The following is a 55,606-nucleotide window of genomic DNA, read 5'->3' on the forward strand; positions in this document are numbered from 1 at the left end:
CGCCCTGAAGCAGCGGCTGCCCGCGGTGCGGGTGCTCGTCGTGACGACGTTCGGCCGGCCGGGTTACCTCCGGCGCGGCCTCCAGGCGGGCGCCGACGGCTTCGTCGTCAAGGACACACCGGCGCGCGAGCTCGCCGACGCGGTCCGGCGGGTCCACCAGGGCCTGCGCGTCGTGGACCCGGCGCTCGCGGCGGACAGCCTCATCGCCGGGGAGTCCCCGCTGACCGAGCGCGAGGCGGAGGTGCTGCGCGCGAGCCTCGACGGCGGCACCGTCGCCGACGTCGCGCGAGCGCTGTTCCTGTCCGAGGGCACCGTGCGCAACCACCTGTCCTCGGTGATCGGGAAGACCGGCGCGCGGATCCGTGCGGAGGCCGCGCGGATCGCGGTGGACAACGGCTGGCTCTGACGCTCGACCCAGCACACCGGGCCGGTAGGCGACGTGATGCCTGGTCGATCGTCCGGGTGGATCGGGCGGATGGCGCGGGCTGCGACAATAGGCCGGTCATGACCGAAGTACTCCCCGCCCCCACCCCCGTGCTGCCGCCCCTGCGCATCGGGCGCCACACCATCGACTCACCCGTGGTCCTCGCCCCGATGGCAGGCATCACCAACCGCGCGTTCCGCCGGTTGTGCCGCCAGTACGGCGACCGCGGCCTGGCCGCCGGAGGCGCGTCCGGCGCGACCTCCCTGTACGTCAGCGAGATGATCACCTCGCGGGCGCTGGTCGAGCGCACGCCGATCTCGATGCAGCTGATCGAGCACGACCCGGACGAGAGCCCGCGGTCGATCCAGCTGTACGGCGTGGACCCCGCGACGGTGGGCAAGGCCGTACGCATGCTGGTCACCGAGGACCGCGCCGACCACATCGACCTGAACTTCGGCTGCCCCGTCCCGAAGGTCACCCGCAAGGGCGGGGGAGCGGCCCTGCCGTGGAAGACCGAGCTGTTCCGCGGCATCGTGTCGGCGGCCGTCCGTGAGGCGACCCCGTACGACGTGCCGGTCACCGTCAAGATGCGCAAGGGCATCGACCCCGATCACCTCACCTTCCTGGAGGCCGGCCGGATCGCCGAGGGGGAGGGCGCGGCGGCCGTCGCGCTGCACGGGCGTACGGCCGCGCAGGCGTACTCCGGTCACGCCGACTGGAGCGCGATCGCCCAGCTGAAGCAGACGGTGACCAGCATCCCCGTGCTCGGCAACGGTGACATCTGGTCGGCCGAGGACGCCCTGGCGATGGTGCGCGAGACCGGCTGCGACGGCGTCGTCGTCGGACGCGGCTGCCTGGGCCGGCCGTGGCTGTTCACCGACCTCGCGGCGGCGTTCGCCGGCTCGGACGAGCGGGTCCTGCCGAGCCTGGGCGAGGTGTGCGAGACCCTGCGTCGGCACACGGTCTACCTCGCCGAGTTCCACCAGTCGGAGCAGAAGGCCTGCCGGGACATCCGCAAGCACATCGCCTGGTACCTCAAGGGCTTCCCCGCCGGCTCGCAGGTCCGCTCGTCGCTGGCGACGGTCGAGTCACTGGCGTCCCTGGACGACCTCATCGCGAGCCTCGACCTGAGCCAGCCCTGGCCGGGCGACGCCGCCGAGGGCCAGCGCGGTCGGGCGGGGTCGGAGCGGCACGTGGTCCTGCCGGACGGCTGGCTGGACTCCCAGCGGCTCGACGGTGCGGCCGCCGAGGCGGTCGCGCAGGCCGAGCTGTCCGTCTCCGGCGGCTGACGCCTCAGCGCGGGGAGCCGCAGCCCTCAGGCTCCGGGAGCCGGCTCCGGCGTCCCCGCGGCGACCGCGCGGTCGGGGTCGGTGATCCAGTGCGACCAGGAACCCACGTACACCGCGCTGCGGGTGCCGAGCCCGGAGGCGTCCAGCGCCAGCGCCGTGTGCATGGCCTGGACCCCGGACCCGCAGTAGACGCCGACCTCGCAGTGAGGCGTGACACCGCGTGAGGTGAAGCGCATCGCCAGGTCGTCCGCGGGCAGGAACCGGCCGTCCTCCTGCAGGTTGGCCAGGGCGGGTGCACTGACCGCACCCGGGATGTGGCCGGCGACCGGGTCGATCGTCTCGTTCTCACCGCGGAAGCGGTCGGCCGGCCGGGCGTCCAGCAGCACGGCGCGGTCGGCGTACTCGGCCGCGCCGTCGGCGTCCAGCACGTCCCGGCCCGGCGGGGTGGCGACGAAGTTGCCCGGACGCGGTCGCACCGCCTCGTCGCTCACCGGCAGCCCGAGGGCACTCCAGCGCCCGAAGCCGCCGTCGAGCACCTGGACCCGCTCGTGCGCGCAGTACTCCAGCAGCCACCAGCACCGGCTGGCGGCCAGGGAGCTCGAGCGGTCGTAGACCACGACGGGGCTCTCGTTGTCGACCCCCGCGGCGCGCATGGCCGCCTGGAACACCGCGATGTCCGGCATCGGGTGCCGGCCGCCGTCGCCCGGCTGCGCGGACAGGGCCTCCTCGAAGTCCACCCACGCGGCGCCCGGCAGGTGGGCCGCGTCGTACAGCGGCCGCTGGGATGGTGCGCCGAGCTGCCAGCTGACATCGAGCACGACCAGCGGCTCGCCGTCGTCCATCCGGGTCGCCAGCTGCTCGGCCGACACGAGCGGGCTGCAGGGTCGCGTCATGCGTCGATCGTAGGCGCGGGGCAGCCGCAGCGGGAGGGCCGAGCAGCGGGCCGCCACCTGCCCGTTTCCGGCCGGTTGTGCCAGGCTGCAGACATGTGCCGGAACATTCGTCCGCTGAACAACTTCGCTCCCCCTGCGACCGACGACGAGGTGCACGACGCCGCGCTGCAGTACGTCCGCAAGATCAGCGGCGCCACCAAGCCCTCGCAGGCCAATCAGGAGGCGTTCGACCGGGCCGTCGCGGCGGTCACCGCGGCGACGCGCGAGCTGGTCGACTCCCTGGTCAGCGCGGCGCCGCCGAAGGACCGTGAGGTCGAGGCGGCCAAGCGGCGCGCGCGCTCCGCCGAGCGCTACCAGAACGCCGGCTGACGTGCCCGACGAGGACATCCGCATCAGCCCGCTCGGCGACGCGGAGCGGCGGACTCTGCACGAGTGGCTCAACGACGCGCGGTCGTGGGACATCGACCCCGACGACCTCGGCTCCATCGACCGCGCGTACGACGGGTACGTCGCGCGGGTGCTCGCGACCGACCCGGACGACCGCGAGGACCCGACGGCGGTGTGCACGATGATCGGTCTGGCGATGGGGGAGCACATCGTGCGCAACAGCGTCCTGGAGTGGCGCGTGGTGACCGACGCCGAGGGCACCGACCTGGCCTTGGCGACGCCCTCCGAGGACGCAGTGCTCTACCCGGCGGACCCGGTGATCGAGGCGTGGGCCGACCAGCGGACCAGCTGGATCTCGGCCTGGGCGAGCGACCTGATCCGCGGGGTGAGGGAGGCGCACGGATGACGGCCACGCTGCTCCCGAGTGAGCGGCTGACCAGTGGGCAACGGGTGCGTTCCGCGCTGAACTGGGCGAACGGGTCCACGCTCTTCGGCCTCGCGGTGGCCGCCCTCGGGCACAGCCGGGTCCGGCAGGGGCCGCGCGGTCTGTGGCTGGCCGACCGGTACGCGTACGGCTTCCCGATCGCCGGCGCCTTCACCGTCGGCAACGTGCTCATCACGCGCCACGACTGGACCGTCCGGGTCGAGCAGTACCCCGACCTCCTCGCGCACGAGGAACGCCACTCCTGGCAGTACGTCTGGTGCGGCGGCCTGCCGTTCATCCCGCTCTATCTCGCGGCGATGGGATGGTCGGCGCTGCGGACCGGGGACCGCGCGGCGCGCAACCTCTTCGAGCGGCACGCCGGCCTGGCGTCCGGTGGGTACGTCGACGCTCCGGTCCGCACGTGGTCGGCGTCCGTCCGTGCGTTGCGTCCGAGCGTTCGATGACCGATCCGTACGACAGCCGCTCGCGCGAGCGGTGGGTCGGGGAGGACCCGGCGACCAAACGAGCCGACCGGGACGACTTCGCTCGGGACCGGGCCCGGCTGCTGCACTCGGCCGCGCTGCGCCGGCTGTCCCAGAAGACGCAGATGCACCAGCCGACCGGCGACGACTTCGTCCGCAACCGGCTCACCCACTCCCTGGAGGTCGCCCAGATCGGGCGGGAGTTCGGGGCGGCGCTCGGGTGCAGTGCCGACGTCGTCGACACCGCCTGCCTCGCGCACGACCTCGGTCACCCGCCGTTCGGGCACAACGGCGAGACCGCGCTGAACGAGCTGGCGGCGGGCATCGGCGGGTTCGAGGGGAACGCCCAGACCCTTCGGCTGCTCACCCGGCTGGAGGCCAAGCGCGCCCACCCGGACGGCCGGTCCGCCGGCCTGAACCTCACCCGGGCCAGCCTGGACGCGTCGATCAAGTACCCGTGGCGGCGGGGCGAGTCCCCCTGGCCCACAGTGAAGTTCGGCGTGTACGACGACGACGCTCCCGTGTTCGAGTGGGTCCGGGAGGGCGTGCCCGCCGACGCCCCGACGCGGCTCTGCGTCGAGGCGCAGGTGATGGACTGGTCGGACGACGTCGCGTACTCCGTGCACGACGTCGAGGACGCGGTCGCGGCCGGACTGGTCGACCTGCGTGCGCTGCGGTCCCGCGAGGTCACCGAGGAGGTCGCCTCCGTCACCCAGCGCCTGTACGCCCCCGACCTCGACGTCGCGATGCTCGCCGACGCCCTCACCCGCGTCCTGACGGCCGGCGGGATGCCGGCCGACCACGACGGCACCCGGACAAGCCTGGCCGCGCTGAAGGACACCACCAGCCGGCTGATCGGGCACTTCGTCCACACGGTCGAGACCGCGACCCGGGACCGGCACGGTGACGGCCCGCTGACCCGGCACGGGGCGGAGGTCGTGGTGCCCGACGAGGTCCGCGGCGAGTGCGCGGTGCTGAAGGGAGTCGCGGCCCGCTTCGTGCTGATGACCGAGGACCGGCAGCAGCTGCACGCCGAGCAGCGCGAGATGGTCGGGTCGTTGTTCCGCGCCTACGGCGACCGTCCCGAGCGGCTCGACCCCTTGTACGCGGCCGACTTCGCCGCCGCCGAGGGCGACGCGGCGCGCCTGCGGGTGATCACCGACCAGATCGCCTCGCTGACCGACGGACGGGCGATCACGTTGGCGCGCACCTGGTCCTAGGCTCGAGCGCGTGGACGTCACCCGGTTGCAACGACCCGTGATCGCAGCCCCCATGGCGGGCGGGCCGTCGACGCCGGAGCTGGTGGCCGCGGTGAACGCCGCGGGCGGTATGGGCCAGCTGGCGGCGGGCTACGTGACCGTCGAGGCCGTCCGGCAGCAGATCGAGCGGACGAGATCGCTCACCGACCGGCCGATCGGCGTCAACGTCTTCGTGCCGGCGCACCCCGACCCGCGGATCGACCGCGCTGCCGTGGAGGCCTACCGCCGGCGACTGACCCCGATCGCCCTGCGGCTGGGCGCCGACGTGCCGGAGCCGCGCTGGGACGACACCGACGGGTTCGAGGCCAAGATCGCGCTGCTGGAGGAGGCCGCCGTCGACACGGTGAGCTTCACCTTCGGCTGCCCGGGCGCGCAGGTCGTGCGTCGGCTGCGGGCGGTGGGCAGCCAGGTGGTGGTCACGGTGACCGACGCCGACGAGGCGCTCGCCGCCGTCCGGGAGGGCGCCGACGCCTTGTGCATCCAGGGCGCCCAGGCGGGTGGCCATCGCAGCACCCACCGGGTCGACGCCATCCCGAACGACCTGTCCCATCTCGACCTGCTGCGCGAGGTCCGCAGCGTCACCTCGGTCCCGCTCGTCGCCGCGGGCGGGATCGCGGACGCCCAGGACGTCCGGCGTGCGCTCGGGCTGGGCGCGGCGGCGGTCCAGGTCGGCACGGCGTTGCTGCTGACGCCGGAGGCCGGGACGAGCGCCACTCATCGCGCCGGTCTGACCGAGCCGTCGCTGAGCCGGTCGGTCGTGACGCGGGCCTTCTCGGGGCGGCCCGGGCGCGGGGTGCGCAACGCGTTCGTGGACGAGCTCGACGCGTACGCGCCCTCGGTGTTCCCGGTCGTGGACCAGCTCACCAAGCCGATGCGGGCGGCCGCGGCCGCCGTCGAGGACTTCCATCTCGTCAACCTGTGGGCGGGGACCAGGTGGCGGCAGGCGACAGCGGCCCCCGCGGCGGAGGTCCTCGAACGGCTGACGCCCTGACCGTGTCCGGGTACGGCGCTACTGTCGCGGGATGACGAGCCCGCGCGGGTCGCTCGACACCCGCTTCTCCGACCCGGTGGCGCACGCACTCGGCTGGCCCGAGGTCGTGTCGCTGCTCACCTCGGCCGAGCTGTACTGGCTCACCACCGTGCGCTCGGACGGGAGGCCGCACACCTGTCCGCTGGTCGGTGTCTGGGCGCAGGGCGCCTTCTCGTTCTGCACGGGTACGGGCGAGCAGAAGCACGCGAACCTGGAGCACCGCGCCGATGTCTCGGTGACCACGGGCGCCAACACCTGGACGGAGGGCACCGACGTCGTCGTCGAGGGCCGAGCCGAGCGCGTGAGAGGTCGCGAGCGGCTCGCCCTGCTGGCCGCGGCCTGGCGGGACAAGTACGGCGACCAATGGGCCTGGCAGGCCGACGACGAGGGATTCCACGACGATGGCGAGCAGCCGGGCAGCCGCCCATGGGTGTACGTCGTCCCCCCGGCGAAGGTCATCGCCTTCGGCAAGAGGCCGCACAGCCAGACGACGTTCCGGTTCTGAGCATCCGCGCCGGCGGTCGTCCACAGCCGGCCGGAGGCCCTCGGCGCGCACGACCTAGACTCGGGCGACACCGAAGGGAGAGCCGTGGCCGGTCGCATCAAGCCCGACGACATCGCGCTGGTCAAGGAGCGTGCCTCCCTCGAGGACGTCGTCCGCGAGCACGTCACGCTGCGCGCGGCGGGTCCGGGGTCGCTCAAGGGGCTGTGCCCGTTCCACGACGAGAAGACGCCGTCGTTCAACATCAGGCCGGCCGTCGGGGCGTACCACTGCTTCGGCTGCGGCGAGAGCGGCGACCTCATCGAGTTCGTGATGAAGGTCGAGCACCTCTCCTTCGGTGAGGCCGTCGAGCGGCTCGCGGCCAAGGCCGGTGTCGAGCTGCACTACGAGGACGGCCCACGCCCGAAGGAGGAGTCGATCGGGCGGCGCTCGCGCCTGGTCGAGGCTCACCGGGTGGCCGCGGAGTTCTTCGCCACCGCCCTGGTCGACTCCGGTGAGGCCGCCGTCGCTCGCCGCTTCCTGCACGACCGCGGCTTCGACCGTGCGGCGGCCGAGACGTTCGGGGTGGGCTACGCACCCAAGGGGTTCGACCATCTGGCGAATCACCTTCGTGGCAAAGGGTTCTCGGCCGACGAGATTGTCCTCGGCGGTCTGGCCGGACGCGGCCAACGCGGGCTGCTCGACCGTTTCCGCGGCCGGCTCGTCTGGCCGATCCGCGACATCACCGGCGACACCATCGGCTTCGGCGCGCGCCGGCTGTACGACGACGACCGCATCGAGGCGAAGTACCTCAACACCTCCGAGACGCCGATCTACAAGAAGACCCACGTGCTGTACGGCCTCGACCTGGCCAAGCGGTCCATCGCCAAGGAGCGTCGGGCCGTCGTCGTCGAGGGCTACACCGACGTGATGGCCTGTCACCTCGCCGGGGTGGAGCAGGCAGTCGCGACCTGTGGCACCGCGTTCGGCGTCGACCACATCAAGACGCTGCGGCGCATCCTGCGCGACGAGGCGGACCAGGACTCCGCGCGCGTGGTGTTCACCTTCGACGGCGACGCCGCCGGTCAGGCCGCCGCGATGAAGGCGTTCAAGGAGGATCAGCGCTGGGCCTCGCAGTCGTTCGTCGCGGTCGCCCCGGGTGGTCAGGACCCGTGCGACCTGCGCAAGTCCTCCGGGGACGCTGCGGTGCAGCACCTGGTCGACGACGCGGTGCCGATGTTCGAGTTCGCGGTCCGGACGACGATCGCGCGGTTCGACCTCGACCACGCCGAGTCCCGGGTGCGCGCGATGCGCGCGGTGGCGCCGATCATCGCCGAGATCCGGGACAAGGCGCTGCGCCCGATGTACACCCGGGACGTCGCCGGCTGGCTGGGCGTCGACGTCGAGCAGCTCTCGACCGAGGTCGCCCGGGCGGCCCGCGCGCCGCGTACCGAGCCCACCGCTTCGCGCCGTCCCGCGACGGACGGCGAGGCCGTCGACGCGGGCCCGATCCAGCCGATCCTGGAACGGCCTGACCTGCGCGATCCCGTCGTCGCGCTGGAGCGCCAGCTGCTGCAGGCGATCCTGCAGTTCCCGTCCGCGTTCACCGCCGACCAGCTGGCCGCGCTGTCCCCGCAGGGGTTCTCCGCGCCCGCGCACGGCGCGGTCTACGACGGGATCGCCCAGGCCGCGCCCCCGGGGGACCGCACCACTGCGGGCTGGGCCCAGGCCGTCACCGAGGCCGCGGCGTCCGTCGTGACGCCGCTGGTGCGCGAGCTCGCCGTCGCCCCGCTGCCGACCCGCCTCGACCCCAGCACCGGCCGACCTGACGGCCGCTACCTGGCGTCGTTGGTCGTCCGGGTCGAGGAGGTCGGGCTGAACCGGCAGATCTCGGACGCGATGAGCATGCTGCGCCGCCTCGACGGCAACGAGCCCGAGCGGGCGCGCCAGGTGTCGCACACCCTGAACGAGATGCAGGTCCGGCTGGCCCGCCTCCGGGCGAGCATGACCTGACCCGCGGGTACCGTTGCCGCATGCCGGCTGATCGTCCGACCCCGTCCCGCCCGACCTCACGGAGTGGCCGGTGAGGCTTCCCCAGCTCCGACGCTCGAACGCTCTGCCCGAGGACGTGCGCGAGGCGCTCGAGCTCGATCGTGGCGAGCGGGTCGTCGCCTCCGCCACGGACGACAACACCGACGCGACGGTCGTCGCCACCACGACGCACCTGGTCGTCGTCGGGCCCGCCGGGCAGGTGACGACCCGGCGCCCGTGGCACCTGGTGGACGCCGGACAGTGGAACGCCGACACCTGGACGCTCTCGGTGACCTGGGTGGACAAGGCACGTCCGGGTCAGTGGACCTTCCGCGACCAGGACACCCGGCTCCTGCAGGCCTTCCGTGAGCGCGTCGAGGCGACCGTCGTCGTCACCGAGCCGCTCGGACTGACCGGCGCGGGTCGTGCCGGCCGCGTCGTCCTGCGCAAGGACCTGAGCACCCAGCAGCTGCTCGTCCAGCCCGTTCTCGGGCGCGGTACGCGCGCCGACGACCCCGTCGTACGGGCGGCCGTGGAGCGCGCGACGGCGCGGCTGGAGGAGCAGGTCGGCCTCTGATCCGGGCCGTCGCCGGGGGCTTCCGACTCGGTTTCATGGGTGGCCCCACCCTTTGCTATTGTTGCCGTCGCGCCTCAGCGAGACGCACCTTCCCCTGTAGCTCAACTGGCAGAGCATTCGGCTGTTAACCGGAGGGTTGTTGGTTCGAGTCCAACCGGGGGAGCCAGAGAAGAAGCCCCCTGACCAGGCAGACTGCCTGGTCAGGGGGCTTCTTTCATGGTGTCGACGGATTCGCACCAGAACCGCTCAGCTGGAGGATGTCCAGCACCGCGTCGGCCTGGTACAGATGGGCCCGTTTCAGCTTGCCGCCGGAGGGTGTGAGCACCCCCGCCTCGACGAGCGCGTTCACGCAGGTGTGGGCCGCCATCTTGGTCACACCCAGCTCGCGCTGCAGGTACGAGGTGGTGACGACCGGCTGCTGGATCAGGATGTCGACCGCTCGGTGAACCGAGGAGTCTGCGCGAAAGCGGGACACCGCCCCGGTCCAGTCGTCCCACACCCGGTCGACCCGTTCCGCGACGTCGTGCGTGATGGCGACCGAGACGTTCACGAAGTCGAGCATCGTCTCGGTGTAGCGCGAGACCGCAGCGCGGCGGTCCTCGATGCGGTCACCGTCGTGCCGGTACGTCGTGAGCGCATCGACGTAGGCGGACGTGTCCTTCGCGAGCGCCAGCGACAACGGGAGGACCCCGCCGGTGACGACGCCTGCTCGGTGCAGGACGCCGTGGAACAGCGCTCGCCCGACGCGGCCGTTCCCGTCGGTGTAGGGATGGATGGTCTCGAACTGAGCGTGCGCCAGCACCGCTGTCAGCAGGGGGTTGTCGCCCCCGCGATTCACATATGCCAAGAAGTCGTCCATGCAGCTCGGCACGGTCTGGAACGGTGGCGGGACGTACTGCGCGCTGAGTGCCGAGCGGCCGCCGATGAACACCTGTTCGTGGCGGTAGCCGCCGGCGGAGAGGCTCGGCAGCAGAGTGGCGTGGATCTGGTGGATGTCCTCGTGCTGCCAGATGCCGTCCAACCTAGCGATGGCAGCGCTCATCGCATCGATGTTGCGAGCGACGCTGCGCCCCTGCGGGGTCGCTCTGTCGTGATCCAGGCGGGCCAGCATGATGTTGCGCGGCGTCTCACGCTCACCCTCCACCCAGGACGAAGCGATGCTCTCCGAGCGGATCAGGGCGGCATACAGCAGCGGCAGCGGTCGCGCCCGGAGACGCTCACCCAGCACGGCCACTGCGCTCGAGGAGTCGTAGGCGTACTCGAGTGCGTCGGTGCTCAGCAGCTGCAGGCCGGAGACCAGCGGGTCAGGGTGGTAGCGCAGGTAGCTTCCACCGCGGCGCTCCCGGCTGCTCACGCCCGTGAAGTCCGGGTCGATCCTGACGCGTTCCCAGTGAGCCATCGATGAAGCTCTTCTCGTCAGAATAAAGGCTAATGATCTAGCCTATACCCAGCACGGCGGCGAGGAGCTTCATCTCTCGGTCAGGCCGCCTGAGTGTTCTTCGACAGGTCCGGTCCGGTCGCACTGCCACCGAGGCCACCGCCGGCCATCGCATCCGGCCCCGCGACCGTACGGCCGCGTCGGGCCAGCCGCCGCTCGATCCAGACGGCCAGCTTGGTCAGCGCGTAGTTGATGACGATGTAGATCACCGCGATGACGAGGATGACCGGGACCAGGTTGCTGTAGTTGCTGGAGGCGTTGTTGCCGGCGTACAGCAGCTCGTTGAAGAGCACGTTGTAGCCGAGCGCGGTGTCCTTCAGCACGACCACCAGCTGGCTCACCAGGCTCGGCAGCATCGCGGTGATCGCCTGCGGCAGCAGGATCGTCCGCAGCGCCTGGCTCTCGCTCAGGCCGACGGACAGACCCGCCTCGCGCTGCCCGCTGGGCAGCTGGTCGACGCCGGACCGGATGACCTCGCAGATCACGGAGGCGTTGTAGAGCGTCAGGCCGGTCACGACGGCCGCGAGCGGTCGCTGGGCGTCCGGGAAGACGTTGTACTGCACGTACATGCCGAACGAGAAGATCATCATCAGCAGCACCGGGACGGCGCGGAAGAACTCCACGATGACGCTCGCGACCCAGCGCAGCGGTCGGACGCTCGACATCCGGGCCAGCGCGAGCAGGCCGCCGAGGACGCCCGCGAACACGATGCTGATCGCCGCCGCCTTCAGGGTGCCCTGCAGGCCAGGGAGCAGGTAGGAGTTCCAGATCTCGCTCTGGGTGAAGGGCTTCCACTTGGCCGAGGCGAACTGGCCCTGCTGCTGGAACTTCCAGCCGATGAGGGCGACGATCGCGGCGATCAGCAGCAGCCCGAGACCACCGAGCAGCCGGTGGCGGACCTTCGCCTTCGGACCGGGTGCGTCGAACAGGACGCCCGCACTCATCGCTTCACCGCCAGCTTCTTGGAGAGTCGGCCGGTCAGCAGGCCGATCGGGATGGTCAGCACGACGAAGAAGACGGCCGAGAGGATGAACACGTTGGTCAGCTGGTCGGCGGCGTCCTCGTTCACCTTGCTCATCAGGTAGGCGGTCTCGGCGACACCGATGGTGACGACGACCGTGGTGTTCTTCGCGAGCGCGATCAGGGTGTTGCCGAGCGGCGTGATCGCGCCCCGGAAGGCCTGGGGAAGGATGATCTCGCGCAGGCTCTGGCCGAAGGTGAGCCCGATGGAGCGGGCCGCCTCGGCCTGGCCCAGGGGGATGGTGTTCACACCCGAGCGCAGCGCCTCGCAGACGAAGGCGGCGTGGTAGACCGACAGGCCGATGACCGCGAAGCGGAATGCGTTGACCGACAGCTGCGCGGACAGCTCGATCCCGAGGGTCTGCCACAGGCCGATCAGGGAGAAGAACACGATCAGCGTCAGCGGGGTGTTGCGGAAGACGTTGACGTACGACGTCCCGAGGAAGCGCAGGACCGGCACGGGGGAGAGGCGCATGATCGCGACGACCGTGCCGATCACCAGCGAGAACACCGCGGCGAGCACCGTGAGCTTGATCGTCATCCAGAACGCGCCCCAGACGTCGAACTGGTCGAACAGGGTGGACATGGGCCTCCTCGGGAGGTCAGGTGACGAGCGGGACCCGGGCCGACGTGCGGTGTCGGCCCGGGTCGACGCTCCGTCAGGAGCAGGCGGCCGGCTGCGGCGGGTTCTTGCTGGAGTCGATCTTGTACTCGCTGCCGAGGTTGGTCTCGACGGCCTTCTTCCAGGTGCCGTCCTGAACCATCTTCTTGAGCGCGTCGTTGATCTTCTTGCAGGTGGCGGTGTCGCCCTTCTTGATGCCGATGCCGTAGATCTCATCGCCACCGACACCGGGCACGACCTGCAGCTTGCCCTTGTACGCGGCCTGGTTGGCGTACCCCGACAGGATCGTGTCGTCGGTGGTCATGGCGTCGATACGGCCGGAGGCGAGCACCTCGGCGCACTTGGAGTAGGTGTCGAACTCCTGGAGGTTGACCCCGGGCACCTTCGCCTTGAGCTTGGTCGCCGACGTCGAGCCGGACACCGAGCACAGCTTCTTGCCCTGCAGTCCCTGCAGGTCGGTGATGCCGCTGTCCTTCTTGACCAGCAGCGCCTGCTGCGCGATGAAGTACGGCCCCGCGAAGGAGACCTCCTTCTTGCGCTCGTCGGTGATCGAGTACGACGCGACGACCATCTTGACCTGGCCGGACTTGATCAGCTGCTCGCGCTGCTTGGACGGAGCGGCCTTCCAGGTGATGTCGCCCTCCTTGTAGCCGAGCTCCTTGGCGACGTACTTGGCGACATCGACGTCCAGGCCGGAGTACTTCTCGCCCTGCTTCAGGCCGATACCGGGCTGGTCGAACTTGATGCCGATGGTGACCTTGCCACCACCACCGGAACCGCCACCGCTGTCGTCCCCGCACGCGGCCAGCGTGAGCGCGGCGGCCGCGACGACGGCCACAGCACTCATTCGGCGAATCTGCATGACATTCCTCCTGATCGGTCCTACTAGTGAGTGAGGATCTTGCCGAGGAAGTCCTTGGCGCGATCGGTCTGAGGGTTGGTGAAGAAGTCCTTGGGCGTGCCCTGCTCGAGGACGGCGCCGTCGGACATGAACACGACACGGTCGGCCGCTCGGTTGGCGAAGCCCATCTCGTGGGTGACGACGACCATCGTCATGCCCTCCTTGGCCAGGGAGGTCATGACGTCGAGGACCTCGGTGATCATCTCCGGGTCCAGCGCCGAGGTCGGCTCGTCGAACAGCATCACCTTGGGGTCCATCGCCAGCGACCGGGCGATGGCGACGCGCTGCTGCTGCCCGCCGGAGAGCTGGGCGGGGTACTTGGACGCCTGGTGGTCGACACCGACCCGGGCCAGCAGCTCCATGGCGCGCTTCTCGGCGGCCTCCTTGGACTGCTTGCGGACCTTGATCGGCCCGAGCGTGACGTTCTGCAGGATCGTCTTGTGGGCGAACAGGTTGAAGGACTGGAAGACCATGCCGACGTCGGCGCGCAGCCGGGCGAGGTCGGCGCCCTCCTCGGGCAGCGGCTTGCCGTCGATCTCGATCGAGCCGGACTCGAACGTCTCCAGCCGGTTGATCGTGCGGCACAGCGTCGACTTGCCGGAGCCCGACGGGCCGATGACGATCACGACCTCGCCGCGGTGGACGGTCAGGTCGATGTCCTTCAGCACGTGCAGGTCACCGAAGTGCTTGTTGACGCCCTTCATGACGACGAGGGGCTCGCCGGGCGCTGCCTGCGCCGGGACGCTCGCCGCTTCCGGGACTCCCGCAGTGTCCTCGGGGACCGGGGCTCCCGGAGTGTCCTGCGGGGTCGCACCAGATGGGTCGCTCATGCGCAGACCCTATAGTCCGGGCGTCGCCGCGCGCCCGTCGAATCGCGTGCTGTGACCGGACTGAAGCCTGCTATCGCGCGCGGGAAGGGCTCCTGGGCGGCACGCCGCCGGTTCCTACGGGTAGCCTCGCCCGGTGCGTCCTCGGGCGCTCCCGGGGCGGTAGCTCAGCCGGTCAGAGCAGCGGACTCATAATCCGTCGGTCGTGGGTTCAAGCCCCACCCGCCCTACGTGTTGCACGGTCCGGTCGCCGGAACCGGCTGCAGCCGTCCTGCCGGTGACGGGGGGCTACTGAGCGATCAGGCGTTCGGCGCCGCCCAGCGGCACTCGCCGCCGACGTAGGTCGCGAGCACCTGCGTCTCACGCAGCTCGACGGGCGTGACGGCGTACGGATCGCGGTCGATGCAGATCAGGTCCGCCAGCTGCCCGGGGGAGAGGCGGCCCTTGCGCCCCTCCTGACCGGCGGCGTACGCCGCCCCGGTCGTGAACCCCGCGACGGCCTGGCCGAGCGACACCCGCTGCTCGGGCTGCCAGCCGCCGGCCGGGGTGGCGTCCGGGCGTTGCCGGGTGATGGCGGCGTACAGGCCGTGGAACGGGTTCGGCTCCTCCACGGGTGCGTCCGAGCCGAACGCGACGGAGGCGCCCGCTCGCAGCAGCTGCGACCACGCGTACGACACGATGTCGTGGCCGGCCAGCAGCTCGTCGGCGAGCGCGATGTCGCTGGTGCAGTGGGTGGGCTGCAGCGAGGCGACGACGCCCAGGCGGGCCATCCGGTCGACGTCCGCGGGCCGCAGGTGCTGGGCGTGCTCGACCCGCAGCCGCAGGGGCAGACCGTTCGGCATGCGCGGGAGGTCGCCGTCGGCGAGCACCTTCTCGTAGGTGTCCAGGACCGTCCGTGCCGCGGCGTCGCCGATGGCGTGCGTCGCGACGGCGATGCCGTTCGCGGTCGCCAGCCGCACCGTCGCGTCCAGCGCCTCCGGACCCATCACCGGCATGCCGCGGTTGGACGGGTCGTCGGCGTACGGCACCGTGAGGTACGCCGTCCGGGAGCCGAGCGCGCCGTCGCTGAAGAGCTTGACCGGACCCGTGCCGAACCAGTCGTCGCCGTCGCCCGTGCGTCGGCCCTCGGCGACCGCCCCCTCCAGCGCGTCGACCGGGATGGCCTTGTGCACGCGCAGCCGGAGCCGGCCCCTCTCGCGCAGCCGCAGGTACGCCGCCCGGCAGTCCTCGCCGTCGATGTCGTGCACGCTGGTCAGGCCCACCGACAGCAGAGCGTCCTGAGCGGCGTCCAGCACGTCGTCGAGCGTCGTCGACGTCGGGTCGGCCATGATCGCCCGCAGCGGCATCGCGGCCTGCTCGCGCAGGATGCCCGTGGGTACGCCGTCGGCGTCCCGCACGACCTGGCCTCCGACCGGGTCGGCGGAGTCGCGGGTGATCCCGGCGGCCTCGAGCGCCGCCGTGCTGGCCCACGTCGTGTGCCCGTCGATGCTGGGCAGCGCGACCTTGCGCCCCGGCGCCACGCGGTCCAGGTCGTGCCGGTCCGGCTGGCGTCGAGTGGCCCACTTGTTGCTGTCCCAGCGGCCGCCGAACACCCAGGAGTCCTGCGGCAGGTCGGCGACGTGGACGGCGAGGGTGTCGAGCGCCTCCTCCAGCGACCGTGCGCCGCGCAGGTCGACCGAGACGAGGTCGCGCGCGAGGTTGGCGGTGTGGATGTGCGCGTCGTACAGGCCCGGCATCACCGTGGTCCCCGGAAGGTCCACGACCCGACCGGCCTCGGCCCCCAGCGCTTCGGCGTCGCCGACGGCGAGGATCGACTCACCCTCGAGCAGCAGCCCGGTGACGACCGGGCTGTCCGAGTCGCCGGTCAGGATGTGCGGATGGCGCAGGAGTACTCGCGACACGTCGTCCCTTCCTCGCGGTGGCCCGGTCACGGTACCCGCTGACGAGTGCCGAGCGGGCCCGTGCCGACCTCCCGTCGGCGGGTGGCAGCACGGCGGGCTCGGTCACGGCCGAGAGGCGATATCGTCAGCGCGCACAAGGCGATCCGCGGAGGCGGGTCGTGCCGGGGAGGACGGGCGTGGCAGCGCAGCAGGGAGACGTACTCGGGGGGCGATACACCCTTCGGACCCGTATCGCGGGCGGCGGCATGGGCGAAGTGTGGACGGCGACGGACGCCATCCTGTCGCGCACGGTGGCCGTCAAGGTCGTACGACCGGGGCTGGGGGACGACCCGGCCTTCGCCGCTCGTTTCCGGACCGAGGCCCGCATCGCCGCCGGGCTGACCCACAGTCACATCGCCCAGGTGTACGACTTCGGCGAGGGCGCCGGGACCGCGTACCTGGTGATGGAGTACGTCGCCGGCCGGTCCTTCGCCGACCTCATCGACCGCCCGTCGCCCCTCGCGCCCGGCGAGGCCGTCCGGCTGCTCGGCCAGGCGGCCGAGGCGCTGGCGGCGGCGCACGAGTCCGGGGTCATCCACCGTGACGTCAAGCCGGCCAACATCCTGATCACCCAGCACGGCGCGGTGAAGCTGACCGACTTCGGCATCGCCCGCGCGCTCGGGGAGGCGAAGGTCACCCGGACCGGCGAGGTCATGGGGACCGCCCAGTACCTCGCCCCGGAGGCCGCGCTCGGGCGGCCGGTCACCGCGCAGACCGACGTGTACGCGCTCGCCGTCGTCGCGTACGAGATGCTCGCCGGCCGCCGGCCCTTCGACGCCGACTCCGCCGTCAGCCTCGCGATGAAGCACGTGAACGAGCCGCCGCCACCCCTGCCACCGACGATCCCCTGGGGGTTGCGCGAGGCGGTCATGCGCGGTCTGGCGAAGAACCCCGAGCACCGCCCGCGCGGAGCGGCGGAGCTCGCCCGACAGATGCGTGAGGGGCTCTCGACGAGCGGCCCGCAGCCGCACCCGGCGTCCTGGCCGGCGGCTCCGAGCGCTGTCGGCGGGACCTCGTGGCAGGCGGGGCGGAGTGCTGCTTGGACCACGTCGCCGGCGCCGGCCACCTGGAGCGCACGGCCGGACGGCCGACCGGGGTCCTGGCCTTCCGGTCCGCAGCCACGGCGGGCCGGCGCCGGCTCGACCGTCCGCGGCATCGGGTGGGGCTGGGTCGTCGCCGGGCTGCTGGCCTGCCTGGGGCTCCTGCTGCCGTACGCGAAGCACCCCCGGACCGGTGAGTCGTGGAACGCCTTCGCCCTCGGCGACGCCGAGCGCACCTACGCGACCGCGGCGGACAGCACGGGCGACGGGCTGGGCGGGGTCATCCTCGTCGTCGCCCTGTTCGTCGTGGCGCTGGGCGTGCCCTACGCGTTCGGTCGCCCGCACGTCTCGATGCCGATCATCGCCGGCGTCCTGTGCCTGCTCGCCGGGCTGCTGTGGATCGCGGCGCTCGGCGTCGTCACCGGCACCGACGGCGACCACAGCGAGCTGAGACTCGGTCCAGGGTTCGCGGTCACCGGCATCGCGGGGACCGTCCTGCTCGGGTTCGTCATCGCCGGCATGGTGCGCCGGCGCTGATCTCTTCGATCCCCGCGTGGGGGATGGTGCTCGAGGGATCGGTGAGGCAAGATGTGACGCGGTAGTCGCATGTGACAGCACAGGTCCGCGCCGCGAGGTCGTTGGGGAAGACGTCCCTCGCAGCCGAAGGAGGACCGGATGTCTGTCGCGATGCCGCGTGCCGTCACGCGAGGCGTGGTGTTCGTTCACTCCACGTCCACTGCGTTGTGCCCTCACATCAGCTGGGCGCTGGAGTCCCTGCTCGAGGTGCCCGTCCGTATCGAGTGGACCAAGCAGCCGATCGCGCCCGGCATGGTGCGCGGTGAGCTGTCGTGGGCCGGCGAGCCGGGCACCGGAGCGCGGATCGCGAGCGCGATGCGCGGGTGGGAGCACCTGCGCTACGAGGTGACCGAGGAGCCGAGCTCGGGCTGCGACGGCTCGCGCTGGTCCCACACCCCCGACCTGGGCATCCACCACACCTGGACCTCGGCGAGTGGCGACGCGATCGTCAACGAGGATCGGCTGCGCTCAGCGCTCGCCGTCGCCCAGGGCGACCCCGAGCTGTTCCGGGCCGAGGTGGCCGAGCTGCTCGGCACCGCGTGGGACCAGGAGCTGGAGCCCTTCCGAGTGGCCGGTGAGGGAGCGACGGTCCGCTGGCTGCACCGGGTGTCCTGACCGACGTCAGGCCACCGGCACGACCTGAGGAACGAGGAACGACCGCGACGTGCTGTCGCGGTCGTTCCTCGTTGTCCGGCGTCGGACGCAGCGCGCCTCAGAGCGGGATGTTCCCGTGGTCGCCGCGGCGCTGCGGCGCGTCGGCGATCGCCTGCGCGAGCGCGGTACGGGTCGAGTCCGGCTCGACGACCTGGTCGATCACGCCGATCTCGACGGCCCGCGGGATGCCCCCGGCGAGCCGTGCGTGCTCCTCGGCGAGCTCGTTCTCGACGTGCGTCCGCTCCGCCTCGTCCACCTCGGCCAGCCGGCGTCGGTGCAGGATGCGGACCGCGGCGACATGGCCCATGACCGCCACCTCGGCACTCGGCCAGGCGAACACCTTGGTCGCGCCCAGCGACCGGGAGTTCATCGCGATGTACGCGCCGCCGTAGGTCTTCCGCGTCACCAGCGTGACCCGCGGAACGGTCGCCTCGGCGAACGCGTGCAGCAGCTTGGCGCCGCGCCGGACGACGCCGTCCCACTCCTGGCCGACACCGGGGAGGTAGCCGGGCACGTCCACGAGCACGATCAGCGGGACGCCGAATGCGTCGCACATCCGCACGAAGCGCGCGGCCTTCTCCGCCGACGGGGAGTCCAGGCAGCCGCCGAGGCGCATCGGGTTGTTGGCGATGATCCCGACCGTCCGGCCACCGAAGCGCCCGAGCGTGGTGACGATGTTCGGGGCCCACCGAGGGTGCAGCTCGATCGCGTCGTCCAGGTCGTCCAGGACGTTCTCGACCAGCGGGTGCACGTCGTACGCGCGCTTGGCCGACTCGGGGAACGTCGCGGCGAGGTCGCGGTCCTGCACGGCATCGACCTTCAGCTCGCCCTGGCTGGCGAGCAGGGTCGCCAGCTGACGGCCGCGCCCGTACGCCTCCTCGGTCGTCTCGGTGACGACGTGGACCACGCCGGAGCGGCGGCCGTGCGGCTCCGGGCCGCCCAGGCGCAGGGCGTCGACGTTCTCGCCGGTCACCGAGCGGACGACGTCCGGGCCGGTGACGAAGATGCGGCCGTCCGGGCCGAGCACCACGATGTCGGTGAGCGCCGGACCGTACGCCGCGCCACCGGCGGCCGCGCCGATGACCACGGAGATCTGCGGGATCTTGCCGGACGCGCGGGTCATGATCGCGAAGACCTCGCCCACGGCGTGCAGCGAGACGACGCCCTCGGCGAGCCGGGCGCCTCCGGAGTGCCACAGGCCGATGATCGGCACCCCGTCGGCGAGCGCCTGCTCGTACGCCGCCACGACGACCTTGCAGCCGTCCAGGCCCATCGCGCCGCCCTGGATGGTGGCGTCGGAGGCGAAGACGACGACGGGCGTCCCGCGGACCGTCCCCTTGGCCGCGAGCATGCCGCTGGCGTCGTACTTGGTGATCAGCTCCACGGAGCCGTCGTCGAGGAAGGTCTCCAGGCGCGTGCGCGGGTTGCGCGGGTCGTTCTCCCGGTCGACCTTCGGCCGGGTCGCGGCCGAGGCCTGGGCCGACGCCTCGCTGGGCTGGTTGGAGGCCATCACACGCTCTTCACGACGAGGGCGACGTTGTGGCCGCCGAAGCCGAAGGAGTTGTTCAGCGCAGCGATGTCGCCGTCCGGGAGCTTGCGGTGGTCGGCGGTCACGACGTCCAGCGGGATCTCGGGGTCGACCTGCTGCAGGTTGATGGTCGCCGGGACGAGCCGCTCGTGGACCGTCTGGATGGTGACGACCGTCTCCAGGGCGCCGGCCGCGCCGAGCAGGTGGCCGGTCATGGACTTCGTCGCGGTGACCGGGACGCCGTCCACGGCGTCGCCGAACGCGCGCCGGATGGCGTTCGCCTCGGCGATGTCGCCGACCGGTGTCGACGTCGCGTGGGCGTTGATGTGGACGATGTCCTTCGGGCTCAGTCCGGCCCGCGTGATGGCCTCGCCCATCGCCCGCGCCGCGCCCTCGCCCTCCGGCTCGCCGGCGGTGATGTGGTAGGCGTCCGAGGACATGCCGATGCTCGCGAGCTCGGCGTAGATCTTCGCGCCGCGAGCCGTCGCGTGCTCGTAGGACTCCAGGACGATGATCCCGGCGCCCTCGCCCATGACGAACCCGTCGCGGTCGGCGGCGTACGGACGCGAGGCGGCGGCCGGGTCGTCGTTGCGGGTGGACAGGGCCTGCATGGCGGCGAAGCCGGCCACGGTCAGCGGGTGGATGGCCGCCTCGGTGCCACCCGCGACCATGACGTCGGCCCGGCCCTGGCGGATCATCTCGGCGGCGTAGCCCATGGCCTCGGCGCCGGAGGAGCAGGCGGACACCGTCGTGTGGGCGCCCGCGCGCGCCTTCAGCTCCAGCGAGACGTTGCCGGAGGCGGTGTTCGGCATGAGCATGGGCACCGTCAGCGGGTAGACCCGGCGCGGCCCCTTCTCCTTGAGGACGTCGTACTGGGACAGCAGCGTGTGCACGCCGCCGATCCCGGTGCCGATCGCGACACCCAGCCGCTCGGGCTCGACCTCCGGCTTGCCGGCGTCCGCCCACGCCTCCCGCGAGGCGATCATCGCGAACTGCGCCGAGGGGTCCATCCGTCGCGTCTCGACGCGCGCGAGCACCTCGGCGGGGTCCTGCTTGATGGTCGCGGCGAACGTCACGGGCAGCTCGTAGCGGGACACCCAGTCCGCCTCGATCGGGCGCGCACCGGAGGTGCCGGAGAGCAGCGCGTCCCAGGTCTCGGGCGCGGTACCGCCGACGGGCGTGGTGGCGCCGATGCCGGTGACGACGATGCGCTGGTCAGCGCTCATGGTGGTGGACTCCTACTTCTCGGGTGAGAGTGATCCGGGTGGGCCTGAGCACGGTGGGGTCGCACGTCGTTGGACGACCCCACCGTGACGTCAGGAGGACGGTCAGCCCTGCGCGCCCTTGATGTACGAGACGGCGTCGCCGACGGTCGTGAGGTTCTTCACGTCGTCGTCGGGGATGCGCACGTCGAACTTCTCCTCGGCGTTGACGACGATCGTCATCATCGACAGCGAGTCGATGTCGAGGTCCTCGGTGAAGGACTTCTCCGGCTGCACCTCGGAAGGCTCCAGCCCGGTCTCCTCGTTGATGATCTCGGCGAGGCCGGCCAGGATCTCCTGCTCGGTCTGTGCCATCGGTGACTCCTCTTTCGTTGGGTCGGGGCCTGCCGCGGCACGACGCCGTGGTGGCCTGGGGCGTGGGCTGACCCGGTTTACCCGCCGGGCCGGCGGGAGATCTCAGGGCAGGACGACGACCTGCGCGGCGTACGCGAGTCCGGCGCCGAAGCCGACCTGCAGGGCCAGGCCACCGCGTGGCACCTCTCCCTCGCGGATCATCCGCTCGGTGGCCAGCGGGATGGAGGCAGCGGAGGTGTTGCCGGTCTCGGCGATGTCGCGGGCGACCGGGATGTCCTCGGGCAGCTTCAGCTGCTTGAGCATCGCGTCGATGATGCGCATATTCGCCTGGTGGGGGATGAAGGCGTCCAGGTCGGCCGCGGTGATGCCGGCCTTGTCGATGGCCTGCTGGCACACCGGCGCCATGCTCCACACCGCCCAGCGGAAGACCGACTGCCCCGCCATCTGCAGGGTGGCGGCGTCCATGCCCACGTCGTCGGTGCTCTCGCCCTCGCGGATCTGCGTCCAGGACCGGCGCTGGCGGATGGTGTCCCACTTCTCGCCGTCCGAGCCCCACACCGTCGGGCCGATACCCGGGGTGTCGGAGGGCCCGACGACCGCGGCACCCGCGCCGTCGGCCAGGATGAACGAGGTCCCCCGGTCGTGCTTGTCGGTGATCTCCGAGAGCTTCTCGACGCCCACGACGAGGACGTACTCGGCGCTCCCGCCACGGACCATGTCGCTCGCCAGGGAGATCGCGTGGCAGTAGCCGGCGCAGGCGGCCGAGATGTCGAACGCCGGTACGCCGCCGGCACCCAGACGCGTCGCGAGCAACGGACCGGCCGCCGGCGTCTGGTACGGGTGGGTCACGGTGGCGACGACCACGGCGCCGAGCTGCTGCGGCGCGATGCCCGCCATCTCCAGCGCGGGACGGGAGGCGGCCTCGGCCATGTCGATGACCGTCTCGTCCTCCCGCGCCCAGCGCCGGGTGACGATGCCGGAGCGCTCACGGATCCACTCGTCCGAGGAGTCGATCCACGTGCACACCTCCTCGTTGGTGATGAGCCGCTCGGGTCGGTAGCCACCGACGCCGTAGATGCGGGAGTGGCGAGCGCCGTCGCCCGAGCTGAGCGTCCCGGTTGCCTTGGGCTGCACCGTCATTCGTCAGACTCCCTGGGGGTGGAGGCGGAGGAGGGGCTGGCCGGGCGAGACCGGGTCGCCGTCCTCGACGAGCCACTCGATCACGCGGCCGCCGTGGTTGGCGGTGACCTCGAAGCGGTCCCGCAGCGTGGACACCTGGGCGACGACGCTGCCCGGCTCGACGACCGCGCCCTCGCCGGAGTGGTCGAACGACACGATGCCCTTGGCCGGCGAGATGACCAGCCGCCAGGTCGGGTCCATCGCCGTACGGGGTGCGCCGTGCTCGCGGACCATCCGGTGGGCCGCCTCGAGATCGTCAGGGGTCTTGAGCGCGAGCGTCTCGACACCGGGCAGGCCGCGCTTGGCCAGGCCGGTCAGGGTGCCGGCCGGCGGGATCTCGATCAGGCCCGTCACGCCCATCGAGGCGAGGGTCTCCATGCACAGGTCCCAGCGGACCGGGTTGCTCACCTGCGCGACGAGCCGGCGCAGCACCTCACGGCTGTCGTGGACCACCTGGCCGTCCGCGTTGCTCACCAGCGGGACCCGCGGGTCGTGCGTGCTGATGGCGCGGGCGTAGCCGGCGAGGGTCTGGACGGCCGGTGCCATGTGCTCGGTGTGGAACGCGCCGGCGACCTGCAGCGGGATCACGCGGGCCTTGGCCGGGGGATCGGAGCTCAGCGCGGCCAGCTGCTCCATCGTGCCGGCGGCCACGGTCTGGCCGGCGCCGTTGATGTTGGCCGGCGTCAGCCCGTGCCGCTCCAGCACCGCGCCGACCTCGTCGGGATCGCCCCCGAGCACCGCGCTCATGCCCGTCGGCCGGACGGCACTGGCCTGTGCCATGGCCCGCCCCCGCTCCTTGACCAGGACCATCGCCTGCTCGGCGCTCATCACGCCTGCGGCGGCGGCAGCGGTGATCTCACCGACGGAGTGGCCGGCGCCCGCGCCGACCCGGCGGAACCCGTCCGCCGGGTGCTCGAACAGGGCCAGCAGCGACAGCAGGCCGGAGGCCACGATCAGCGGCTGGGCGACGGCGGTGTCCTTGATGGTGTCCGCGTCCGAGGTGGTGCCGTGCGTGACCAGGTCGAGCCCGGCGACGGCCGACAGCCAGCTGAGCCGGTCGCGGAAGCCGGGCAGCTCGAGCCATGGGTTGAGGAAGCCGGGGGACTGGGAGCCCTGTCCAGGGCAGACGATCACGAGCACGAGACCCACTCTTCATCGCCCGGGGTTCCGATGCCGTGAACGAGTCCGACGACGCTGCGGCGCTGGATGTGGAGGTTTCCTACAAACGATCCGGGTCGGCTCCACCCCTAGGCTTCGCGGTCGGTGGGCTCCGAGAGCCGTCGCCACCGGCGAGGCTCCTGCAGCAGGGCCAGCGTGAGCGCGATCCGGACCGTGAAGGCTTCGTGGGGAGTCGTGAGGTCGTACCCCGTTAGTGCGAGAATCCGCCGCAGCCGGTACCGGACGGTGTTCGGATGGACGAACAGGAGTCGCGCGGTCGCCTCCAGGCCACCGGCGTCCAGGTACGTCGTCGCGGTCTCCAGCAGCGAGGCGCCCGAGGTCGTGAGCGGGCGGTGCACGCGCTCGACCAGCGCGTTCTGTGCGCGGGTGTCGCCGTTCACGGCCCGTTCGGCGAGGAGCTCGTCGGCCAGGCAGGGTCGCGGCGCCTCGGGCCAGGCGCGGGCTGCGGCGAGCCCGGACAGGGCCGCGCGGGCGGACCGGCCGGCGGCGTACACGTGCGGTACGACCGGCCCGACGACGATCGGCCCCGGACCCCACCGCGCCTGCATCTGGGACACCGTGCCGAGCGGGTCCTCCACGTGCCCGAGGACGGCGACCAGCCGGTGACCCTGGACCGCGGCCAGGCCCTCCACACCGCGCCGAGTGGCCTCTGCGCGTAGGGCATCCACGACTCCGGACTCGGCTCCGGAGGGCGCCTCGCCGGCCACCGCGACGATCCTCCCCACCGACCCCCAGCCCAGCGCGGCGACCCGGGACTGCATCGCGTCGTCCGCCTCGCCGCGCAGGATCGCGTCGACCACGAGGGACTCCAGCCGCGCGTCCCACGCGCCGCGTGCCTCCGCGGCGCCGGCGTACACCTGGGCCGCCGCGAAGGCGATCTCGCGTGAGTAGTGCATGACCGCCGCGCGCAGCTCGGCCTCCTCGCCCGGTGCGGCGATCTCGTCGACGTGGGACTCGACGACGTCGATCACGGTCCGGACGAGGTCCAGCGTCTGTCGCAGGCTGATCGACCGGGTGAGCTCACGTGGTGCTGACCCGAACACGTCGATGGTCGCGGCGGGGGTCGTGGTGGGGTCGCGGAACCAGGAGATGAACTGCCCGATACCCGCCTGGGCGACCAGCCCGATCCAGCTGCGGTCCTCCGCGGAGAGCGCGCGGTACCAGTCGTGGCCGGCCTCCATCCGCTGGGCCGCTGCGGTCGAGAGCGCGCCGGCCTGGCGCTCCAGCCGTCGGAGCGTCGCGGCGGACGCCTGCACCGGGACACTGCTCATGGGCACCCAGCGTAGAGCCGCGTTTGTAGGACAGGCACAGGAGCAGGCTGCCTCGGCGCCACCATCTCGTCATCTCGCCGACGAGTTCCGGCCGCCTGGCCTCTATCCGCGGACACCCGGAGCGCAGCAGAGTACGAGCATGGATCGTCGAACCTTCACCGGACTTGCCGCTGCTACCGTCGCGGGGGTGGTCGTCGCACCCGACGCCGCCCAGGCCGTCACTGCACCGCACGGAGCCGTCCCCGCGCGCCGTCCCCGCCAGGGCACCCCCCTGGTCGTCGGCCACCGCGGCGCCTCGGGCTACCGCCCCGAGCACACCCTCGCGTCGTACACCCTGGCCGCCCACCTGGGCGCGGACTTCATCGAGCCCGACCTGTGCATCACCAAGGACGGGGTCCTGGTGTGCCGGCACGAGCCGGAGATCAGCGGGACGACCGACGTCGCCCAGCACCCGGAGTTCGCCTCCCGCCGCACGACCAAGTCGCTGGACGGTGTCGCGACCACGGGCTGGTTCACCGAGGACTTCACCCTCGCCGAGCTGAAGACGCTGCGCGCGGTCGAGCGTCTGCCCGCGCTGCGCCAGCACAACACCACCTACAACGGGCTGTGGGAGGTGCCGACCTTCGTGGAGGTCCTCGAGCTGCGCAAGCGGCTGAGCCGCGAGCTCCACCGCGAGATCGGCGTCTACCCCGAGACCAAGCACCCCACCTACTTCCGCGCGATGGGTCTGCCGCTGGAGGAGCGCCTCGTCCCGCTCGTGCGCAAGTACGGCCTGGACCGTGCGAACGCGCCGATCTTCATCCAGTCCTTCGAGCTGAAGAACCTGCAGGACCTGCGGCACCGGTTCGGCGTCAAGGCGCCCCTGGTCTTCCTCACCTCGGCGACCGGCGGCCCGTTCAACGACGGCCGCACCTACGCCGAGCTGCTCACCCGCGCGGGCATGGCGACGTACGCCAAGGACATCACCGGGCTCGGGCCGGACCAGGCGCAGATCATCACCCGCAACCCGGACGGCAGTACCGGCGCGACCACGACCCTCGTGGCGGACGCCCACGCCAACGGCCTGTCGGTGTGCCCGTACACCGTGCGGGCGGAGAACAACTTCCTGCCGACCGACTACCGGATCGGCACCCGGCCGGACGACTTCGGTCGCGTGCTGGACTACCTCAAGAGGCTGTACGCGACCGGCATCGACGGGCTGTTCAGCGACATGCCCGACCTCGCCGTGCTGGCGCGCGAGCTGCGCTGACGCGTTCGACCGAACGCCAGGAGGGGGCCGCGCGCGCGGCCCCCTCCTGGCGTCGGTCCGGTCAGGACGCCGTGAAGATCGTCCCGGCGCCGGTGTAGGTGCGCTCACCCTCGTAGGGCTCGAACCCGCTCACGACGGGTGGACGGCCTCGTCCCGCAGCCGGCCGAGCAGTGCGTCGACCTGGGCACGGTCGTACCCACGCCTCCACCGGCCCGCGGGCGCGAGCCCGGCCGGATCGAGCAGCTGCTGGTAGGGCTGTGACGCGCGCATGGCCGTCACGACGGCGTCGAGCCGGTCGTCGACCGAGACCTCGTCGTACCCGTCCCCGCGCCGGCCCATCCGGAGCTCGACCTTGATCAGGTCCTCGGGCGACAGGCTCATGACTCGCCGCCCGCGTTGCCGGACGTGCCGGCAGTCACGTCGAGCAGCTTGTACTTCTCGGCCGCCTGGCGGGCCGCGTCGGCCGGCATCTCGCCCCGGTCCGCCAGGAGCTGCAGCGCACGCACCGCCATCGACGGGCCGTCGATGTGGAACGCGCGCCGCGCGGCCGCCCGGGTGTCGGAGAAGCCGAACCCGTCGGCGCCGAGCGAGGCGAACTCCTGCGGCACCCACTGCGCGATCTGGTCCTGGACCGCACGCATCGAGTCGGACGTGGCGACGACCGGGCCCGGCGCGTCCTGCAAGCGGGCTGTGACGTACGGGGTGCGGCGCTCCTCCTGCGGGAAGAGGAAGTTGTGCTCGTCGCAGGCCATCGCCTCGCGGCGCAGCTCGTTCCAGGACGTCACCGACCACACGTCGGCGACGACCCCGAAGTCGTCCTTCAGCAGGGCCTGCGCCTCCAGGGCCCACGGCACGCCCACGCCGGACGCGAGCAGCTGCACCCGACGGGCGTCCTGACCGACGCCGTCGAAGCTGCCCTCGCTGACGCGGTGCATGCCGCGCAGGATGCCCTCGACGTCGAGGTCCTCCGGCTCGGCGGGCTGCACCATCGGCTCGTTGTAGACGGTCACGTAGTAGATGACGTCCTCGGGGTCGTCCCCGAACATCCGCTGCAGCCCGTCCTGCATGATGTGCGCGATCTCGTACGCATAGGCCGGGTCGTACGAGACGACAGCGGGATTCGTCGACGCGAGCAGGTGCCCGTGGCCGTCGGCGTGCTGCAGGCCCTCACCGGTCAGCGTGGTGCGACCGGCAGTCGCACCGATCAGGAACCCGCGGGTCATCTGGTCGGCGGCCGCCCAGATGAAGTCGCCCGTGCGCTGGAACCCGAACATCGAGTAGAAGACGTAGACCGGGACCATCGGCACGCCGTGCGTGGCGTAGGAGGTGCCGGCGGCGGTGAACGCTGCCATCGAGCCGGCCTCGTTGATGCCCAGGTGCAGGATCTGACCCTGCTCGGACTCCTTGTACGCCAGCATCAGCTCGGCGTCGACCGAGGTGTAGTGCTGCCCGTGCGGGTTGTAGATCTTCGAGGTCGGGAAGAAGGAGTCCATCCCGAACGTGCGCGCCTCGTCCGGGATGATCGGCACGACGTGCTTGCCGAACTCCTTGTCGCGCATGAGCTCCTTGAGCACCCGGACGAAGGCCATCGTCGAGGCGACCTCCTGCTTGCCGGAGCCCTTCTTCGCCACGGCGTACGCCGCGTCACCGGGCAGCTTCAGCGACGGCGACGCCGTCCGGCGGCTGGGGAGCCCGCCACCGAGGCTGCGACGTCGCTCCCGGAGGTACTGGATCGCCGGGTCGTCGTTGCCCGGGTGGTAGTACGGCGGCAGGTAGGGGTTGTCCTCGAGCTGGGCGTCCGTGATCGGGATGTTCATCGAGTCGCGGAAGTTCTTCAGGTCATCCAGCGCCATCTTCTTCATCTGATGGGTGGCGTTCCGGCCGGCGAAGTGGGTGCCGAGGCTGTAGCCCTTGATCGTCTTGGCCAGGATCACCGTCGGCTGGCCGTGGCTCTGCATCGCGGCGGCGTACGCGGCGTACACCTTGTGGTAGTCGTGACCGCCGCGCTTGAGCTTCCACCAGATGTCCTCGTCCGACCAGTCCTTGACCATCGCCGCCGCGCGCGGGTCCCGGCCGAAGAAGTGGTCCCGCACGTACGCACCGTCGTTGGCGCGGAACGTCTGGTAGTCGCCGTCCGGCGTGTCGTTCATCAGGTGCACCAGGGCGCCGTCGCGGTCCTGGGCGAGCAGCGGGTCCCAGCCGCGGCCCCACACGACCTTGATGACGTTCCAGCCGGCGCCGCGGAAGAAGCTCTCCAGCTCCTGGATGATCTTGCCGTTGCCGCGGACCGGGCCGTCGAGCCGCTGCAGGTTGCAGTTGACGACGAAGGTGAGGTTGTCCAGCTCCTCGTTGGCGGCCAGCTGCAGTAGGCCGCGCGACTCCGGCTCGTCCATCTCGCCGTCGCCGAGGAAGGCCCACACGTGCTGCTGGCTGGTGTCCTTCATCCCGCGGTGGTGCAGGTAGCGGTTGAGCTGGGCCTGGTAGATCGCGTTCATCGGGCCGATGCCCATGGACACGGTCGGGAACTCCCAGAAGTCGGGCATGTTGCGCGGGTGAGGGTAGGAGGGCAGGCCGGCGACCTTGCCGTCGACGATGTGGGAGCGCTCCTGGCGGAACCCGTCCAGCTGGTCGGCGCTGAGGCGACCCTCGAGGTAGGCGCGGGAGTAGATGCCGGGGGAGGCGTGGCCCTGGATGAAGATCTGGTCGCCGCCACCGGGGTGGTCCTTGCCGCGGAAGAAGTGGTTGAAGCCGACCTCGTACAGCGTCGCCGCCGAGGCGTAGGTCGAGATGTGACCGCCGACGCCGATCTCGGGACGCTGCGCGCGGTGCACCATCATCGCGGCGTTCCACCGGATCCAGCCGCGGTAACGGTGCTCGATCTCCTCGTCACCGGGGAACCACGGCTCGGCCTCCGGCGCGATCGTGTTGATGTAGTCGGTAGCGGTCAGGGAGGGGACGCCGATCTGCTGCTGCCGGGCTCGCTCCAGCAGCTTCAGCATGATGTACCGGGCCCGAGCGCGGCCGCCCTCGTCGATGGCGCCGTCCAGGGAGTCGACCCACTCCTGGGTCTCCTCGGGGTCGATGTCCGGGAGCTGGCTCGGAATTCCGTTCAGGATCGGTCCTGCGTCCTTGCGTGACACGGTCACTGTCCTCTCTACATCTCTGGCTCTGCGTTCAGTCTGCTCCCCGGCGGCGCCGCCTGCGAAGTCGGGAGGGTTACCCGCGAGTACGGCCGCTGGGCGGGACGGCCGGCCCCCACCCTGCGGGGTGTCGGGCGCCGCGATGGTTGCAATGCGCGACGCTTCCTAGTGGACTACGCACCAATCACAGTGCGATGAAAGGTAGGTACGGCTGGTGAACCAGACCGCAGGGACGACGTCGGCGGCCAAGCTGGGCTTCCAGGACGGCCAGGTCGTCCAGGAGATCGGGTGGGACGATGACGCCGACGAGGCGCTCCGCGAGCAGATCGAGGAGATCGTCGGCTCGCAGCTGGAGGACGACGAGTACGACGGCGTGGTCGACGCGGTCCTCCTGTGGTTCCGCGACGGCGACGGCGATCTCATCGACGAGTGCGTCGACGCCCTGACCAACCTGGGCGACAAGGGCTTCGTGGTCCTGCTCGTGCCCAGGGCCGGCAGCGACGAGCACGTCGACGCGAGCGACATCCAGGAGGCGGCTCAGACCGCCGGGCTCAAGGCCAGCTCCTCGACCAAGGCCGGCGACGACTGGATCGCCACCAAGCTCGTCCAGGGCGGCACCGCCAAGCAGCGATGACCGGCGGCGCCGTCCCCGCGGTGGGTGCCGAGGCTCCGGAGTTCACCCTCCCGGACCAGTACGGGCAGCCGACCGCGCTGGCGGACCTGCGCGACGGGCGTGCCGCGCTGCTGGTCTTCTACCCGTTCGCGTTCTCGCGCATCTGCACCAGCGAGCTCACCGCCGTCCAGCGCGAGCTCGACCGTTTCCAGGGCGACCGGGTCCGGACCGTGGGCGTGTCGTGCGACGCCGTCTACTCCCTCAAGGCCTGGGCCCAGGAGCAGGGCTACGACTTCCCGCTGCTGTCCGACTTCTGGCCGCACGGTGAGGTGGGGCGGGCGTACGGCGTGCTGGACGAGGCCACCGGGATGGCGGTGCGGGGCACCTTCCTGATCGACGCGCACGGCACGGTGCGCTGGAGCCTGGTCAACCCGCCGGGGGAGGAGCGCGACATCGCCGTGCTCCTGGAGGCCGTGGACGCGCTCACGACCTAGTCCGTCTACGCTGTACGCGCTCGCCGACGCACGCTGTGGCGGGCGATGCACCGCACGGGCCTGTAGCTCAGCTGGTAGAGCACCGCGTTTACACCGCGGGTGTCGTCGGTTCGAACCCGGCCGGGCCCACTCGTACCACCGATCTGCCGGGCGCCCCCGCGCACCGGCCCGGGGGAGGACCGCATGGCAGAGTCGCAGCCGCCGTCGCTGGCCGAGGTGCTGGCCGTCCTGGACGGTCTGTACCCGCCGGACACCGCCCAGTCCTGGGACCGCGTCGGGCTGGTGTCGGGGGATCCCGACCAGGTCGTCCACCGCATCCACCTGGCCGTCGACCCGACGCTGGCGGTCATCGAGGAGGCGCGCGAGGCGGGCGCGAACCTGCTGATCACCCACCATCCGCTGCTCCTGCGTGGCATCCACTCCGTCGCGACGACGACGGCCAAGGGGGCGGCCGTGACCGCGCTGGTGGTGGCCGACCTCGCCCTGTACGTCGCGCACACCAACGCCGACGTGGCCCGTCCGGGCGTGAACGACGCGCTGGCGGAGGCGGCCGGCCTGGAGACCGCCGAGCCGCTGGTGGTCCGGGACGGGGTCGGCCTGGGCCTCGTGGGGGAGCTGCCGACGCCGATGACTCTCACCGCGTTCGCGGCGATGCTGGCCGAGGCGCTGCCCGCCTCGCCCGTCGGCATCCGGGTCAGTGGGGACCCCGAGGGCGAGGTCCGCCGGGTCGCGGTGCTGGGCGGCGCCGGGGACGATGCGTTCGCGCAGGTGCGCGCCAGCGGCGCCGACGTGTACGTCACGGCCGACCTGCGCCACCACCCGGCGCTCGAGGCGCGTGAGGAGGCCCGCGGAGGGACGCCGTACCTCATCGACGCAGGCCACTGGGCGACCGAGTCGCTGTGGCTGCGGACGGCGGCCGACCGGATCCGTGACGGGCTCGCCGACCGGGCGGATAGCGTTGACCTCCACGTGTCCGCGCTGCGTACCGATCCCTGGGACTTCCTGGTCCCCACCGGCGCGACGACACACCGAGGAAGTGGAGGCCCCCGCTGAAAGCCGACCTGAGCCGCCAGTGGCGGTTGCTGGACCTGCAGAAGCTCGACACCCGCCTGGCGCAGCTGGACCACCGGTCCCGCACGCTGCCGGTGCTCCAGGAGCTGAGCGCCGCCCAGGCGCAGTCGACCCGTGCCGACGAGGACCTCGTGCTCGCCCGGACGGCGGTCGCCGATGTCGAGCGTGAGATCACCAAGGCCGACCAGGACGTGCAGCTGGTCCGGGACCGCGCCGCGCGCAACACCGCCCGGCTGGAGGCCGGTCAGGGCAGCGCCAAGGAGCTGCAGGCGATGCAGCACGAGCTGGACACCCTGGCCCGGCGTCAGTCCGAGCTGGAGGACGTCGAGCTGGAGGTGATGGAGCGCGCCGAGACGCTGCGCGCCGAGCTCACCGAGCTGGAGCGCCGTCGGACCGATCTGGACGAGAAGCTGTCCGGGCTGGAGGACGAGCACGCCCGTGCCGCCGGCGAGATCGACACCGAGCGCAGCGCGGTAGTGGCCGAGCGGGCGCAGATCGCGCCCGGCCTCGGCGAGGACCTGCTCGCCCTGTACGAGAAGGTGCGCGAGCAGCACGGCGGTCTGGGCGCAGCGCCGCTGATCCAGCGCCGCTGCGGGGGCTGCCAGCTGGAGCTCACCTCCAGCGACCTGTCCCGTATCCGTACGGCGCCGGAGGACGAGGTGCTGCGCTGCGAGGAGTGCCGCCGCATCCTGGTCCGGACGGCCGAGTCCGGCCTGTGACCGACGCCCCCGGCGAAGCGCGCGAGCTCGTCGTCGAGGCCGACGGCGGCTCGCGCGGCAACCCGGGGGTGGCGGGGTACGGCGCGCTGGTGCGAGACAGCCGTACGGGCCGCGTGCTCGCCGAGCGCGCGGCACCGCTCGGGCGGGCGAGCAACAACGTCGCCGAGTACTCCGGTCTGATCGCCGGACTCGCGGCGGCCGAGGCCATCGACCCGGTGGCTGTTGTCGAGGTGCGGATGGACTCCAAGCTCGTCATCGAGCAGATGGCCGGGCGCTGGAAGATCAAGCACGCCGACATGCAGCGGCTCGCGGCCGAGGCGAACGAGGCCGTCCGGCGGCGACGGGCAGCCGGTGGCTCGGTCACCTGGACCTGGATCCCGCGCGAGTCCAACAAGGCCGCCGACCGGCTCTCGAACGACGGCATGGACGGGCGGACGGTCGAGCGCGACCTCTGGCGCTCCGAGACCGCCGCGGGCGAGGACGTCGCCGCGGTCGAGGAGCAGGTGCTGTCCACCGAGCCGACGCCCGGCACGCCTCCCGACGTCAGCGCGCCCACGCTGGTGCTCCTGGTCCGCCACGGCGTCACCGACTTCACCGTGCAAGGGCGCCTGGACGGGCGGGGCGGAGCCGACCCCTCGCTCAACGCCGCCGGTCGCGACCAGGCCGACCGGGCCGGCCAGGCGCTCGCCGACCGCCTGCACGCGGTCAGCGCGCCCGTGACGGTGGTGACGTCCTCGCTGGCCCGGGCGCAGGAGACGGGCGCGGCGGTGGCCGCGGCACTCGGGGTGCGTCCCGTCGAGGACGCCGACTGGGACGAGCAGGCGTTCGGCGACTGGGACGGCGAGCGGTTCGCCGACCTGGCCCGCGCGCACGGCGAGGACCTGCGACGGCTCCGGGTGGACGAGTCGTTCGCGGTCGCCGGCGGGGAGTCGCACCGCGGGATGGCGCAGCGGGTCGAGCAGGCGATGCAGCGCGTGGTGGGCGAGGTCGGCCCGGGTGGCACCGCTGTCGTGGTGACCCACCGGATGCCGATCATGGCGGTCCTGGCGTCGGTCCTCGGACTCACCCGCGAACGCGCGTGGGCGCTCGCAGCCGCGCCGGCCTCGGTCACCGGCGTCGAGCTGTGGCGTGACGGCACCGTGCAGATCGCGTTCGTCAACGACACCCATCACCTGGACGGCTGACCCCGTCCGAGGGTCGGGATCGCGGTCCCGACCCTCGGGACGCTGTGCGACGCTGACGCGCATGACGTACGCGGGTGACATCACTCCCGAGGACGCGTTCGAGGCGCTGCGGGCCGACCCGTCGGCGCGCCTCGTGGACGTCCGTACCGAGGCCGAGTGGGCCTATGTCGGCGTGCCCGACCTGGCCGGCATCGACCAGCGGCTCATCCGGGTGGAGTGGCAGCGCTTCCCCGACGGCACGCGCAACCACGACTTCGTCGACCAGGTCCGCGCCGCCGGTGCGGGCGTGGGTCCGACGTACCTGCTGTGCCGCTCGGGCGTGCGCTCCGCCGCGGCCGCCGAGGCGATGACGGCGGCCGGCCTCGGGCCGGCGTACAACGTGCTCGACGGGTTCGAGGGTGGGCTGGACGAGTCCGGTCACCGCAGCGTGGCCGGCTGGAAGGTCGCCGGCCTGCCCTGGAGGCAGGGATGAGCGGCCCCGACGGCTGGGCGCCGGACACGCTCGCGGTCCGCGGTGGCCTGGCCCGCAGCGGGTTCGAGGAGACGTCCGAGGCGCTCTACCTCACCTCCGGCTTCGTCTACGAGACCGCCGAGGACGCCGAGGCGGCGTTCGCCGAGGAGGTCGACCGCTTCGTCTACAGCCGGTACGGCAACCCCACCGTGGCCGTCCTGGAGGAGCGCCTGCGGCTGCTGGAGGGCGCCGAGGCCTGCTCCGCGACGGCGTCCGGGATGTCGGCGGTGTTCACCGCTCTCGCGGCGCTGCTCGCCAACGGCGACCGGGTGGTCGCCTCGCGCGGCCTGTTCGGGTCCTGCTTCGTGATCCTGGACGAGATCCTGCCCCGCTGGGGCGTGGAGACCGTCTTCGTCGACGGCGCCGACCTGGAGCAGTGGCGTACGGCGCTGTCCGAGCCGACGACCGCGGTGTTCTTCGAGACACCCAGCAACCCGATGCAGGAGCTCGTCGACATGCGGCAGGTGAGCGACCTGGCCCACGCCGCGGGCGCTCAGGTCGTCGTGGACAACGTCTTCGGTACGCCGGTCTTCTCGCGGCCGCTGGAGCACGGCGCCGACATCGTCGTCTACAGCGCCACCAAGCACATCGACGGGCAGGGCCGGGTGCTCGGCGGCGCGATCCTGGGTCCGCAGGACTACATCGACGGCCCGGTGAAGAACCTCATCAGGCACACCGGCCCCTCGATGTCGCCGTTCAACGCCTGGGTCCTGGTCAAGGGACTGGAGACGATGCGGCTGCGGGTGCAGGAGCAGGCCAGGTCGGCGCTCGCGCTCGCGCGGGCGCTCGACGAGCACCCGGCGGTCCGGTCGGTGTGGTACCCGTTCCTGGAGTCGCACCCCCAGCACGACCTCGCGGTCCGGCAGATGAGCGGTGGCGGCACCGTGGTGACCTTCGAGCTGGCCGGTGAGACGGCCGGGCTGAAGGACGCCGCCTTCCGGGTCATGAACGCCCTCGAGGTCATCGACATCTCCAACAACCTCGGTGACTCCAAGTCGCTGATCACCCACCCGGCCACCACGACCCACCGCCGGATGGGCGAGGAGGCACGCCTGGCGGTCGGGATCACCGACGGCGTCCTGCGGATCTCCGTCGGGCTGGAGGACGTCGACGACCTGGTCCGCGACGTGTCGACCGCGCTGGGTCGGGCCTGAGGCGAGGCCGCTGCCGACGGCGCCTCAGCCCCCCGAGGCCGACCGAGACTCGTCGGTCGCGTCCGGTGGCGCCGCCGGCCCCACCGGATCGGTGAACGAGACCGGCTTCCCGGCGGCGCGGGCGTACGCGACCTCCCGGCGCGTGGACTCGCCGACGTACCCGCCGGGGTTGACGACCAGAACCCGGTCGGCGAGGTCGATCTTGCGCAGGTGGAGGGCGTCCAGCGTCGCCTTCTGGTCGCTGGTGACCGGCTCGTCCGCCTCGCCCGGCGCGACGACGATGACGCCGGCGAAGGTCAGATCACGGTTGGCCGCGCGCATCTCGTCCGCGAACCGGGTGGAGCCGCAGATGCAGACGATCTCGGGTCGGTCGGGCACGACTCGCTCCTTCTCGAGCGGCACGGACTAGAGGGTCAGCGCGGTGGTGGCCGCCGCGACGACGACGATCGCACACAGCGCGCTGCGCAGGGCGAACGCCGCGAGCGGGATCTCCAGCCCGGCGCGCCGGCACCGCTCGCGCCACAGCAGGGTCGCGAGCGAGCCCCAGCCCGTGACGATCGGCCCGAGGTTGGTCCCGATCAGCAGCGCCACGAGGCGGTGCGGGTCGTCGATGGTGAGGCGTTCGAGCGCCAGGTAGGCCGGCAGGTTGTTCACGACGTTCGAGGTCACCGCACCCGCGGCGCTCACCTGCCACAGGTCGGCCGCGTCCGTGCCGGTGCCGGTGAGGCCGGCCAGGTGCCGGTGCATCCCGTGCTGCCCGGCGATCTCCACGACGACCAGCAGCACCGTGACCGCTCCCACCATCAGCCAGGGCACGGTCACCTCCCGCAGCATCTCGCGGCGGCGTACGGCGAGGGTGGCGAGCAGGACGGCCGCCCCGACGGCCGCAGGGATCGCCGGCATCACGCCGCTGACGAAGGCCGGCCCGAGCGCGACGCAGACGGTGGCCGCGACGATCAGCAGCGTACGGTCGTGCGGGTCGGCCGGCGGCTCGATCGCGTACGTGCCGCGCAGGTCGTGCCGGTGCAGGACGGCGATCACCGCGGCGGTCGCGACCACCGCGGCGAGCGCCGGTCGCCAGGTCAGGGCGATGTAGTCGTGCAGCGTGAGCCCGAGGCCGGAGAACCGGTGCAGCGCCAGGAGGTTGGTGAGGTTGGAGACGGGCAGCAGCAGGGAGGCAGTGTTGGCGAGCCACACCGTCGTGACGGCGAACGGCATCGGGCGGACGCCGACCTGGCGCGCCACCGCGATCACCACGGGAGTGAGCAGAACGGCGGTGGTGTCCAGGCTGAGCACGATCGTGCACACCGTCGAGAGGGCGACGACCAGGAGCCAGAGCAGCCAGGTGCGGTGCCGTCCGGCTCGGGCGGCCCAGTGGCCCGCGACGTCGAAGACGCCTGCCATGTCGGCGATCTCGGCGACGATCGTGATCATGATCAGGAAGACCATGACCGGCAGGACGTGGCCGGTCAGCTCGGCGAGGTCCGAGGTGCTCATGGGGTGGTCGTCGTTCGCTCAGCGGGCCGTCACGTCGAGCACCCACGGCCGACCGGGTCGGGCGGGCTCGGTGAGCTGGGTCGTGAAGGCCTGCGCGGCGACGGCCTCCAGCGCTCGCGGCGTCCGTGCGTCCTGGCCCGCCTGGCACAGGTGGCGTGCGAGCAGGCCGCGGGTGTGCTTGGCCATGTGCGTGGCGCCCGGCACCCGGATCTGGACCCACCGCTCGGCGAGCGCGCCCTGCGGCGCCCAGGCGGCCACGTACGTGCTGGAGCGGCAGTCCACGACCGCGCCCCGACCGGCGGCGGCGCTCAGCACCACGTCCAGCGGCTCACGCCAGGCGCCGGCGAGCGGGCCGACGCCCTGGAGGTTGACGCCCATGGACAGCCGGTAGGGCGCGACCTTGTCGGCGGGGCGGAGCGCACCGTAGAGCGCGGAGACGACCACGATCCAGCGTCGTGCGCGCCGCAGCGCCGCGGTGTCGAGCGAGGACATGTCGAGCGCGTCGTAGAGCACCCCGGTGTAGAGGTCCTGGGCGGGCAGCGCCGGTGCGCTGGTCAGCCGGGTGTTGCGAGCGATGTCGTCGACGAGGCCGGGGCTGACGCCGAGTGCGCCGGCGGCGTCCTCGCCCGCGCTGACCGTCGCCAGCGCCTGCGCGACCTGCTCGCGGGTCCGGGTCAGCTCGGGGAAGGACAGCCGCTCCAGGTCCAGCGAACGACCGCGGCTGCGGGCCTGCTTGGTCTCGGACGGCGGCAGGAGGATCAGCACTCAGAGAGGGTACGGCCGGAACGCCCGCCCGCCGCATCACCGCCCACGGATCAGCACGTCTGCGGCTCGGCGGTCCGGTCGGTGGGGGCGCGATGAGTGACCGCTCGGGCCACTCGTCGGATGGTGCACGGCGACGGACTCGGGCGCGGGGGTACCGATACCGATCCTGAGGCCGTCTCCAGCCAGTCCGAGTCGTGCGCGATGTCCGGCCGCATGTTCGGGCTCCGGTCGCGGGCCCCGGCGTAGTACTTCGGGGTGAGGACGGACGGCTCCGTCGTACGACGACGCGGAGGTTAGGCGTCCGTAGCCTGCTGCCATGCCCAGACTCCCGCGTCCCCGCCCGGTGGCGGCGGCTCGTACCGTCGCCCGCCGGCCGTGGCGCGGCGCCCGGTGGCTCGTGCGCACGGCGGGGTCACCGCTGCGCCGGTACCCCGACGCGCTGCCCGTCCTCATCGCGGCCCTCGCGCTCGCGATCGCGTGGCCGACGATCGGTGTGACGCACCGGGCTCCGACGTCGTTGTGGCCGCTCCTGGCGGTGATGGAGATCGTGCCGCTGCTGATGGTGCGCCGGTGGCCGTTCTACGCCTGGGTGGCCAGTGCCGTCGGTGCGGCCGTGTGGTGGCTCGGGGTCGAGCAGCTTGCGGGCAGCCTGCTGCCGTGGCCGGTGATGCACTTCCTGGTCCTGCTGCTCACGATCCTGGTCGCGGCGATGCTGGCCGCGCCCGTCGAGGTCGCGGTGGTGACGGCCGGCAGCGTCACGCTGTTCGTCGCCGCGATGCCGGACGGTCTGAAGGGCTGGGGGCTCGGCGCGGTCCTGCTCGTCGCGTTCGGCCTGCTCGTCCGCTGGCTGGTCCTCTCGCGGCGCCAGCTCGCCGAGCAGTCGGAGGCCACCGAGGTCGAACGCGCCCGCGTCGCCGTGGTCGAGGAACGCACCCGCATCGCCCGCGAGCTGCACGACGTGGTCGCCCACCACATGTCGATGGTGGTCGTGCAGGCGCAGAGCGCCCCGTACCGGCTCGGTGACGTCTCGCCGCAGGCCCGGGAGGAGTTCGCCAGCATCGAGTCGTCGGCGCGTCAGGCGCTGAACGAGGTACGCGGGGTGCTGGGCGTGCTGCGGGAGGAGAAGGGGCCCGCGCCGACCGCGCCGCAGCCCGGCATCGAGCAGATGCCCGGGCTGCTGGAGTCGAGCAGGTCGGCCGGGATCGATGTCGCGTGGCGGATCGACGTCCGCCCGGAGGAGTGCCCTGCGGGGACCGCCCTGGTGCTGCACCGCATCCTGCAGGAGTCGCTCGCGAACGCCTCCCGGCACGCGCCGGGCGCCCGGGTCGAGGTCATGCTGAACCAGGCAGACGGGCACGCCGAGCTGGCCGTCCGCAACGGTCCGGCGGTGCGGGCCGAGGACGCGGCGAGAGCGGAGCACTTCGGCGGGAACGGGATCTCGGGGATGCGGGCGCGAGCGGAGGCCGTCGGAGGAACCCTCGAGGCCGGCGCCTCGCCGGACGGCGGTTTCTGCGTCCGCGCACGATTGCCCCTGCAGGGCCGGCCCGAGCTCGCGGGCCTAGGTTGACGGCATGACGATCAGGGTGGTCATCGTCGACGACCAGGCGATGGTGCGGCAGGGGATCGGTGCGTTGCTCGGGGCGCAGCCCGACATCAGTGTCATCGGTGAGGCGGCTGACGGTGCACAGGCGGTCCGCGAGGTCGCTCGGCTCGGCCCGGACGTCGTGCTCATGGACGTGCGGATGCCCGAGGTCAACGGTCTGGAGGCGACGGCGACGATCCTGGCCGCGCCCGCCGCGAGCCGTCCGCACGTCCTGATGCTGACGACGTTCGACATCGACGACTACGTGTACGAGGCGCTGCGGATCGGGGCGTGCGGGTTCATGCTCAAGGACGCCCCCGCGGACGAGCTGGCCCGGGCGGTGCGTGTCGTCGCCCAGGGCGAGGCGCTGCTCGCGCCGAGCATCACCAAGCGCCTCATCGCCGAGGCGACCCGGCGACGCAGCAGCGTGCCCAAGCACTCGCGCCTGCTGGACGGGCTGACCTCGCGGGAGCGCGAGGTGCTGGAGCTCATCGCCGCCGGGCTGTCCAACGCCGAGATCGCCGGCCGTCTCTTCGTGGCCGAGCAAACGGTGAAGACGCACGTCTCCCGGGTGCTGACCAAGCTGGGGCTGCGGGACCGGGCGCAGGCGGTCGTGTTCGCGTACGAGCACGGCGTCGTCGTCCCCGGCGCGTGAGGACGCGTTCCTCCGGGATCGGTCCGTCGGCCCGACGTCCGACGTGACGTCGGAGCCGGGTCCTAGGGTGAGGCGTATGCCGAAGCGACAGATCGTTGCCCCGCGGACCCAGCCCGACGCCGGCGCCGACGCCGGTCCGCTCGAGCAGGCGTTCCACGCCGTGCGGCAGGAGCTGCAGCTGCCGACCGACTACCCCGAGCCGGCTGTCGCGGAGGCGCAGCGGGCGGTGGAGGCGGTCCGGCTGCCGGAGCGTGACGAGACGGCACTGCCGTTCTTCACCATCGACCCGCCGGAGTCCAAGGACCTGGACCAGGCGATGCTCCTGGAGCGCGCAGGCGAGGGCTACCGGGTGCGGTACGCCATCGCCGACGTCCCCGCGTTCGTGCAGCCGGGCGGGGCGCTCGACGCCGAGACCCGGCGGCGCGGCCAGACGCTGTACCTGCCCGACCTGCGGATCCCGTTGCACCCCGAGGTCGTCTCCGAGGGCGCGGCGAGCCTGCTGCCCGGTGAGGTCCGGCCCGCGTTCGTCTGGGACATCGCGCTGGACGCGCGCGGCGAGGTGACGTCGGCGGAGGTCTACCGCGCGCAGGTCCGCAGCCAGGACCGCTTCGACTACGACCAGGTGCAGCAGGCGATCGACGGCGGCAGCGCGCCGGAGCGCGTGGCCCTGCTGAAGGAGATCGGCGACAAGCGGATCGTCCTGGAGCGCGAGCGTGGCGGCGCGAGCCTGCCGATGCCGGAGCAGGAGATCACCCGCGACGGCGACAGCTACACCTTGTCGTTCCGCCCGGTACTGCCGAGCGAGGACTGGAACTCCCAGATCTCGCTGCTCACCGGCATGGTGGCCGCCGAGATGATGCTGCACGCGCAGATCGGCATCCTGCGCACGATGCCCGCCGCCGACCAGGAGGCGCTGCAGCGCTTCCACCGGCAGGCCGCGGCGCTGGGTGTGCCGTGGCCGGCCGAGCAGCCGTACGGCGAGTTCCTGCGGACCCTCGACCGGTCCGACCCCCGGCACCTGGCCCTGATCCATGCGGCCACCACCCTCTTCCGCGGCGCCGGCTACACCCCGTTCGACGGAGACGTGCCCGACCAGCCCGAGCAGGCCGCGGTCGCCGCGCCGTACGCCCACGTCACCGCGCCGCTGCGGCGGCTGGTCGACCGGTTCGGGCTGGCGATCTGCGAGGCGCTGAGCCGGGACGCCGAGGTTCCCGAGTGGGTCAAGCAGGCCCTACCGACGCTGCCGGAGATCATGCAGCGCACCGACCAGCTCGCCGGAAAGGTGGAGCGGGCTTGCGCGGACGCGACCGAGGCGGCGGTGCTGTCCAGCCACGTCGGTGAGTCGGTTGCCGCGTCCGTGGTCGAGAAGCGGGAGAAGGGCGTCCTGCTGCAGCTGAAGGACTTCGCCGTCGTCCAGGAGTGCCCGGGCGACGCCGAGCTCGGCGCCGACGTGCAGGCCGTGGTCGTGAGCGCGGACATCGCCGCCCGCAAGGTCGTGCTCCGGCTGGCCTAGCCGGTCCAGGTGCCGTCGTCCCAGGCCTTCTCCAGCACCGCCTCGTACGGCGTGAGGTCGAGTCCGTGGCGGCCCAGCCACCCCTCGTCGTCGTACGTCTGCCGGTAGCGCTCCGCGTGGTCGCACAGCAGGGTCACGATGCTCCCGGCGCGGCCCTCCGCCCGCATCTCGCACGCCAGCAGCAGGGCGCCGTACAGGTTGGTGCCCGTCGAGGCGCCCGCGCGCAGGCCGGTGCGCTCGCGCAGGAACCGCATGGCTGCGACGGACGCCGCGTCGGGGACGCCGAGCATGCGGTCGACGACAAGCGGGTTGAAGCTCGGCTCCACGCGTGGTCGACCGATGCCCTCGATGCGCGACCCGGAGCCTGAAACCCCTTCTCCTGCATAGCTCTTCAGGAACGCCGAGCCCTCAGGGTCGACGACCGCGAGGCACGACGACAGTCCGCGGTAGCGGGTGTAGCGGCCGATGGTCGCCGACGTGCCACCGGTGCCGGCGCCGACGACGATCCAGGCGGGGACCGGGTGCCGCTCCAGCGCCATCTGCTCGAAGACCGATTCGGCGATGTTGTTGTTGCCGCGCCAGTCGGTCGCCCGCTCGGCGTAGGTGAACTGGTCCATGTAGTGCCCGTCGCAGCCGGCCGCCAGCTCGCGGGCGACGTCGTACACCGAGCCGGGGTCGTCGACGAGGTGGCAGGTACCACCCTCGCGCTCGATCAGGGCGATCTTCTCCGGGCTGGTCGAGCGGGCCATCACGGCGACGAACGGCAGGCCGATCATCCGCGCGAAGTACGCCTCGGAGATCGCCGTCGAACCGGACGACGCCTCGATCACGGTGGTGCGCGGGCCGATCCAGCCGTTGCAGATCGCGTACAGGAACAGTGAGCGGGCCAGGCGGTGCTTCAGGCTGCCGGTCGGATGCGTCGACTCGTCCTTGAGGTAGAGGTCGACCTCCCAGCCCTCGGGCAGGGGCACCTTGACCAGGTGCGTGTCGGCGCTGCGGTTGGCGTCCGCGAGCAGCCGGCGCACCGCCTCGTCGATCCAGGCGCGGTCGGGGCAGCTGCTCGAGGCGATGTCACGTACGGGCTCCACGGCACTAGTCTGTCCCAGTGGATGAGTCGGCCAGACGGCCGCGTCGCCGGGTCCGCCCGGCGCCGAGGAACGTCCGGGCTCCACAGGGCAAGGTGATGGCTAACGGCCATCCGGGGTGACCCGCGGGACAGTGCCACAGAGAACAGACCGCCTCCGGCCTCGGCCGGGGGTAAGGGTGAAACGGTGGTGTAAGAGACCACCAGCGCCCCAGGTGACTGGGGCGGCTCGGTAAACCCCACCTGGAGCAAGGTCGGACAGCATGCGTCCGAGGGCGGCCCGCCCGAGCATGCGGGTAGACCGCTGGAGGCGGCTGGCAACAGTCGTCGTAGATGGATGGTCGTCGCCGCCGCACTGGTAACGGTGCGGCGGAACAGAACCCGGCGTACCGGCCGACTCATCCACCCCACCCACCACGCGGTGTGCCGCACCGCGCGCGGCACCGCGCGGTGAGTCACACCGTCAGGGCCGACCTGTTCGCTGACCGCGGACAGGATCGCCGCGCCCACATCGCACAGGCGCTCTAGGCTCGGCATATGAGCCGCAGGCAGCAGTCGATCGCGACGGTCACCGCGTTACCTCCGGTGCGCGAGGCCGCTCCGGCGCCGCTGCTGCGCGACGTGTTCGGCCGCCTGCTGCGCGAGGCGCGGCTGCGGCAGGGCCGCACCCTCGCGGACGTCTCCGGCGAGGCGGGCGTCTCGATGCCGTACCTGTCGGAGATCGAGCGCGGCCTGAAGGAACCCTCCTCGGAGGTGCTCGGCGCGCTGTGCGGTGCCCTCGGTGCGACGGTCGCCGACCTCGTCGCCGGCGCGCACCGGGAGCTGTCGGCCGTCTTAGCCCCACCGGTCGTCCACGAGCTGCGCACTCAGCGGTCGGCCGCGCCGGTTCGCACGCCCGACGCGATGCTGCTCGCCGCCTGAGCAGCACCCGCCACACCCCGTACGACCAGGCTTCGCCCACTCGTCGCCCGACCGACGCCCACCGACACGGGTGGGTGGCGAGGGTGGGCGCATGTCAGCGATCTCCCGCCGCAAGCTGCTCGTCGCCGGCGCCGTCGGCCTCGCCGCGCCCGTCGCCCTCTCCTCCCGCGCCGACGCGAGCACGACCGCGACCCGAGTGCCGCGGCCCCGCCCGCTGCGGCGCGCCCACGCCCACAACGACTACGAGCACGAGCGCCCGCTCCTCGACGCCCTGGACCACGGGTTCACCTCGGTCGAGGCCGACGTCTGGCTCGTCGACGGCGACCTCTACCTCGGCCACGACGGGCCGAACCCGTCGATGACCCTGCGCAGCCACTACCTCGACCCGCTGCGCCGCATCGTCCGGCAGCAGGGTCACTCGGTCTTTCCGGGCTGGAAGGGCTCGTTGCGGCTGCTGATCGACGTCAAGTCCGACGGTCCGGCGGCGTACCCGGTGCTGCAGCGGCAGCTCGCGGCCTACCCGGAGCTGATGACCTCCTGGGTCCACGGCCGCCGGCGTCGGCGTCCGGTGACCGCGGTGCTGTCAGGGACGCTCGCCAACATCGTCGCCCCGGACTCCGACACGCGGTGGTTCGGCTTCGACGGACGCATCGGCCGGCTGCCGGCCGGCGCGACCGCAGCGCAGATCCCGCTGGTCAGCGACAACTGGATCAACCACTTCACCTGGCTCGGCGTCGGCCCGATGCCGGCGGACCAGCGCGCGAAGCTGCACCGACAGGTCGCCGAGCTGCACGCCGGCGGCTACCAGGTGCGCTACTGGAACACGCCCGACCTGGCGCTGCCCTCGCGCGAGGCGGTCTGGCGCGAGCTGCTCGCCGCGGACGTCGACGTCCTCAACACCGACGACCTCGCCGGCCTGCAGGCGTTCCTGCTCGCGAACGACTGAGCGCTCATCTGCCAGGCTGACCACATGCAGGGTCGTCGATCGTGGATGGCCGCCTGGTCGCACAACGACGAGGACCGGCGGCGCCCGCTGCTGGACGCCCTGGAGCACGGCTGCGCCTGGATCGAGCCGGACGTCTGGGTGGTCGGCGACCAGGTGCTCGTCGGCCACGACCGGCGGGACGCGCGGCACACGTTGGCCGAGCTCTACCTCGACCCGTTGCGGGCTCGCGCCGCCGACCTGACCCGGCTGTACCTGGTGCTGGACGTGAAGTCGGAGCCGGAGGCGTCCCTACCGGCGATCGAGCGAGCGCTGAGCGCGTACGACGACGTGCTCACCCACGTCGTCGACGACGTCGTGGTCCGCCGCCCCGTGACGGCTCTGCTGTCGGGGACGCTCGCCAACCGCAGTCCGGTACGCGCGGGTTCGGTGCACCTGGCCTACGACGGGCGGCTCGGCCTGGTCCCGCCCGAGGCCGACCCCGCCTGGATGCCGCTGGTCAGTGCCCACTGGCGCGACCACTTCTGGTGGAGCGGCTTCGGACCGTTGCTGCCCCGGGACCACGCCCGGCTGACCCGCTTCGTCGACGAGGCACACGACCGGGGGCTGCTCCTGCGCTTCTGGGGCGTGCCGGAGTGGACCCGAGGCAGCCGTCGCCGGCTGTGGGAGGCGCTGCTGGACGCCGGCGTCGACGTGATCACCACCGACCACCTCACCGCGCTGACCGCACTGCTGGAGCAGCGGGAGGGTCACCAGGAGGTCTCGCGCGGCCGCCCCTCGTCGTAGCCGCTCGCGCTCTGCACACCCACGGTCGCCCGCTCGCGGAACTCGGCGATGCTGCGGGCTCCGGCGTAGGTGAAGCTGGACCGCACGCCCGCGACGATCATGTCGACCAGGTCCTCCACGCCGGGACGCTCGGGGTCCAGGTACATCTTCGAGGAGGAGATGCCCTCCTCGAACAGTGCCGACCGGGCTCGCTCGTACGCGCTCCTGCCGGCGGTGCGGTTCTTGACCGCGCGGGCCGAGGCCATGCCGAACGACTCCTTGTAGAGCCGGCCGTTGTGGTCGCGGTTGAGGTCGCCGGGGCTCTCCCAGGTACCGGCGAACCACGACCCGATCATCACGCTGCCGGCGCCGGCAGCCAGCGCGAGCGCGACGTCCCGCGGGTACTTCACCCCACCGTCCGCCCACACCTCTGCGCCCAGCTCGGTTGCCGCAGAAGCACATTCGAGGACCGCGGAGAACTGCGGACGGCCCACGCCGGTCATCATCCGGGTGGTGCACATCGCACCGGGGCCGACGCCGACCTTGACGATGTCCGCGCCCGCGTCGACGAGCTCACGGGTGCCGTCGGCCGACACGACGTTGCCGGCCACGACCGGGATGCGGACCCCGCCACGCTCGGCGTGGGCGTCGCGCGCCTGGCCGACGAGCTTCAGGGCGTCGAACATCTTGTCCTGGTGGCCGTGCGCGGTGTCCACGACGAGGACGTCGGCGCCCGCGGACAGCATCGTCTCCGCCTTCGCGCGGACGTCGCCGTTGATGCCGATGGCGACGCCGAGACGCAGCCGGCCGGCGTCGTCCAGGGCCGGCTGGTAGATGGCCGAGCGCAGGATGCCCTTGCGGGTGAGCACGCCGGCGAGGCGGCCGTCGTCGACCACGGGTGCGAGGTCGAGGTGCTGGTGAGTCATCCGGTCGAACGTGTCGCCGAGGTCGGCGTCCGCCTCGACCGTGATGAGGTCGGTGCTCATCACGTCGGCGACCGTGGTGAACCGGTCGACCTCGAGGCAGTCCTTCTCGCTGACGACGCCGAGCGGTCGTTCCTGCGCGTCCACGACGACCGCGCGCCGGTGCGCGCGCTTGCCCAGGAGCGCGAGGACCTGGGAGACGGGCACCTCCGGCGCGACGGTGACCGGCGTCTCGAAGACCGTGTGCCGGCTCTTGACGTAGGCGATCGTCTCCTGCACGGCGTGGACCGGGATGTCCTGCGGCAGCACCGCGAGGCCACCGCGTCGGGCGATCGTCTCGGCCATCCGACGGCCCGAGATGGCGGTCATGTTCGCGACCACCAGCGGGATCGTCGTACCGGCGCCGTCCGGGGTGGCGAGGTCGACGTCCAGCCGGCTGGTGATCGACGAGCGCGACGGCACCATGAACACGTCGCTGTAGGTGAGGTCGTGCGCGGGCCACTGCTCTCCGAGGAACTTCACCCCCCGATCGTAGGAGACGATCGTCCCCACCTCCGCTGCACGAGCGTCGACCGGATCTCGGGTCGATCCTCCGGGGCGGACGTACGGTGGCGAGTATGAAGGTCACTCACCTGGGTCACTCCTGCCTCCTCGTCGAGAGCGCCGGCGCGCGCGTGCTCATCGATCCGGGCACGTTCTCCGACTTCGACGCCGTGGACGGGCTCGACGCGATCCTGATCACCCACCAGCACCCCGACCACTGCGACCCGGAGAAGATCGAGGGCCTCATCGCCCGCAACCCCAAGGCCAGGGTGGGCGCCGACCCGCAGACCAGCGCGGTCCTGCAGGGGGAGGGGCTGGAGGTCAGCGCGCACGAGGCGGGCGCGGCGTACGAGGTCGGGTCCCTCACCGTGACACCCGCGGGTCGGCTGCACGCCGAGATCCACCCCTACATCGACCGCATCGACAACCTGGGTGTCCTCCTCGCCGCCGACGGGGAGCCGTCGCTCTTCCACCCGGGCGACGCGCTGGACGCCGAGCCCGCCGCGCCGGTCGACGTGCTGGCCGTACCCGTCAGTGCGCCCTGGTGCGCGGTGAAGGAGACCATCGCGTTCGTCCGACGGATCCAGCCGGGGCGGGTGGTGCCCATCCACGACGCACTGCTGGTCCCGCCGGCCCGGGGGATGTACCTCAAGCACGTCGGCGACTTCGGCCTGGACGGCGGCGTGGAGGTCGTCGACCTGGCGGGAGCGGGTCCACGCGACCTCTGAGCCGGAGCCGGGCCAGCGCGGCGATTTGGACCATAGGTAAGCCTCACCTATGGTTCACCTCGTGCCGACGGTGACCGCGAAGAAGAAGTGCTGCAAGGACAAGCCGCGCTGCAAGAAGTGTCCTGTTGTGCTCGACCGCCTCGCCAAGGCCGGGTACGCCGACCGGCTCAGCCGCCGCGAGTACCGCCTCGCCGGCAAGGTCCCGGGCAAGGTCCGGGCCGCCGCGCGCGCCCGCTGAGCCACCCCTGCCGGACCGCGACGGCGGCTGGATAGCCTTGCCGCCATGAGTCTCACCGTCACCTCCTGTCACGACCCCGCCGAGTGGGACGCGCTGGTCGACGACGCCGGTGGCCACCCCCTGCAGCTGTGGGGGTGGGGTGAGCTGAAGGCCCGGTACGAGTGGAGCGCCGACCGCCTCGTCGTGCGCGACGGCGACACCGTCGTGGGGTCGGCCCAGGTGCTGCTGCGCCGCCTCCCGGCGCCCTTCCGGTCCCTCGCGTACGTGCCGCGCGGCCCGCAGGCGGCGCCGGAGCACCGCGGCGCCGTCCTCGATGCCGTCGCCGCGTACCTCCGGGCCGAGCACAAGCCGATCGCGCTGACGATCGAGCCGGACTGGGAGGAGCCGTTCTCCCCGCTGCCGAAGGGTGAGACCGAGGAGGCGCTCGCCGCGGGCCGGGCCACGCCGCCCGCACCGTGGGTGCGCGACATCGAGGCCGCCGGCTTCCGCCGCAGCGAGAACACCGGGCTGATCCCGCGCACGCTGATCGTCGACGTCACACGCGACGAGGACACGATCCTCAAGGAGCTCAGCTCGACGACGCGCCAGAACGTCCGCAAGTCCTTCCGCGCCGAGAACGTCCGGTTCGGCGAGGTCACCGACGAGGCCGACCTGCGCACCATCCTGGAGATCAACCGCGAGACCGCGCGCCGCGCCGAGTTCGCCGTGCACGACGACGACTACCACCGGGGCATCCGCGACCTGATGGGGGAGCGGTCCCAGCTGCTGGCCGCCTGGGAGGGCGACGAGCCCGTCGCGTTCGTCTGGCTGGTCGTCTCGGGCAGCACGGCGTTCGAGCTGTACGGCGGCGTCAGCCCGCGTGGCATGAAGCTGCGGCTCAACTACGGGCTGAAGTTCCACGCCATGAAGCACGTCAAGGCCCAGGGCGTGCAGCGGTACGACTTCAACGGGCTGCTCAACGACGGCATCTCCGACTTCAAGCGGCAGTTCGCCAAGCACGAGGACCTGCTGATCGGGACGTGGGACAAGCCGCTGTCGCCGCTCTACCCGGCGTTCGCCACCGCCCTGCCTCTGGTCCGGTCCGGCCTCAAGCGCGGCGTGCCCGCGGTGAAGAAGGCGGTACGGGACCCGCGCGCTGCGGCCGACGAGCTGCGGCAGAAGGTCCGCGAGCGGCGGACCACCGTCGGCTGACGACCGCGCCGGCCCGGCTGATCGACGCACCCGGGCCGGCTGCCTCGATCAGCCCTTGACGTTGTCGTGCGCGAGCCGCGCGGCGCCGATGATGCCGGCGGCGTTCTTCAGCTGCGCGGGGACGATCGGCGTGCGGATGTCCAGCAGCGGCAGGAACTCGGCGGCGTCCTTGGAGACTCCGCCCCCGACGACGATCAGGTCCGGCCAGAGCAGCGCCTCCAGGTGGGAGTAGTAGCGCTGCAGCCGCTGGGCCCACTCGGCGTACGACAGACCCTCCCGGTCCTTGATGCTGGAGGCGGCTCGTGACTCGGCGTCGTGCCCGTCGATCTCCAGGTGCCCGAGCTCGGAGTTCGGCACGAGCTCGCCGTTGTTGATGATCGCCGTCCCGATGCCCGTCCCGAGCGTGGTGAGCACGACCAGGCCGTCGGCCTTCTTCGCGGCGCCGTAGTACAGCTCCCCGAGGCCGGCGGCGTCTGCGTCGTTGAGCAGGGTGATGTCGCGGCCGAGCCGCTTCTCCAGCAGCTGCTCCGCCTCGCTGTCGATCCAGGACTTGTCGATGTTGGCGGCCGTCCGGACGACACCGTGCTGGACGACGGCGGGCACGGTCACCCCGATGGGCTCGTCCCCGATCTCGTCGGCGAAGTGGTCGACGATCTGGGCGATGACGTCGGCCACGGCCTCCGGGGTGGAGGGCAGCGGCGTCTCGATGCGCTTGCGCTTCTGGGCGAACTCGCCCTTCTTCAGGTCGACCGGTGCGCCTTTGATGCCCGAGCCGCCCACGTCGATCCCGAGCGGGTGCTGCTTGGACTTGGCCATCGAGGACTCCTTGTCGAGCGGGGTTCGGTCGGTCAGGCCGCGGTGAGGATCTGCGGGCCGGTGGGCGTGATGAGGACGGTGTTCTCGAACTGGGCCGAGCGGCTGCCGTCCGCGGTGACGACGGTCCAGCCGTCGTCCCACAGGTTCCACGAGGGGCCGCCGAGGTTGAGCATCGGCTCCACGGTGAAGGTCATCCCCGGCTCGATCACCTGGTCGTACGCCGGCGCCGCGTCGTAGTGCGGGATGACCAGCCCGGAGTGGAACGTCGTCCCGATGCCGTGGCCGGTGTAGTCGCGTACCACGCCGTAGCCGAACCGCTTGGCGTACTTCTCGATGACGCGGCCGATCACGTTGACCTGGCGGCCGGGCATCGCGGCCTTGATGCCGCGCCGCATGGCCTCCTCGGTCCGCTCGACCAGCAGCCGCGACTCCTCGTCGACGTCGCCGACCAGGAAGGTCGCGCAGTTGTCGCCGTGCACGCCGTCCTTGTAGACGGTGATGTCGACCTTGACGATGTCGCCGTCCTGCAGCGGTCGGTCGTCCGGGATCCCGTGGCAGACGACCTCGTTGACGCTGGTGCACAAGGACTTCGGGAAGCCTCGGTAGCCGAGGGTGGAGGGGTAGGCGCCGTGGTCGAGGGCAAACTCGTGCCCGATCCGGTCCAGCTCGTCGGTGGTCACCCCGGGAGCGACGGCGGCACCCGCCGCCTGCAGCGCCTGCGCCGCGATCCGGCCGGCGACGCGCATCCGCTCGATGGTCTCGGCGTCCTTGACCTCGGGCCCGTCGTACGGCGCCGGCTGGGGTCGCCCGACGTACTCGGGACGGACGATCGAACGCGGGACGCTGCGACGCGCGCTGATCGTCCCGGGGCGGATCCGGGCGGTCGTCGTCGGCATAGTGTGGAGTCTAAGCGGGTGCGTGCGGGCCGTCGGTCCGGCGTCTCCCGCACCATGTCCTCGACGCAGGAGGTGGCCAGATGGCCTACTGGTACAACGTCTCGACCGGCCGGGTCGAGGAAGACGGCTCGACCGATCCCAAGGGTGAGCTGATGGGTCCGTACGACACCCAGGAGCAGGCCCAGGCCGCGCTCGCCACCGCTCAGCAGAAGACCGAACAGTGGGACAAGGAGGACCGCGCCTGGGAGCAGGACGGTCGCTGACCCTCCACCGGTCCACGACGGCACCCGCCCGGTGGCGGGGGCCGTCGACGTCCGGCCGGGGCGTAGCCTCGCAGCAGTGACCGACGAGCCCGCCTTCGACCTGCGGGCTCTGGCCGTACCCGCGTACGCGCCGTCGTTGCTCTTCGGCATCGGCGACGGCGCGATCCTGCCGGTCATCGCGCTGACCGCGCGTGACCTCGGCGCGAGCGTCGCCGTCGCGGCCCTCGTCGTGATGCTGATCGACCTCGGGTCGCTGGTGTTCAACGTCCCGGCCTCCGTCCTCACCGCCCGGTACGGCGAGCGGCGGGTGATCACCGGCGCCGCCGCGACGGGAGTGCTCGCCTCGGTGATCTGCTTCGTCGGCGGGTCCCTGCCGGTCTTCTGCGTCGGCGTGCTGCTCCTGGGGTTCAGCGCCTCGGTGTTCATGCTCGCCCGGCAGAGCTACCTGACCGAGGCCGTCCCCGTCCGCTACCGCGCGCGGGCGCTGTCCACCCTCGGCGGCGTGATGCGCGTCGGCGTGTTCGTCGGCCCGTTCATCGGCGCGGCCGCGATCCACACCGGTGGTCTGCCGGCGGCCTACCTGGTGTGCGGGTCCGCGCTGCTGCTCGCCGGGGTGCTCTCGTCCCGGATGCCCGACCTGCCACCCCACCCGCACCTGGCGACGGCGCGGGCGCAGGTCACGGTGCGCGGCGTGCTGCGTGACCACCGCCGGGTCTTCCTCACCGTCGGCGTGGGCATCCTCCTCGTCGCCGCGGTCCGGGCCTCCCGGCAGACGGTGATCCCGCTGTGGGCCGACCACCTCGGGCTGTCGCCCCAGACCGCGTCCGTGGTGTACGGCATCGCCGGGGGCGTCGACATGCTCGTCTTCTACCCGGCCGGCAAGGTCATGGACGTCAAGGGCCGCCGCTGGGTCACGGTGCCGTCCATGGTCGTGATGGGGCTGGCGCTGCTGGCGATACCCCTCACCAGCGGAGTGGTCCCGCTGACCCTGGTCTCCTGCGTGCTCGGCTTCGGCAACGGGATCGGCTCGGGCATGGTCATGACGCTCGGTGCCGACTTCTCTCCGGACGTCGGCCGGGCCCAGTTCCTCGGGATCTGGCGCGAGCTGTCCGACATCGGCGGCACGGCCGGACCGGTCCTGCTGTCCGCGCTCACGGCGACCGTGTCGCTCGGGGCGGGGGTCGCCGCCGCCGGTGCCGTCGGCCTGGTCGCCGCGGTGGTCCTCTACCGCGCGGTACCTACCGGACGGTACTCAAAGATTTCGTAAAGGTTTCTTCTCGAACCTTTCACATGACGTGTTCCGTTCGCGCACACTTACCTCTGGCTGCGCCGCCCTCGACAACATCGGGCTGTGGCCGGCTCATCACTCCAGGAGGAAAAGTGAAGCGACGCCTGCTCGCCACCGCCACGGGTGGCACCGCAGCAGCGATGGTTCTCGCGCTCAACCCCATTGGCAGCTCGGCACACTCGGCCCCCATGGCCGACGCCGGTGGGAAGAAGAGCCCGTCGACCGTCGTGCGGGCGGACAACCTGCCCGACCCGCTTGCCAAGAAGGCAGCCGCCACCCGTCAGCACGCGGTGGAGAAGCTGCTGAAGGGCAAGGCCAAGACGAAGGTGATCAACGGCACCCGCGTCATCGTTCTCGACGACGGCACCCCGACGGCCGGCCAGAAGGCCGCCATGGGCAAGAACGCCAAGAGGACGACCACCAAGGCCAAGTACGTCCAGTACGACGCCACCGAGACGTCGAACATCTTCACGGTGCTCGCGCAGTTCGGTACGCAGACCAAGCCGGCCACCGGGGGGACCGCCGGCCCGCTGAAGAACCAGATCCCCAAGCCGGACCGTACGTACGACGGCACGGCCACGGACAACAACTCCACCTACTGGGTGTCGGACTTCAACCGCGACCACTACCAGAAGATGATGTTCGGCACGACCGGTGAGTCGTTCCACAACTTCTACCTGGCACAGTCGCTGGGGCGCCACAAGGTCCAGGGCGACGTCACCGACTGGGTCACCGTGCCCTACAACGAGGCTCGCTACGGCCACAACCCGGTCAAGGGCGACGGCACCAGCCAGTCCGAGGGCTACTGGGCGTTCATCGGCGACTCGCTGACCGCCTGGTACAACAGCCAGAAGGCCGCCGGCAAGACCGACGCCCAGATCAAGGACTACCTCAAGCAGTTCGACGTCTGGGACCGCAACGACTACGACGGCGACGGCAACTTCAACGAGCCCGACGGCTACATCGACCACTTCCAGGCCATCCACGCCGGTGAGGGCGAGGAGGCCGGTGGCGGCGCCGAGGGTGCCGACGCGATCTGGTCGCACCGCTGGGCCGTGCAGACCGGTGCGGGCTCGCAGGGCCCCGGCACCAACAAGGCCGGTGGCGTCCAGATCGGCAGCACCGGGTTCTGGGTCCGCGACTACACCACGGAGCCGGAGAACGGCGGCCTCGGCGTGTTCGCGCACGAGTACGGCCACGACCTGGGCCTGCCGGACCTGTACGACACCACCAACACCGCCACCAACGGCACCGGCTTCTGGACGCTGATGAGCGCCGGCTCGTGGCTCAACCACGGCGGCGACGCGATCGGCACCACGCCCGGCTACATGGGTGCGTGGGAGAAGGCCCAGCTGGGCTGGTCGGACATCAAGGTCGTGCCGTACGGCAACGCCGGCAAGGTCAGCCTCGGCCCGGCCGACATGGACAACGAGACCAAGCCGCAGACGGTCGCGGTCACGCTGCCGGACAAGAAGGTCGACACCCCGTACAACAAGCCGAAGTCGGGCTCGTACGAGTGGTGGTCGGGCCGCGGTGACGACCTGAACAACTCGCTCACCCGCGACATCGACCTGACCGGCAAGACGTCGGCCAGCGTCAGCGCCGCGGTCTGGTACCAGATCGAGGAGGGCTACGACTACCTCTACGGTCAGGTCTCCACCGACGGTGGCTCCACCTGGACCAACGTGGGCAAGGAGCTCTCCGGCGAGCAGCCGACCTGGGGCACCACGTCCTACGACCTGACGCCGTACGTGGGCAAGAAGATCAAGTTCCGCTTCCTGTACATGACCGACGGTGGCTACAACGAGGCCGGTGCGTTCCTGGACGACATCGCCCTCACGACCGACGGCCAGACGGTGACCGACGACGTCGAGGCCGGCACCGGGGCGTGGACCGCCAAGGGCTTCGTCCGCATGAACGGCACCGACTCCAAGATGGTGTCGCACTACTACCTGGCGGAGTACCGCCGGTACAGCGGCTACGACACCACGCTGAAGCAGGGTCCGTACAACTTCGGCTTCGGCCCGCAGCGTCCGGACTTCGTGGAGCACTACCCCTACCAGGACGGTCTGCTGGTCAGCTACGTCGACGGTGAGTACGCGGACAACAACGTCTCGGCGCACCCGGGTCACGGGCAGGTCCTGCCGGTCGACGCCCACGCCAAGCCGATGATGTGGCCGGACAACACGCTGGTCGGCAACAAGATCCAGCCGTACGACGCCACCTTCGGTACCGAGAAGACGGACGCGTTCACGCTGCACAAGAACGGTCTCGCCGCCAACGTCCCGTCGCGTCCCGCGGTGACGACGTTCGACGACACCAACCCGAACGCGTACTGGTACGAGTCGGGCAAGTACAACTCGGTCAAGGTCGCCGGCACCGGCACCAAGATCCAGGTCCTGGGCAAGCAGGGCGACGGTCTGGAGCTGAAGCTCGGCTTCCCGACCGGCAGCATGCTGGCCAAGGGTCACTGATCCACGGCTGAGCACCAGCAACACCAGCGGCGGCCCCGGGCGATGCCCGGGGCCGCTGCGCGTCCCCGCAGCAGTGAGGCAGGATCGTCCCCATGGATCGCCAGCAGGAGTTCGTGCTCCGGACCATCGAGGAGCGTGACATCCGCTTCGTGCGGATGTGGTTCACCGACGTGCTCGGCACGCTGAAGTCCGTCTCCATCGCGCCCGCCGAGCTGGAGGGCGCGTTCGCCGAGGGCATCGGCTTCGACGGCAGCGTCATCGAGGGCCTCGCCCGCGTGTACGAGTCGGACATGCTGCTGCGCCCGGACGCCACGACGTTCCAGGTGCTGCCCTGGCGCGGGGAGAACCCCGGCACGGCGCGGATGTTCGGTGACATCCGGCTGCCGGACGGCAACGCCAGCGCCGCGGACCCGCGTACGGTGCTGCGCCGGGCGATGGCCCGCGGGGCGGAGCAGGGCTTCACCTTCTACACCCACCCCGAGATCGAGTTCTACCTCTTCCGCCCGGACGTCGCGCCGGGCATGCCGCCGACGCCGGTGGACCAGGCGGGCTTCTTCGACCACGTCCCGCACGGCACGGCGCACGACTTCCGCCGGGCGGCGATCACGACGCTGGAGAACATGGGCATCTCGGTGGAGTTCAGCCACCACGAGGGCGGTCCGGGTCAGAACGAGATCGACCTGCGGTACGCCGACGCCCTCGCCACGGCGGACAACATCATGACGTTCCGGGCGGTGGTCAAGGAGGTCGCGCTGGAGCGCGGCGTCTTCGCCTCCTTCATGCCCAAGCCGCTGGCGGGTCACCCGGGCTCGGCCATGCACACCCACGTCTCGCTCTTCGACGGTGACAGCAACGCCTTCTACGAGGCCGGCGCCCCGTACCAGCTGTCGATGACGGGGCGGAAGTTCATCGCCGGCCTGCTGCGGCACGCCAACGAGATCAGCGCCGTCACCAACCAGTGGGTCAACTCCTACAAGCGGATCTGGGGCGGCGGCGAAGCACCCGCGCACGTGTGCTGGGGTCACAACAACCGCAGCGCGATGGTGCGGGTCCCGATGCACAAGCCCGGCAAGGGGCAGAGCACCCGCATCGAGGTCCGGTCGCTGGACTCCGCGTGCAACCCCTACCTCTCCTACGCGCTGCTCCTCGCGGCCGGCCTGAAGGGCATCGAGGAGGACTACGAGCTGCCGGCCGAGGCCGAGGACGACGTGTGGTCGCTCACCGACCGTGAGCGTCGCGCCATGGGCATCGACCCGCTGCCCGCGTCGCTGGACGAGGCGATCCGCATCATGGAGGACTCCGAACTGGTCGCCGAGACGCTCGGGGAGCACGTCTTCGACTTCTTCCTGCGCAACAA

Annotated in this window: 55 protein-coding genes, 3 tRNA genes and 1 other RNA gene (2 of these 59 cut by a window edge); 37 read left to right on the forward strand and 22 right to left on the reverse strand. The window is 71.7% G+C overall.

Annotation, left to right across the window (positions count from 1 at the left end):
* Together P4R38_RS03920 and dusB are read left to right on the forward strand one after the other, a co-directional pair.
* Positions 1–406, forward strand: the 3' portion of a protein-coding gene (locus P4R38_RS03920; protein ID WP_277191131.1) for a response regulator transcription factor. It extends 203 nt beyond the left edge of the window; only the last 406 of its 609 coding nucleotides appear in the window; its start codon lies off the left edge, out of view; its stop codon occupies positions 404–406.
* A 98-nt stretch (positions 407–504) separates the two neighbouring features.
* Positions 505–1,713 carry a tRNA dihydrouridine synthase DusB gene (gene dusB / locus P4R38_RS03925; protein ID WP_277191132.1) on the forward strand — a complete coding sequence of 403 codons (1,209 nt, stop codon included), beginning with the start codon at positions 505–507 and terminating at the stop codon, positions 1,711–1,713.
* Positions 1,714–1,739: 26 nt separating this feature from the next.
* Here the strand turns inward: dusB and P4R38_RS03930 are convergent, their stop codons facing one another.
* Complete coding sequence (locus P4R38_RS03930) at positions 1,740–2,606, reverse strand: sulfurtransferase (RefSeq protein ID WP_277191133.1); 867 nt, start codon at positions 2,604–2,606, stop codon at positions 1,740–1,742.
* Positions 2,607–2,699: 93 nt separating this feature from the next.
* Here P4R38_RS03930 and P4R38_RS03935 point away from each other — a divergent pair, with 93 nt between their 5' ends.
* The 9 genes from P4R38_RS03935 to P4R38_RS03975 all read left to right on the forward strand — a co-directional run bounded on the left by P4R38_RS03935 (position 2,700) and on the right by P4R38_RS03975 (position 9,443).
* Entirely contained in the window at positions 2,700–2,975 is a 276-nt protein-coding gene (locus P4R38_RS03935; RefSeq protein ID WP_275240367.1) for a DUF2277 domain-containing protein, read from the forward strand.
* A gap of 1 nt (position 2,976) precedes the next feature.
* Positions 2,977–3,399, forward strand: coding sequence for a DUF3806 domain-containing protein (locus P4R38_RS03940; RefSeq protein WP_275240366.1), 423 nt, complete (start codon positions 2,977–2,979; stop codon positions 3,397–3,399).
* Complete coding sequence (locus tag P4R38_RS03945) at positions 3,396–3,881, forward strand: hypothetical protein (RefSeq protein WP_275240364.1); 486 nt, start codon at positions 3,396–3,398, stop codon at positions 3,879–3,881. Before P4R38_RS03940 ends, P4R38_RS03945 begins: the two co-directional genes overlap by 4 nt.
* The gene (locus P4R38_RS03950) at positions 3,878–5,119 is read left to right on the forward strand and encodes a deoxyguanosinetriphosphate triphosphohydrolase (RefSeq protein WP_277191134.1); all 1,242 of its coding nucleotides are present in this window, start codon (positions 3,878–3,880) and stop codon (positions 5,117–5,119) included. Before P4R38_RS03945 ends, P4R38_RS03950 begins: the two co-directional genes overlap by 4 nt.
* A gap of 10 nt (positions 5,120–5,129) precedes the next feature.
* Positions 5,130–6,149, forward strand: coding sequence for an NAD(P)H-dependent flavin oxidoreductase (locus P4R38_RS03955; RefSeq protein ID WP_277191135.1), 1,020 nt, complete (start codon positions 5,130–5,132; stop codon positions 6,147–6,149).
* Positions 6,150–6,180: 31 nt separating this feature from the next.
* Positions 6,181–6,693: a pyridoxamine 5'-phosphate oxidase family protein gene (locus P4R38_RS03960; protein ID WP_277191136.1), complete on the forward strand. Its 513-nt coding sequence runs from the start codon at positions 6,181–6,183 to the stop codon at positions 6,691–6,693.
* Between the two features lie 84 nt (positions 6,694–6,777).
* Entirely contained in the window at positions 6,778–8,682 is a 1,905-nt protein-coding gene (dnaG, locus tag P4R38_RS03965) for a DNA primase (protein ID WP_277191137.1), read from the forward strand.
* Positions 8,683–8,752: 70 nt separating this feature from the next.
* Positions 8,753–9,277: a hypothetical protein gene (locus P4R38_RS03970; protein ID WP_277191138.1), complete on the forward strand. Its 525-nt coding sequence runs from the start codon at positions 8,753–8,755 to the stop codon at positions 9,275–9,277.
* A gap of 90 nt (positions 9,278–9,367) precedes the next feature.
* Positions 9,368–9,443, forward strand: a tRNA-Asn gene (locus tag P4R38_RS03975).
* A gap of 48 nt (positions 9,444–9,491) precedes the next feature.
* Here the strand turns inward: P4R38_RS03975 and P4R38_RS03980 are convergent.
* The 5 genes from P4R38_RS03980 to P4R38_RS04000 all read right to left on the reverse strand — a co-directional run bounded on the left by P4R38_RS03980 (position 9,492) and on the right by P4R38_RS04000 (position 13,962).
* Positions 9,492–10,676 (reverse strand): Fic family protein, encoded by a 1,185-nt coding sequence (locus P4R38_RS03980; RefSeq protein WP_277191139.1) that lies wholly within the window; start codon positions 10,674–10,676, stop codon positions 9,492–9,494.
* Between the two features lie 80 nt (positions 10,677–10,756).
* Complete coding sequence (locus P4R38_RS03985) at positions 10,757–11,659, reverse strand: amino acid ABC transporter permease (RefSeq protein WP_277191140.1); 903 nt, start codon at positions 11,657–11,659, stop codon at positions 10,757–10,759.
* The gene (locus tag P4R38_RS03990) at positions 11,656–12,321 is read right to left on the reverse strand and encodes an amino acid ABC transporter permease (protein ID WP_275240343.1); all 666 of its coding nucleotides are present in this window, start codon (positions 12,319–12,321) and stop codon (positions 11,656–11,658) included. Before P4R38_RS03990 ends, P4R38_RS03985 begins: the two co-directional genes overlap by 4 nt.
* Before the next feature lie 73 nt (positions 12,322–12,394).
* Positions 12,395–13,204, reverse strand: coding sequence for a glutamate ABC transporter substrate-binding protein (locus tag P4R38_RS03995; RefSeq protein WP_277191141.1), 810 nt, complete (start codon positions 13,202–13,204; stop codon positions 12,395–12,397).
* A 38-nt stretch (positions 13,205–13,242) separates the two neighbouring features.
* Complete coding sequence (locus P4R38_RS04000; protein ID WP_277191210.1) at positions 13,243–13,962, reverse strand: amino acid ABC transporter ATP-binding protein; 720 nt, start codon at positions 13,960–13,962, stop codon at positions 13,243–13,245.
* A gap of 279 nt (positions 13,963–14,241) precedes the next feature.
* Here P4R38_RS04000 and P4R38_RS04005 point away from each other — a divergent pair.
* Positions 14,242–14,315: transfer RNA gene (locus tag P4R38_RS04005), tRNA-Ile, on the forward strand.
* 69 nt (positions 14,316–14,384) lie between these two features.
* Here P4R38_RS04005 and P4R38_RS04010 read toward each other — a convergent pair.
* A complete protein-coding gene (locus tag P4R38_RS04010; protein WP_277191142.1) occupies positions 14,385–15,986 on the reverse strand; it encodes an amidohydrolase in 1,602 nt (533 codons plus the stop codon).
* Positions 15,987–16,162: 176 nt separating this feature from the next.
* On the opposite strand from P4R38_RS04010, the gene P4R38_RS04015 reads away from it, so the two are divergent.
* Together P4R38_RS04015 and P4R38_RS04020 are read left to right on the forward strand one after the other, a co-directional pair.
* Positions 16,163–17,602 carry a protein kinase domain-containing protein gene (locus tag P4R38_RS04015; protein ID WP_277191143.1) on the forward strand — a complete coding sequence of 480 codons (1,440 nt, stop codon included), beginning with the start codon at positions 16,163–16,165 and terminating at the stop codon, positions 17,600–17,602.
* A gap of 138 nt (positions 17,603–17,740) precedes the next feature.
* A complete protein-coding gene (locus P4R38_RS04020; protein ID WP_275240334.1) occupies positions 17,741–18,256 on the forward strand; it encodes a DUF3145 domain-containing protein in 516 nt (171 codons plus the stop codon).
* Between the two features lie 97 nt (positions 18,257–18,353).
* Here the strand turns inward: P4R38_RS04020 and P4R38_RS04025 are convergent, their stop codons facing one another.
* The 6 genes from P4R38_RS04025 to P4R38_RS04050 form a co-directional block, all read right to left on the reverse strand.
* On the reverse strand, positions 18,354–19,805 hold the full coding sequence (locus tag P4R38_RS04025) for an acyl-CoA carboxylase subunit beta (RefSeq protein WP_277191144.1): 1,452 nt from the start codon (positions 19,803–19,805) through the stop codon (positions 18,354–18,356).
* Positions 19,805–21,049 carry a beta-ketoacyl-ACP synthase II gene (gene fabF, locus P4R38_RS04030; RefSeq protein WP_277191145.1) on the reverse strand — a complete coding sequence of 415 codons (1,245 nt, stop codon included), beginning with the start codon at positions 21,047–21,049 and terminating at the stop codon, positions 19,805–19,807. The genes P4R38_RS04025 and fabF overlap by 1 nt, the downstream gene beginning before the upstream one ends.
* 102 nt (positions 21,050–21,151) lie before the next feature.
* Positions 21,152–21,400: an acyl carrier protein gene (locus P4R38_RS04035; protein ID WP_275240329.1), complete on the reverse strand. Its 249-nt coding sequence runs from the start codon at positions 21,398–21,400 to the stop codon at positions 21,152–21,154.
* 102 nt (positions 21,401–21,502) lie between these two features.
* Positions 21,503–22,540: a beta-ketoacyl-ACP synthase III gene (locus tag P4R38_RS04040; RefSeq protein ID WP_277191146.1), complete on the reverse strand. Its 1,038-nt coding sequence runs from the start codon at positions 22,538–22,540 to the stop codon at positions 21,503–21,505.
* A 3-nt stretch (positions 22,541–22,543) separates the two neighbouring features.
* Entirely contained in the window at positions 22,544–23,719 is a 1,176-nt protein-coding gene (locus tag P4R38_RS04045) for an acyltransferase domain-containing protein (RefSeq protein WP_277191147.1), read from the reverse strand.
* A gap of 107 nt (positions 23,720–23,826) precedes the next feature.
* A complete protein-coding gene (locus tag P4R38_RS04050) occupies positions 23,827–25,029 on the reverse strand; it encodes a PucR family transcriptional regulator (RefSeq protein WP_277191148.1) in 1,203 nt (400 codons plus the stop codon).
* Between the two features lie 139 nt (positions 25,030–25,168).
* Here P4R38_RS04050 and P4R38_RS04055 point away from each other — a divergent pair, with 139 nt between their 5' ends.
* The gene (locus P4R38_RS04055) at positions 25,169–26,278 is read left to right on the forward strand and encodes a glycerophosphodiester phosphodiesterase (protein WP_277191149.1); all 1,110 of its coding nucleotides are present in this window, start codon (positions 25,169–25,171) and stop codon (positions 26,276–26,278) included.
* Between the two features lie 129 nt (positions 26,279–26,407).
* On the opposite strand, the gene P4R38_RS04060 is transcribed toward P4R38_RS04055, so the two are convergent.
* Together P4R38_RS04060 and aceE are read right to left on the reverse strand one after the other, a co-directional pair.
* Positions 26,408–26,659, reverse strand: coding sequence for a DivIVA domain-containing protein (locus P4R38_RS04060; protein WP_277191150.1), 252 nt, complete (start codon positions 26,657–26,659; stop codon positions 26,408–26,410).
* A complete protein-coding gene (aceE, locus tag P4R38_RS04065) occupies positions 26,656–29,418 on the reverse strand; it encodes a pyruvate dehydrogenase (acetyl-transferring), homodimeric type (RefSeq protein ID WP_277191151.1) in 2,763 nt (920 codons plus the stop codon). The genes P4R38_RS04060 and aceE overlap by 4 nt, the downstream gene beginning before the upstream one ends.
* Before the next feature lie 214 nt (positions 29,419–29,632).
* On the opposite strand from aceE, the gene P4R38_RS04070 reads away from it, so the two are divergent.
* The 8 genes from P4R38_RS04070 (at position 29,633) to P4R38_RS04105 (ending at position 35,164) form a co-directional block, all read left to right on the forward strand.
* Entirely contained in the window at positions 29,633–30,052 is a 420-nt protein-coding gene (locus tag P4R38_RS04070) for a DUF3052 domain-containing protein (protein ID WP_275240321.1), read from the forward strand.
* Positions 30,049–30,525, forward strand: a complete 477-nt coding sequence (locus P4R38_RS04075; RefSeq protein WP_277191152.1) for a peroxiredoxin — start codon at positions 30,049–30,051, stop codon at positions 30,523–30,525. The genes P4R38_RS04070 and P4R38_RS04075 overlap by 4 nt, the downstream gene beginning before the upstream one ends.
* Before the next feature lie 56 nt (positions 30,526–30,581).
* Positions 30,582–30,654: transfer RNA gene (locus P4R38_RS04080), tRNA-Val, on the forward strand.
* Between the two features lie 54 nt (positions 30,655–30,708).
* Positions 30,709–31,578, forward strand: coding sequence for a Nif3-like dinuclear metal center hexameric protein (locus tag P4R38_RS04085; RefSeq protein ID WP_277191153.1), 870 nt, complete (start codon positions 30,709–30,711; stop codon positions 31,576–31,578).
* Positions 31,579–31,604: 26 nt separating this feature from the next.
* On the forward strand, positions 31,605–32,315 hold the full coding sequence (locus P4R38_RS04090) for a zinc ribbon domain-containing protein (protein WP_277191154.1): 711 nt from the start codon (positions 31,605–31,607) through the stop codon (positions 32,313–32,315).
* Complete coding sequence (locus P4R38_RS04095) at positions 32,312–33,499, forward strand: bifunctional RNase H/acid phosphatase (RefSeq protein WP_277191155.1); 1,188 nt, start codon at positions 32,312–32,314, stop codon at positions 33,497–33,499. Before P4R38_RS04090 ends, P4R38_RS04095 begins: the two co-directional genes overlap by 4 nt.
* Positions 33,500–33,560: 61 nt before the next feature.
* Positions 33,561–33,971 carry a rhodanese-like domain-containing protein gene (locus P4R38_RS04100; RefSeq protein ID WP_277191156.1) on the forward strand — a complete coding sequence of 137 codons (411 nt, stop codon included), beginning with the start codon at positions 33,561–33,563 and terminating at the stop codon, positions 33,969–33,971.
* The gene (locus tag P4R38_RS04105; protein WP_277191157.1) at positions 33,968–35,164 is read left to right on the forward strand and encodes an O-succinylhomoserine sulfhydrylase; all 1,197 of its coding nucleotides are present in this window, start codon (positions 33,968–33,970) and stop codon (positions 35,162–35,164) included. The genes P4R38_RS04100 and P4R38_RS04105 overlap by 4 nt, the downstream gene beginning before the upstream one ends.
* A gap of 24 nt (positions 35,165–35,188) precedes the next feature.
* Here P4R38_RS04105 and P4R38_RS04110 read toward each other — a convergent pair whose 3' ends face one another.
* The 3 genes from P4R38_RS04110 to P4R38_RS04120 are packed head-to-tail and all read right to left on the reverse strand — an operon-like array spanning position 35,189 to position 37,426.
* Positions 35,189–35,542, reverse strand: a complete 354-nt coding sequence (locus tag P4R38_RS04110; protein WP_277191158.1) for a hypothetical protein — start codon at positions 35,540–35,542, stop codon at positions 35,189–35,191.
* Between the two features lie 27 nt (positions 35,543–35,569).
* A complete protein-coding gene (locus tag P4R38_RS04115) occupies positions 35,570–36,661 on the reverse strand; it encodes an SLC13 family permease (RefSeq protein ID WP_277191159.1) in 1,092 nt (363 codons plus the stop codon).
* 18 nt (positions 36,662–36,679) lie between these two features.
* The gene (locus P4R38_RS04120) at positions 36,680–37,426 is read right to left on the reverse strand and encodes a YaaA family protein (protein WP_277191160.1); all 747 of its coding nucleotides are present in this window, start codon (positions 37,424–37,426) and stop codon (positions 36,680–36,682) included.
* A 316-nt stretch (positions 37,427–37,742) separates the two neighbouring features.
* Here P4R38_RS04120 and P4R38_RS04125 point away from each other — a divergent pair, with 316 nt between their 5' ends.
* The 3 genes from P4R38_RS04125 (at position 37,743) to P4R38_RS04135 (ending at position 41,176) form a co-directional block, all read left to right on the forward strand.
* Positions 37,743–38,993 carry a sensor histidine kinase gene (locus P4R38_RS04125; RefSeq protein ID WP_277191161.1) on the forward strand — a complete coding sequence of 417 codons (1,251 nt, stop codon included), beginning with the start codon at positions 37,743–37,745 and terminating at the stop codon, positions 38,991–38,993.
* A 4-nt stretch (positions 38,994–38,997) separates the two neighbouring features.
* Entirely contained in the window at positions 38,998–39,663 is a 666-nt protein-coding gene (locus tag P4R38_RS04130) for a response regulator (RefSeq protein ID WP_277191162.1), read from the forward strand.
* A 76-nt stretch (positions 39,664–39,739) separates the two neighbouring features.
* Positions 39,740–41,176 carry an RNB domain-containing ribonuclease gene (locus tag P4R38_RS04135; protein WP_277191163.1) on the forward strand — a complete coding sequence of 479 codons (1,437 nt, stop codon included), beginning with the start codon at positions 39,740–39,742 and terminating at the stop codon, positions 41,174–41,176.
* Here P4R38_RS04135 and P4R38_RS04140 read toward each other — a convergent pair.
* Entirely contained in the window at positions 41,173–42,264 is a 1,092-nt protein-coding gene (locus tag P4R38_RS04140; protein WP_275240300.1) for a PLP-dependent cysteine synthase family protein, read from the reverse strand. The genes P4R38_RS04135 and P4R38_RS04140 overlap by 4 nt on opposite strands.
* Before the next feature lie 22 nt (positions 42,265–42,286).
* Here P4R38_RS04140 and rnpB point away from each other — a divergent pair.
* The 4 genes from rnpB (at position 42,287) to P4R38_RS04160 (ending at position 44,910) form a co-directional block, all read left to right on the forward strand.
* An RNA gene (gene rnpB / locus P4R38_RS04145) (RNase P RNA component class A) lies at positions 42,287–42,665 on the forward strand.
* A 132-nt stretch (positions 42,666–42,797) separates the two neighbouring features.
* Entirely contained in the window at positions 42,798–43,181 is a 384-nt protein-coding gene (locus tag P4R38_RS04150) for a helix-turn-helix domain-containing protein (protein ID WP_277191164.1), read from the forward strand.
* Between the two features lie 91 nt (positions 43,182–43,272).
* On the forward strand, positions 43,273–44,127 hold the full coding sequence (locus P4R38_RS04155; protein WP_277191165.1) for a PI-PLC domain-containing protein: 855 nt from the start codon (positions 43,273–43,275) through the stop codon (positions 44,125–44,127).
* 24 nt (positions 44,128–44,151) lie between these two features.
* Entirely contained in the window at positions 44,152–44,910 is a 759-nt protein-coding gene (locus P4R38_RS04160) for a PI-PLC domain-containing protein (RefSeq protein ID WP_277191166.1), read from the forward strand.
* Here the strand turns inward: P4R38_RS04160 and P4R38_RS04165 are convergent.
* Positions 44,874–46,334 (reverse strand): GuaB1 family IMP dehydrogenase-related protein, encoded by a 1,461-nt coding sequence (locus P4R38_RS04165; protein ID WP_275240295.1) that lies wholly within the window; start codon positions 46,332–46,334, stop codon positions 44,874–44,876. The two genes, P4R38_RS04160 and P4R38_RS04165, sit on opposite strands and share 37 nt — an antisense overlap.
* A gap of 95 nt (positions 46,335–46,429) precedes the next feature.
* On the opposite strand from P4R38_RS04165, the gene P4R38_RS04170 reads away from it, so the two are divergent.
* The 3 genes from P4R38_RS04170 (at position 46,430) to P4R38_RS04180 (ending at position 48,512) form a co-directional block, all read left to right on the forward strand.
* Complete coding sequence (locus P4R38_RS04170) at positions 46,430–47,083, forward strand: MBL fold metallo-hydrolase (RefSeq protein WP_277191167.1); 654 nt, start codon at positions 46,430–46,432, stop codon at positions 47,081–47,083.
* A gap of 61 nt (positions 47,084–47,144) precedes the next feature.
* Entirely contained in the window at positions 47,145–47,321 is a 177-nt protein-coding gene (locus P4R38_RS04175) for a hypothetical protein (RefSeq protein ID WP_275240291.1), read from the forward strand.
* Between the two features lie 45 nt (positions 47,322–47,366).
* Positions 47,367–48,512 carry a lipid II:glycine glycyltransferase FemX gene (locus P4R38_RS04180; RefSeq protein ID WP_277191168.1) on the forward strand — a complete coding sequence of 382 codons (1,146 nt, stop codon included), beginning with the start codon at positions 47,367–47,369 and terminating at the stop codon, positions 48,510–48,512.
* 48 nt (positions 48,513–48,560) lie between these two features.
* On the opposite strand, the gene ppgK is transcribed toward P4R38_RS04180, so the two are convergent.
* Together ppgK and map are read right to left on the reverse strand one after the other, a co-directional pair.
* The gene (gene ppgK, locus P4R38_RS04185) at positions 48,561–49,328 is read right to left on the reverse strand and encodes a polyphosphate--glucose phosphotransferase (protein ID WP_275240289.1); all 768 of its coding nucleotides are present in this window, start codon (positions 49,326–49,328) and stop codon (positions 48,561–48,563) included.
* 32 nt (positions 49,329–49,360) lie between these two features.
* Positions 49,361–50,224 (reverse strand): type I methionyl aminopeptidase, encoded by an 864-nt coding sequence (gene map / locus P4R38_RS04190; protein ID WP_277191169.1) that lies wholly within the window; start codon positions 50,222–50,224, stop codon positions 49,361–49,363.
* 80 nt (positions 50,225–50,304) lie between these two features.
* Here map and P4R38_RS04195 point away from each other — a divergent pair, with 80 nt between their 5' ends.
* The 4 genes from P4R38_RS04195 to P4R38_RS04210 all read left to right on the forward strand — a co-directional run.
* Positions 50,305–50,487 carry a methionine aminopeptidase gene (locus P4R38_RS04195; RefSeq protein WP_275240285.1) on the forward strand — a complete coding sequence of 61 codons (183 nt, stop codon included), beginning with the start codon at positions 50,305–50,307 and terminating at the stop codon, positions 50,485–50,487.
* A 76-nt stretch (positions 50,488–50,563) separates the two neighbouring features.
* Positions 50,564–51,754: an MFS transporter gene (locus P4R38_RS04200; RefSeq protein ID WP_275240283.1), complete on the forward strand. Its 1,191-nt coding sequence runs from the start codon at positions 50,564–50,566 to the stop codon at positions 51,752–51,754.
* A gap of 113 nt (positions 51,755–51,867) precedes the next feature.
* Entirely contained in the window at positions 51,868–54,249 is a 2,382-nt protein-coding gene (locus P4R38_RS04205; protein WP_346770735.1) for an immune inhibitor A domain-containing protein, read from the forward strand.
* Positions 54,250–54,341: 92 nt separating this feature from the next.
* On the forward strand, positions 54,342–55,606 hold the 5' portion of the coding sequence (locus tag P4R38_RS04210) for a glutamine synthetase family protein (protein ID WP_275240280.1). The gene runs 70 nt beyond the window's last position; only the first 1,265 of its 1,335 coding nucleotides appear in the window; it begins with the start codon at positions 54,342–54,344; its stop codon lies off the right edge, out of view.

It is taken from the genome of Luteipulveratus flavus (assembly GCF_029439465.1).
Taxonomy (GTDB): Bacteria; Actinomycetota; Actinomycetes; order Actinomycetales; family Dermatophilaceae; genus Luteipulveratus; species Luteipulveratus flavus.

What these genes read in the sequence shown, in the direction of transcription:
- P4R38_RS04170 (WP_277191167.1), top strand. Translation starts at nt 46,430, where the DNA reads ATGAAGGTCACTCACCTGGGTCACTCCTGCCTCCTCGTCGAGAGCGCC.
- P4R38_RS04125 (WP_277191161.1), top strand. Translation starts at nt 37,743, where the DNA reads ATGCCCAGACTCCCGCGTCCCCGCCCGGTGGCGGCGGCTCGTACCGTC.
- P4R38_RS04195 (WP_275240285.1), top strand. Translation starts at nt 50,305, where the DNA reads ATGGCCTACTGGTACAACGTCTCGACCGGCCGGGTCGAGGAAGACGGC.
- P4R38_RS04160 (WP_277191166.1), top strand. Translation starts at nt 44,152, where the DNA reads ATGCAGGGTCGTCGATCGTGGATGGCCGCCTGGTCGCACAACGACGAG.
- P4R38_RS04135 (WP_277191163.1), top strand. Translation starts at nt 39,740, where the DNA reads ATGCCGAAGCGACAGATCGTTGCCCCGCGGACCCAGCCCGACGCCGGC.
- P4R38_RS04100 (WP_277191156.1), top strand. Translation starts at nt 33,561, where the DNA reads ATGACGTACGCGGGTGACATCACTCCCGAGGACGCGTTCGAGGCGCTG.
- P4R38_RS03995 (WP_277191141.1), bottom strand. Translation starts at nt 13,204, where the DNA reads ATGAGTGCTGTGGCCGTCGTCGCGGCCGCCGCGCTCACGCTGGCCGCG.
- ppgK (WP_275240289.1), bottom strand. Translation starts at nt 49,328, where the DNA reads ATGGCCAAGTCCAAGCAGCACCCGCTCGGGATCGACGTGGGCGGCTCG.
- P4R38_RS03960 (WP_277191136.1), top strand. Translation starts at nt 6,181, where the DNA reads ATGACGAGCCCGCGCGGGTCGCTCGACACCCGCTTCTCCGACCCGGTG.
- P4R38_RS03930 (WP_277191133.1), bottom strand. Translation starts at nt 2,606, where the DNA reads ATGACGCGACCCTGCAGCCCGCTCGTGTCGGCCGAGCAGCTGGCGACC.
- P4R38_RS04115 (WP_277191159.1), bottom strand. Translation starts at nt 36,661, where the DNA reads ATGAGCACCTCGGACCTCGCCGAGCTGACCGGCCACGTCCTGCCGGTC.
- fabF (WP_277191145.1), bottom strand. Translation starts at nt 21,049, where the DNA reads ATGAGCGCTGACCAGCGCATCGTCGTCACCGGCATCGGCGCCACCACG.
- P4R38_RS04035 (WP_275240329.1), bottom strand. Translation starts at nt 21,400, where the DNA reads ATGGCACAGACCGAGCAGGAGATCCTGGCCGGCCTCGCCGAGATCATC.
- P4R38_RS04130 (WP_277191162.1), top strand. Translation starts at nt 38,998, where the DNA reads ATGACGATCAGGGTGGTCATCGTCGACGACCAGGCGATGGTGCGGCAG.
- P4R38_RS03985 (WP_277191140.1), bottom strand. Translation starts at nt 11,659, where the DNA reads ATGAGTGCGGGCGTCCTGTTCGACGCACCCGGTCCGAAGGCGAAGGTC.
- P4R38_RS04040 (WP_277191146.1), bottom strand. Translation starts at nt 22,540, where the DNA reads ATGACGGTGCAGCCCAAGGCAACCGGGACGCTCAGCTCGGGCGACGGC.
- P4R38_RS04180 (WP_277191168.1), top strand. Translation starts at nt 47,367, where the DNA reads ATGAGTCTCACCGTCACCTCCTGTCACGACCCCGCCGAGTGGGACGCG.
- P4R38_RS04060 (WP_277191150.1), bottom strand. Translation starts at nt 26,659, where the DNA reads ATGAGCCTGTCGCCCGAGGACCTGATCAAGGTCGAGCTCCGGATGGGC.
- dusB (WP_277191132.1), top strand. Translation starts at nt 505, where the DNA reads ATGACCGAAGTACTCCCCGCCCCCACCCCCGTGCTGCCGCCCCTGCGC.
- P4R38_RS04055 (WP_277191149.1), top strand. Translation starts at nt 25,169, where the DNA reads ATGGATCGTCGAACCTTCACCGGACTTGCCGCTGCTACCGTCGCGGGG.
- P4R38_RS04025 (WP_277191144.1), bottom strand. Translation starts at nt 19,805, where the DNA reads ATGGCCTCCAACCAGCCCAGCGAGGCGTCGGCCCAGGCCTCGGCCGCG.
- P4R38_RS03990 (WP_275240343.1), bottom strand. Translation starts at nt 12,321, where the DNA reads ATGTCCACCCTGTTCGACCAGTTCGACGTCTGGGGCGCGTTCTGGATG.
- P4R38_RS04020 (WP_275240334.1), top strand. Translation starts at nt 17,741, where the DNA reads ATGTCTGTCGCGATGCCGCGTGCCGTCACGCGAGGCGTGGTGTTCGTT.
- P4R38_RS03935 (WP_275240367.1), top strand. Translation starts at nt 2,700, where the DNA reads ATGTGCCGGAACATTCGTCCGCTGAACAACTTCGCTCCCCCTGCGACC.
- P4R38_RS04105 (WP_277191157.1), top strand. Translation starts at nt 33,968, where the DNA reads ATGAGCGGCCCCGACGGCTGGGCGCCGGACACGCTCGCGGTCCGCGGT.
- P4R38_RS03980 (WP_277191139.1), bottom strand. Translation starts at nt 10,676, where the DNA reads ATGGCTCACTGGGAACGCGTCAGGATCGACCCGGACTTCACGGGCGTG.
- P4R38_RS04150 (WP_277191164.1), top strand. Translation starts at nt 42,798, where the DNA reads ATGAGCCGCAGGCAGCAGTCGATCGCGACGGTCACCGCGTTACCTCCG.
- P4R38_RS03950 (WP_277191134.1), top strand. Translation starts at nt 3,878, where the DNA reads ATGACCGATCCGTACGACAGCCGCTCGCGCGAGCGGTGGGTCGGGGAG.
- P4R38_RS04000 (WP_277191210.1), bottom strand. Translation starts at nt 13,962, where the DNA reads ATGAAGGGCGTCAACAAGCACTTCGGTGACCTGCACGTGCTGAAGGAC.
- P4R38_RS03945 (WP_275240364.1), top strand. Translation starts at nt 3,396, where the DNA reads ATGACGGCCACGCTGCTCCCGAGTGAGCGGCTGACCAGTGGGCAACGG.
- P4R38_RS04085 (WP_277191153.1), top strand. Translation starts at nt 30,709, where the DNA reads ATGGCAGAGTCGCAGCCGCCGTCGCTGGCCGAGGTGCTGGCCGTCCTG.
- P4R38_RS04155 (WP_277191165.1), top strand. Translation starts at nt 43,273, where the DNA reads ATGTCAGCGATCTCCCGCCGCAAGCTGCTCGTCGCCGGCGCCGTCGGC.
- map (WP_277191169.1), bottom strand. Translation starts at nt 50,224, where the DNA reads ATGCCGACGACGACCGCCCGGATCCGCCCCGGGACGATCAGCGCGCGT.
- P4R38_RS04050 (WP_277191148.1), bottom strand. Translation starts at nt 25,029, where the DNA reads ATGAGCAGTGTCCCGGTGCAGGCGTCCGCCGCGACGCTCCGACGGCTG.
- P4R38_RS04075 (WP_277191152.1), top strand. Translation starts at nt 30,049, where the DNA reads ATGACCGGCGGCGCCGTCCCCGCGGTGGGTGCCGAGGCTCCGGAGTTC.